This is a genomic window from Flagellimonas zhangzhouensis (assembly GCF_900102925.1).
Lineage (GTDB): Bacteria > Bacteroidota > Bacteroidia > Flavobacteriales > Flavobacteriaceae > Flagellimonas > Flagellimonas zhangzhouensis.
Genome location: NZ_FNKI01000001.1, coordinates 1,268,774 through 1,326,444, shown reverse-complemented (window position 1 = coordinate 1,326,444; position 57,671 = coordinate 1,268,774). Strand labels below are relative to the sequence as shown.

The 57,671-nt window shown below is 40.7% G+C and carries 48 protein-coding genes and 1 pseudogene (2 of these 49 running past the window's edge); 7 read left to right on the top strand and 42 right to left on the bottom strand.

The features are described 5' to 3' along the window. Positions 1-981 carry the 3' portion of a VWA domain-containing protein gene (locus BLQ18_RS05775; protein WP_090293436.1) on the top strand. The gene continues 189 nt to the left of window position 1, outside the view, so the window shows 981 of its 1,170 coding nt (coding positions 190-1,170); the start codon falls outside the window, past its left edge; the stop codon is at positions 979-981. Between the two features lie 84 nt (positions 982-1,065). Here the strand turns inward: BLQ18_RS05775 and BLQ18_RS05770 are convergent, their stop codons facing one another. Beyond that, entirely contained in the window at positions 1,066-2,061 is a 996-nt protein-coding gene (locus BLQ18_RS05770; protein ID WP_090293435.1) for a PorP/SprF family type IX secretion system membrane protein, read from the bottom strand. 128 nt (positions 2,062-2,189) lie between these two features. On the opposite strand from BLQ18_RS05770, the gene BLQ18_RS05765 reads away from it, so the two are divergent. The 4 genes from BLQ18_RS05765 (at position 2,190) to BLQ18_RS05750 (ending at position 6,419) form a co-directional block, all read left to right on the top strand. Next, entirely contained in the window at positions 2,190-3,086 is an 897-nt protein-coding gene (locus BLQ18_RS05765) for a NifU family protein (protein ID WP_090293434.1), read from the top strand. 69 nt (positions 3,087-3,155) lie between these two features. Further along, positions 3,156-3,356, top strand: a complete 201-nt coding sequence (locus BLQ18_RS05760) for a dodecin family protein (RefSeq protein WP_090293433.1) — start codon at positions 3,156-3,158, stop codon at positions 3,354-3,356. Positions 3,357-3,420: 64 nt separating this feature from the next. Continuing rightward, positions 3,421-5,526 carry a thioredoxin domain-containing protein gene (locus tag BLQ18_RS05755; RefSeq protein WP_090293432.1) on the top strand — a complete coding sequence of 702 codons (2,106 nt, stop codon included), beginning with the start codon at positions 3,421-3,423 and terminating at the stop codon, positions 5,524-5,526. Between the two features lie 71 nt (positions 5,527-5,597). Continuing rightward, positions 5,598-6,419 (top strand): mechanosensitive ion channel family protein, encoded by an 822-nt coding sequence (locus BLQ18_RS05750; RefSeq protein ID WP_090293431.1) that lies wholly within the window; start codon positions 5,598-5,600, stop codon positions 6,417-6,419. Position 6,420: 1 nt separating this feature from the next. On the opposite strand, the gene tsaB is transcribed toward BLQ18_RS05750, so the two are convergent. From tsaB to cyoE, 17 genes are all read right to left on the bottom strand, one after another. Then, positions 6,421-7,101, bottom strand: coding sequence for a tRNA (adenosine(37)-N6)-threonylcarbamoyltransferase complex dimerization subunit type 1 TsaB (gene tsaB, locus BLQ18_RS05745; RefSeq protein WP_090293430.1), 681 nt, complete (start codon positions 7,099-7,101; stop codon positions 6,421-6,423). Positions 7,102-7,116: 15 nt separating this feature from the next. Then, the gene (locus BLQ18_RS05740) at positions 7,117-8,466 is read right to left on the bottom strand and encodes a TolC family protein (RefSeq protein ID WP_090293429.1); all 1,350 of its coding nucleotides are present in this window, start codon (positions 8,464-8,466) and stop codon (positions 7,117-7,119) included. A gap of 39 nt (positions 8,467-8,505) precedes the next feature. Continuing rightward, complete coding sequence (locus BLQ18_RS05735; RefSeq protein WP_090293428.1) at positions 8,506-9,615, bottom strand: efflux RND transporter periplasmic adaptor subunit; 1,110 nt, start codon at positions 9,613-9,615, stop codon at positions 8,506-8,508. 36 nt (positions 9,616-9,651) lie between these two features. After that, a complete protein-coding gene (locus BLQ18_RS05730) occupies positions 9,652-10,851 on the bottom strand; it encodes an ABC transporter permease (RefSeq protein ID WP_245668071.1) in 1,200 nt (399 codons plus the stop codon). 59 nt (positions 10,852-10,910) lie between these two features. Beyond that, positions 10,911-12,140: an ABC transporter permease gene (locus BLQ18_RS05725; RefSeq protein ID WP_090293426.1), complete on the bottom strand. Its 1,230-nt coding sequence runs from the start codon at positions 12,138-12,140 to the stop codon at positions 10,911-10,913. Then, positions 12,133-12,834, bottom strand: coding sequence for an ABC transporter ATP-binding protein (locus BLQ18_RS05720; protein WP_090293425.1), 702 nt, complete (start codon positions 12,832-12,834; stop codon positions 12,133-12,135). The genes BLQ18_RS05725 and BLQ18_RS05720 overlap by 8 nt, the downstream gene beginning before the upstream one ends. A gap of 110 nt (positions 12,835-12,944) precedes the next feature. Then, on the bottom strand, positions 12,945-14,042 hold the full coding sequence (locus BLQ18_RS05715; protein WP_090293424.1) for an efflux RND transporter periplasmic adaptor subunit: 1,098 nt from the start codon (positions 14,040-14,042) through the stop codon (positions 12,945-12,947). Between the two features lie 30 nt (positions 14,043-14,072). Then, positions 14,073-15,329 carry an ABC transporter permease gene (locus BLQ18_RS05710; RefSeq protein WP_090293423.1) on the bottom strand — a complete coding sequence of 419 codons (1,257 nt, stop codon included), beginning with the start codon at positions 15,327-15,329 and terminating at the stop codon, positions 14,073-14,075. 23 nt (positions 15,330-15,352) lie between these two features. Continuing rightward, on the bottom strand, positions 15,353-16,597 hold the full coding sequence (locus BLQ18_RS05705; protein WP_090293422.1) for an ABC transporter permease: 1,245 nt from the start codon (positions 16,595-16,597) through the stop codon (positions 15,353-15,355). A gap of 107 nt (positions 16,598-16,704) precedes the next feature. Next, entirely contained in the window at positions 16,705-16,917 is a 213-nt protein-coding gene (locus BLQ18_RS05700; RefSeq protein ID WP_090293421.1) for a hypothetical protein, read from the bottom strand. Positions 16,918-16,919: 2 nt separating this feature from the next. Next, complete coding sequence (locus BLQ18_RS05695; protein ID WP_090293420.1) at positions 16,920-17,453, bottom strand: DUF420 domain-containing protein; 534 nt, start codon at positions 17,451-17,453, stop codon at positions 16,920-16,922. Further along, positions 17,453-18,196 carry an SCO family protein gene (locus BLQ18_RS05690; protein WP_090293419.1) on the bottom strand — a complete coding sequence of 248 codons (744 nt, stop codon included), beginning with the start codon at positions 18,194-18,196 and terminating at the stop codon, positions 17,453-17,455. The genes BLQ18_RS05695 and BLQ18_RS05690 overlap by 1 nt, the downstream gene beginning before the upstream one ends. After that, positions 18,177-18,809, bottom strand: coding sequence for a hypothetical protein (locus BLQ18_RS05685; RefSeq protein ID WP_090293418.1), 633 nt, complete (start codon positions 18,807-18,809; stop codon positions 18,177-18,179). Before BLQ18_RS05685 ends, BLQ18_RS05690 begins: the two co-directional genes overlap by 20 nt. 70 nt (positions 18,810-18,879) lie before the next feature. Next, positions 18,880-19,263, bottom strand: a complete 384-nt coding sequence (locus BLQ18_RS05680) for a cytochrome C oxidase subunit IV family protein (protein WP_090293417.1) — start codon at positions 19,261-19,263, stop codon at positions 18,880-18,882. A gap of 16 nt (positions 19,264-19,279) precedes the next feature. Next, positions 19,280-20,257 carry a cytochrome c oxidase subunit 3 gene (locus tag BLQ18_RS05675; RefSeq protein WP_090293416.1) on the bottom strand — a complete coding sequence of 326 codons (978 nt, stop codon included), beginning with the start codon at positions 20,255-20,257 and terminating at the stop codon, positions 19,280-19,282. Between the two features lie 91 nt (positions 20,258-20,348). Beyond that, a complete protein-coding gene (locus BLQ18_RS05670; protein WP_090293415.1) occupies positions 20,349-20,930 on the bottom strand; it encodes a cytochrome c oxidase subunit 3 in 582 nt (193 codons plus the stop codon). Further along, positions 20,930-21,832 carry a heme o synthase gene (gene cyoE, locus BLQ18_RS05665; protein WP_090293414.1) on the bottom strand — a complete coding sequence of 301 codons (903 nt, stop codon included), beginning with the start codon at positions 21,830-21,832 and terminating at the stop codon, positions 20,930-20,932. The genes BLQ18_RS05670 and cyoE overlap by 1 nt, the downstream gene beginning before the upstream one ends. Positions 21,833-21,950: 118 nt before the next feature. On the opposite strand from cyoE, the gene BLQ18_RS05660 reads away from it, so the two are divergent. Continuing rightward, positions 21,951-22,850, top strand: a complete 900-nt coding sequence (locus BLQ18_RS05660) for an MBL fold metallo-hydrolase (protein WP_090293413.1) — start codon at positions 21,951-21,953, stop codon at positions 22,848-22,850. A gap of 70 nt (positions 22,851-22,920) precedes the next feature. On the opposite strand, the gene BLQ18_RS05655 is transcribed toward BLQ18_RS05660, so the two are convergent. The 21 genes and pseudogenes from BLQ18_RS05655 to BLQ18_RS05555 all read right to left on the bottom strand — a co-directional run bounded on the left by BLQ18_RS05655 (position 22,921) and on the right by BLQ18_RS05555 (position 52,865). Then, complete coding sequence (locus BLQ18_RS05655) at positions 22,921-23,625, bottom strand: energy transducer TonB (protein ID WP_090293412.1); 705 nt, start codon at positions 23,623-23,625, stop codon at positions 22,921-22,923. A gap of 54 nt (positions 23,626-23,679) precedes the next feature. Continuing rightward, complete coding sequence (locus BLQ18_RS05650; protein WP_090293411.1) at positions 23,680-24,045, bottom strand: VanZ family protein; 366 nt, start codon at positions 24,043-24,045, stop codon at positions 23,680-23,682. A gap of 37 nt (positions 24,046-24,082) precedes the next feature. Then, positions 24,083-24,463: a glycine cleavage system protein GcvH gene (gene gcvH / locus BLQ18_RS05645; RefSeq protein ID WP_090293410.1), complete on the bottom strand. Its 381-nt coding sequence runs from the start codon at positions 24,461-24,463 to the stop codon at positions 24,083-24,085. A 103-nt stretch (positions 24,464-24,566) separates the two neighbouring features. After that, positions 24,567-31,673 (bottom strand): T9SS outer membrane translocon Sov/SprA, encoded by a 7,107-nt coding sequence (gene sov / locus BLQ18_RS05640; RefSeq protein WP_090293409.1) that lies wholly within the window; start codon positions 31,671-31,673, stop codon positions 24,567-24,569. A 5-nt stretch (positions 31,674-31,678) separates the two neighbouring features. Continuing rightward, positions 31,679-32,260 (bottom strand): Holliday junction branch migration protein RuvA, encoded by a 582-nt coding sequence (ruvA, locus tag BLQ18_RS05635; protein WP_090293408.1) that lies wholly within the window; start codon positions 32,258-32,260, stop codon positions 31,679-31,681. A 12-nt stretch (positions 32,261-32,272) separates the two neighbouring features. After that, positions 32,273-34,567, bottom strand: a complete 2,295-nt coding sequence (locus tag BLQ18_RS05630; RefSeq protein WP_090293407.1) for an NADP-dependent malic enzyme — start codon at positions 34,565-34,567, stop codon at positions 32,273-32,275. 122 nt (positions 34,568-34,689) lie between these two features. After that, on the bottom strand, positions 34,690-36,024 hold the full coding sequence (locus BLQ18_RS05625) for an MFS transporter (RefSeq protein WP_417935098.1): 1,335 nt from the start codon (positions 36,022-36,024) through the stop codon (positions 34,690-34,692). Between the two features lie 126 nt (positions 36,025-36,150). Then, positions 36,151-37,071: a tRNA epoxyqueuosine(34) reductase QueG gene (queG, locus tag BLQ18_RS05620; RefSeq protein ID WP_090293406.1), complete on the bottom strand. Its 921-nt coding sequence runs from the start codon at positions 37,069-37,071 to the stop codon at positions 36,151-36,153. A gap of 24 nt (positions 37,072-37,095) precedes the next feature. Continuing rightward, positions 37,096-37,524: a DsrE family protein gene (locus tag BLQ18_RS05615; RefSeq protein WP_090293405.1), complete on the bottom strand. Its 429-nt coding sequence runs from the start codon at positions 37,522-37,524 to the stop codon at positions 37,096-37,098. Positions 37,525-37,535: 11 nt separating this feature from the next. After that, positions 37,536-38,213 (bottom strand): Tat (twin-arginine translocation) pathway signal sequence containing protein, encoded by a 678-nt coding sequence (locus tag BLQ18_RS05610; RefSeq protein ID WP_090293404.1) that lies wholly within the window; start codon positions 38,211-38,213, stop codon positions 37,536-37,538. 9 nt (positions 38,214-38,222) lie between these two features. Then, positions 38,223-39,299 carry a c-type cytochrome gene (locus tag BLQ18_RS05605; protein WP_090293403.1) on the bottom strand — a complete coding sequence of 359 codons (1,077 nt, stop codon included), beginning with the start codon at positions 39,297-39,299 and terminating at the stop codon, positions 38,223-38,225. A 189-nt stretch (positions 39,300-39,488) separates the two neighbouring features. Continuing rightward, complete coding sequence (gene ruvB, locus BLQ18_RS05600) at positions 39,489-40,511, bottom strand: Holliday junction branch migration DNA helicase RuvB (RefSeq protein WP_090293402.1); 1,023 nt, start codon at positions 40,509-40,511, stop codon at positions 39,489-39,491. A 34-nt stretch (positions 40,512-40,545) separates the two neighbouring features. Further along, on the bottom strand, positions 40,546-41,367 hold the full coding sequence (locus BLQ18_RS05595) for a GIN domain-containing protein (protein WP_090293401.1): 822 nt from the start codon (positions 41,365-41,367) through the stop codon (positions 40,546-40,548). Between the two features lie 128 nt (positions 41,368-41,495). After that, the gene (locus BLQ18_RS05590; protein WP_090293400.1) at positions 41,496-43,310 is read right to left on the bottom strand and encodes a cytochrome c oxidase subunit I; all 1,815 of its coding nucleotides are present in this window, start codon (positions 43,308-43,310) and stop codon (positions 41,496-41,498) included. A 45-nt stretch (positions 43,311-43,355) separates the two neighbouring features. After that, positions 43,356-44,414 (bottom strand): cytochrome c oxidase subunit II, encoded by a 1,059-nt coding sequence (locus tag BLQ18_RS05585; RefSeq protein WP_090293399.1) that lies wholly within the window; start codon positions 44,412-44,414, stop codon positions 43,356-43,358. A 31-nt stretch (positions 44,415-44,445) separates the two neighbouring features. Continuing rightward, positions 44,446-45,783, bottom strand: coding sequence for a quinol:cytochrome C oxidoreductase (locus BLQ18_RS05580; protein ID WP_090293398.1), 1,338 nt, complete (start codon positions 45,781-45,783; stop codon positions 44,446-44,448). Between the two features lie 21 nt (positions 45,784-45,804). Beyond that, positions 45,805-46,374, bottom strand: coding sequence for a c-type cytochrome (locus tag BLQ18_RS05575; RefSeq protein ID WP_090293397.1), 570 nt, complete (start codon positions 46,372-46,374; stop codon positions 45,805-45,807). A gap of 4 nt (positions 46,375-46,378) precedes the next feature. Beyond that, a complete protein-coding gene (locus BLQ18_RS05570) occupies positions 46,379-46,906 on the bottom strand; it encodes a DUF3341 domain-containing protein (RefSeq protein ID WP_090293396.1) in 528 nt (175 codons plus the stop codon). A 38-nt stretch (positions 46,907-46,944) separates the two neighbouring features. Then, a pseudogene (gene nrfD / locus BLQ18_RS05565) lies at positions 46,945-48,324 on the bottom strand (NrfD/PsrC family molybdoenzyme membrane anchor subunit); the annotation flags it as partial. Positions 48,325-48,354: 30 nt separating this feature from the next. After that, positions 48,355-51,465, bottom strand: coding sequence for a TAT-variant-translocated molybdopterin oxidoreductase (locus BLQ18_RS05560; RefSeq protein WP_090293394.1), 3,111 nt, complete (start codon positions 51,463-51,465; stop codon positions 48,355-48,357). Between the two features lie 32 nt (positions 51,466-51,497). Further along, positions 51,498-52,865, bottom strand: coding sequence for a cytochrome c3 family protein (locus tag BLQ18_RS05555; RefSeq protein ID WP_090293393.1), 1,368 nt, complete (start codon positions 52,863-52,865; stop codon positions 51,498-51,500). Positions 52,866-53,100: 235 nt separating this feature from the next. Between BLQ18_RS05555 and BLQ18_RS05550 the strand changes: the two genes are divergently transcribed. Beyond that, positions 53,101-53,490, top strand: coding sequence for an SPOR domain-containing protein (locus BLQ18_RS05550; RefSeq protein WP_090293392.1), 390 nt, complete (start codon positions 53,101-53,103; stop codon positions 53,488-53,490). Between the two features lie 50 nt (positions 53,491-53,540). Here BLQ18_RS05550 and infB read toward each other — a convergent pair whose 3' ends face one another. The 3 genes in view from infB to rimP are tightly spaced (at most 41 nt apart) and all read right to left on the bottom strand, a layout consistent with a single transcriptional unit that may run on beyond the window. Next, positions 53,541-56,312 (bottom strand): translation initiation factor IF-2, encoded by a 2,772-nt coding sequence (gene infB, locus BLQ18_RS05545; RefSeq protein ID WP_090293391.1) that lies wholly within the window; start codon positions 56,310-56,312, stop codon positions 53,541-53,543. A gap of 41 nt (positions 56,313-56,353) precedes the next feature. Then, complete coding sequence (gene nusA / locus BLQ18_RS05540; protein WP_090293390.1) at positions 56,354-57,586, bottom strand: transcription termination factor NusA; 1,233 nt, start codon at positions 57,584-57,586, stop codon at positions 56,354-56,356. 12 nt (positions 57,587-57,598) lie between these two features. After that, positions 57,599-57,671, bottom strand: the final stretch of a protein-coding gene (rimP, locus tag BLQ18_RS05535; RefSeq protein ID WP_090293389.1) for a ribosome assembly cofactor RimP. The gene runs 389 nt beyond the window's last position; only the last 73 of its 462 coding nucleotides appear in the window; its start codon lies off the right edge, out of view; its stop codon occupies positions 57,599-57,601.

Here is a 57,671-nt window from a genome sequence, read left to right as displayed (position 1 = left end):
CTGATCAACCAAGCCAAGGCCCAATTGTGGGATATTGTGAACGAGTTTACCCATGCCAAATGCGGCAACGATTCCAGACCTCTACTTCAAATTGCATTGTATGAATACGGAAACGATAATCTTTCTGCCCGTGAAGGATACATTAGACAAGTTTTAGGCTTTAGTGATGATTTGGATGAGATTTCTGAAAAATTATTCTCTTTGACCACCAACGGCGGAGAAGAATATTGTGGCGAAGTGATTCACACTTCCTTAAAACAATTGGAATGGGGCAAAAATGCCGATGACCTTAAAATGATCTTTATTGCAGGTAACGAACCTTTCGACCAAGGCAAATTGAATTATAAGGATGCAACCACAAATGCCAAAGAAAAAGATGTTATCGTAAACACAATTTTCTGTGGCAATTACGAACAGGGCATCAACACCCATTGGAAAAGTGGAGCAATTTTAACGGGCGGTGATTATATGGCCATCGACCACAACAGGCAAGTGGTGCATATTGCAACTCCTTATGACGATATCATCATTCAACTAAATGCCAAATTGAACAACACCTATGTTTCCTATGGATCTGTTGGTTATGCGAAAAAGGAACTTCAGGCTGTGCAAGATGCCAATGCTGCTGAATTGGAAGAAGCAGTAGTGGTAAAACGTGCTGTGAGCAAAAGTTCCAGATTGTACAAAAATTCGCAGTGGGATTTGGTGGATGCTGTAGAAGATGACGAGGCTGTACTTTCAAAATTGGATGAAAAAGATCTCCCAAGTGAACTGAAAGGAAAATCCAAAAAGGAGATTACCGAATACATTTCTTTGAAAAAAGAGGAACGGGAGAAAATCCAAAAGGAAATCCAGGAATTGAACTCAAAGCGTGAGATGTACATTGCCGAACACCAAAAAGAGGAAGCTGGTGAATTGGAAAATGCCATGCTATCTGCCATAAAGGCTCAAGCTTCCAAGAAAAATTATAAGTGGGATTAGGTTGAAATTGTCACATCGAGCGCAGTCGAAATGCCACCTGGTTCTCGACTTCGCTCGAACTGACATCCCAAAATAAATAATGATTTAATTATTGGCCGCTGGACAATAACAATCGTATCGCTTACCATCATCGCTCTGGCCGAAATCGTAACCTATGGTTATTTGATGAAAACCTCCATTGTCAAAACGAATATCACCAGATTGGTACGAATAATTATAGGAGAACAAAAAGCGATTTACATTCACCCCAACGATTGGTGTAAACAATTGCAAACGTTGTTCCCCAAACTGAGCGTTGGATTGGTATTGGGCCCCATCAAAACTTCTGCGGTAAGAAAGTCCTCCCCAAATTGTTCCAAAACTCACATCACGGTACACTTTGGCATTTAGATCCACTGTTTTTTCCTTGGTAAAATCCGTCATCTGGAACAAAATGGACGGTTCGATTCTGGTTTTGCTTCCAAAAACATACCCTACAGAAAAAAGATACCTTCTTAAGTTATCAAACTCCGCAGCACTGTATAAATCCCTTCCCGATCCCAACACATTTAAAATAGCGGCATGGGCATAAAATTCGAAGAGGTTATATGATGCACCAAGATCCACATTAAAATAGCTGGTTGTATTCTTAACTCCAGTTACCGCAGGATCTGGAATCACCGACCTAAATTCGGTTTCATCCAGGCTACTTAAAATGATACCTGCACTCAATCCAAGTGACAATTGGTTCAGGGTTCTAAAATCGCCTCCCAATTGCAAATGGTGCGCATAGGTTCCTTTAAATCCTGTTTGGGAATGATAACCGTTGGAATCGTTAAAAAGAATTCCTCCTATTCCACTTCGCTCCCCAACTCTGGAATTGATATTAAATGTCTGAAGATTGGGTGCCTCATCCACACTGAACCATTGTTTTCTTGCAGTAAGTCGAATTTTGGTTCCCTCTGCAATACCTGCCATGGATGGATACACCAAATAATAGTTATCTGCGAGATAATCGAAATAAACTGGAATACCTTCCTGTGCCTTGGCAAAAGTGCTAAAGCCCAAGGCTATTATAAGTGAGGTTAAAATGCGTCTCATGTGACGTTTGGGGCTAATGGTTGTGTTTTAACTGCATTTAAACATTTAGATAACGATTTGCAGGGTACATTATTATAATATTTTGCTACGCATTCCAACTATTGGTATTTTTGCACCAAAGATTCACAATGAAAGAGTATAATATTACCGTTGTTCCTACAAACAATCCGAAAATTTTAAAGTTTGAAACCAATCATTTTTTGGTAAAGAACAACTACGAGTATAAAAACATAGATGAGGCGAAAAATTCCCCATTGGCCCAGCAACTTTTCTATTTGCCCTTTATCAAAACAGTTTACATCGCCAGTAATTTTGTGGCTTTGGAACGTTTCGATATTGTAGAATGGGAAGATGTGAAAGACGAAGTGGCCCAACAATTGGTGGAATACCTGAATGCAGGTGAACCTGTGGTAAATGAAGACGTAGCCAAGAAAAAAGAGCCCATTACCGTTTATGCAGAAGTAACTCCAAACCCTGCGGTAATGAAATTCGTTTGCAACAAGCGTATTGTTCCTGCCACCTTTGAATTCAAAAATATAGACGAAGCCAAAGCTTCCCCACTAGCTATAGAACTTTTCCATTTTCCTTTTGTAAAAGAGGTTTTTATGGACGAAAACTATGTTTCGGTAACCAAATATGAAGTGGCCGAATGGGAAGAAATCAACATGCAGGTGCGTGAATTTGTGCGGGATTATCTGGCTGACGGCAAAACCGTAATTTCTGAAGAAGCCGTTCAAAAAACCAAAGAAACAGTTTCTCAAAGTGCTGCGCAGACCAATTATGATGACACCTCCCAACAAATCGTTGATATTTTGGAAGAATATGTAAAACCTGCTGTAGCCAGTGATGGTGGAAACATTCTTTTCCAATCGTACGAAGAGCAGAGTGGAACGGTAAGCGTAATCCTTCAAGGAGCTTGTAGTGGCTGTCCATCTTCCACATTCACTCTTAAAAACGGTATCGAAACCATGCTTAAGAACATGATGGGCGATAAAATCAAAGAAGTAGTTGCCCTTAACGGATAATTCATCCCATTCTGCCAAGGATTTCCCACTGAAAATGATTAACTTAAAGGGAATTTAAAAACATTAACCATGGCAGTATTAAAAGTGATTGAATTATTGGCCAATTCCGATAACAGCTGGGAAGACGCAGCTAAAAACGCATTGGATCAGGCCTCAAAATCCGTAAAGAACATTCGCTCCATTTACATTAACGAGCAAAGTGCAACCGTGAAAGACGGCAAAATTGACAACTACAGGGTAAACGTAAAAATTACCTTCGAAGTAAAATAGACCTAATTAATTTCATAAATGCGCCGAAATCGGCGCATTTATTGTTTCCTCCAATTCCTGCGCAATGAAAAAAGTTCTGTCCATTGCCGTAACTTGCATACTTGTTTTCAGCTGCGAACAAAAATCCAACAACGTGACGCATAAATTTACCAACGACCTCATTCACGAAACCAGTCCTTACCTTTTACAACATGCCCATAATCCTGTTGATTGGAAAGCTTGGTCGCCCGAGGTTTTGGAGCAAGCTCAAAAGGAAGATAAACTCTTATTGATCAGTATTGGTTATGCCGCTTGCCATTGGTGCCACGTAATGGAGCATGAATGTTTTGAGAACGAGGAAGTGGCACAGGTGATGAACCAAAATTTTATAAACATAAAAATAGATCGAGAGGAACGGCCTGATGTAGACCAGATTTACATGGATGCCATTCAAATGATTTCTGGTCAGGGTGGTTGGCCATTAAATATTGTTGCCCTTCCCGACGGCAGACCCTTTTGGGGTGCCACCTATGTCCCTAGAGACAATTGGATAAAAAGTTTGGAGCAATTGGCTCAATTATATAAAAATGATAAGCCAAGGGTTACCCAATATGCCACTGATTTGGCCAACGGACTCCAAGCTATCAATCTTGTGGAGGTTGAAAAAGACAAGGAACTTTTCTCTTTGGAGGAATTGGAAATCACCGTAAACAGTTGGTCGCAATATTTTGACACCTTTTTGGGTGGACACAAGCGGGCTCCGAAATTTATGATGCCCAACAATTGGGATTTTTTATTGCACTACGCCACCAGTGAAAACAAACCAGACCTCATGGAATTTGTGGACACCACACTCACACGAATGGCCTATGGAGGTGTTTATGATCATGTGGGTGGTGGATTTTCAAGATATGCCGTAGATACCAAATGGCATGTACCCCATTTTGAAAAAATGCTGTATGATAATGGTCAATTGGTCAGCTTGTATGCCAAGGCCTACGCGGTTACCCAAAATGAACTCTATAAAAACGTGGTGGATGAATCCATTGCTTTTGTACAAGAGGAGTTATTGGATAAAAGTGGAGGGTTTTATTCCTCCTTGGATGCCGACAGTTTGGATGAAAATGAAGAATTGGAAGAGGGCGCCTATTACGTTTGGACCGAAAAAGAACTCACCGAACTATTAGGTGAGGATTTTGCAGTATTTCAGGACTATTTCAATATCAATTCCTATGGTTTTTGGGAAGAAGAAAATTATGTTTTGATTCGGGATAAAGGTGATGAAGAAATAGCAGAAAAACACAAAGTTTCGGTTTCAGACTTAAATAAAGTGATTAAAACTTCCCTTCAAACTTTAAAAAAAGAGCGAAACAACCGACCCAAGCCCAGATTGGATGATAAAATCCTCACATCTTGGAACGCTTTAATGCTCAAAGGTTTGGTGGATGCGTATCGCTATTTGGGAAACGAAGCTTATTTGGATTTGGCTTTAAAAAATGCATTGTTCCTTGAACGGGAAATGCTAAAAGAGGATGGTTCACTATACCGCAACCACAAAGAAGGAAAAAGCACTATCAACGGGTTTTTGGAGGATTATGCCACTTTAATCGATGCCTATATTTCACTTTACGAGGTCACATTTGTTGAGAAATGGTTGGATTTGGCCAAAAATCTGCTGGAATACACCCAAGAGCATTTTTGGGATGCCAAATCAAGCATGTTCTTCTACACCTCCGACGAAGACCAATCGTTGATCAGACGTAGTGTTGAAGTGGATGACAATGTGATTTCTTCGTCAAACTCGATAATGGCCACCAATCTGTTTAAATTTTCAAAACTATATCCAGAGAATAACTTCGAAGCTATCTCCAAACAAATGCTCAAAAATGTTCAGAAGGATTTTGTACGTCAAGGGCAAAGTTTTTCCAATTGGTTGCATTTGGCGCTTTATTTCAACAAAAACTTTTATGAAATCGCCATTGTTGGGTACAATTATAAAAATATAGGGCAATCGATTGGCGAAAAATACATTCCCAACAGCATTCTTACTGGGGCAGAAAAAGAAGGAAGTTTGGGCATTTTACAAAATAGATTTGTTCCCGATACAACCTTGACCTACGTTTGCATGGATGGCACATGTAAACTGCCTGTTTCAACAGTCGAAGAAGTTCTGGAACAGGTACAAGATTAACATTTGTTTAGATTTCATTTTTTTTATTTCAATTGAATATTAACTAGGTTGCCATTTAACTAAAAACCGTTATGAAAGAACTAGAAAATTATCAAGATTACATTGACATGGGCGTTGAATGGGCATTGGGTGTTTTGCCCAATTTATTGATGGCCATTATCACCTTTTTTGTTGGTCTTTGGGTCATTAGATTGGTGAACAAAATGGTTCGTCGCTTTTTTATCAAAAAAGATTACGATGAAACACTGGAGTCCTTTTTACAAAGTTTCATCAGTATATTACTAAAGGCTTTGGTCTTTGTTTTGGTAGTTACCCAATTGGGGGTAAAAACTTCTTCTTTGGTCGCCATTGTCGGTGCAGCTGGTCTTGCTATTGGTTTGGCACTTCAAGGATCATTGGCCAATTTTGCTGGGGGAGTACTTATTTTGATATTCAAACCATTTAAATTGGGTGATTTTATCTCAGCCCAAGGAGTGGATGGAACTGTAAAGGAGATTTCCATTTTCAATACCAAACTGAGCACCTTTGGCAACCAGATTGCCATAATTCCGAACGGACAATTATCCAATGGAAATGTAATCAACTACAACATGGAAAACACCCGAAGGGACAAGTTTGATGTAGGTATTGGTTATGGTTCCGATATTAAACAAGCCAAAGAAATTCTACTGCAAATTTGTGCGGACAATCCAAACATTAACACCGAACCTGCACCTGAAGTATATGTAGGTGGTTTAGGTGATAGTTCCGTTGATTTAAGTTTGCGTTTTTGGGCCAATACCGATGTTTTCTGGGCCGCCCACTTTTATGTGGTAGAGCAAACCAAATTGAGATTTGATGCTGCGGGAATCGAGATTCCGTTCCCACAAAGGGTCATGCATCAATCAAAATAGGTCAAGCTTTCTTTTTCTTCTGCTGAAGTACGAAATCCTTTAAATAATAAGGTTCAAAGTAGGCAACGTCTTCAAATTGTTGAGCGCTATATTTTTGAAAGGCCAATTGTGCCATTTCTTTTGCAGAAGGAACCACAGATTCATCAAAAATAAAATGGGGGTGTTGCAAAACGCCCCTACATTTTTCTGCACCACTTCCAACAATGTACACCTTCCTTTCCGAAGCATATTCTTGGAAAGTATTCTCATCGATAATTTCAGCAAGGGTCTCCCTTACTTCCTCATTATTTGAATCATAAACACAAGAATACACTTCCATTCTTCGGGCATCCAAAACGGGTATCACCAATTCATCTGGTTGCGCATCTACTTGCAAGGCCATGCTCTGTAAGGTAGGAATGGAAATCAAAGGTATTTCCAACGAAAAACAAAGTCCTTTTGCTGCTGAAACACCGATTCGAAGTCCTGTGTATGACCCAGGCCCTTTACTAATGGCAACGGCATCAAGGTCTGAAAACGACAAAGAAGCCTCATCCAAGGCTTCTTTGATAAATACGTGTAATTGTTCGGAATGCGAGTAGCTCGCTGCATTATTCTCCTTTAAAACAACAATCTCGTTGTCTTTGGAAATGCTCACGGAGCAATTGGTCGTCGCGGTTTCTAAATTTAGTATTAGGGCCATAAGGCCACAAAGATACTAGTTTAATGAAATGGGTAAACCAAAGTAGAACTCCAATATTTTCAATCTAAAAATATAATCGTATTTGGTACGGATCACATCGGCTCTGGCATTATCCACTCTTGATTGTGCTTGACTAAAATCGAACGCATTCATTAGTCCAACATCATATCTTTCTTTGGCATAATCGTAAGCCAATTGCCTTGCGTCCAAGGTTTTTTGGGCAGCCTCATAGGCTTTTTCAAAAGTACCAACATCCACATAGGCTTGCTGAATGGTGTTTTCCAAATCCAACTTGTCTTGCTCGAACTGCAATTCGGCCTGCGCCAAACTAATTTTGGAGCGTTTTACACCATTTCTGGCACTCCATCCATTAAAGATCGGCACACTCAATTGAGCACCGTAGCTGATACCGTCCAAAATCCACAACTGATCGGTGAAACCAGGCGTGTAAAGTCCATTGTTACCATCAGGAATCAAGGTGATGTCTGAATATCTTGAACCGTACTGGAAAAATCCAGATAATGTTGGGTAGTATGCTCCCTTGGCAATTTTAAGATCTTGCTTGGCCAATTCCACGTTAGATTCCGAAAATTTAATGTCATTTCTAAAGGTCAAGGCCTTATCGAAAATCACTTTGGCCGAGTTGTCCAAAATATCCGATGGTGGAATAGCAAACTCCTCTTCAGCAATATCAAAATTTTCGTAATCGGTAATCTGAAGTAATTGAGCCAAATTCACTCTGGAAATCAAAACCAAGCTTTCTCCATTGATCACCTGTTGCTCCTGATTTGCTGCAGTGGCCTCAATCTCCAATAAATCACCTCTTGGTAATGAACCTGCTTCTACCAATTCCTTGGTTCTTTTCAAGTCCTGCTCCGTTACCGCATATTGTGCCTTAAAGGTTTTTAACTGCTCTTTGTTCGATAGCACTTGCAAATAGGCATTGGCCACATTCAAACGAATATCATCCTTAAGGTTATCCAAACGATATTGATTGGCAATAGCGCTCATCTTGGCCCTATTGTATCTATTGATATTTCTAAGTCCATCAAATAATGTAACATTGGAACTCACTCCCATACTCACGTTAAATTGCGTACTATTGGTAGGCAAGTTGGTAGATGGGTTAATAGAGAAACCTGTGTTACTCGATGCCGTGGTATTTCCATTTAAGTTAGGAAGAAAATCTCCCAAAGCATCAGATCTATCGATTTGGGCATTCTCCAAATCCAGTTCAAATTGTTGTACGGTCAAATTATTTTCCACTGCATACATCACACATTCCTCCAACGTCCATTGGCGCATTTGCGCTGTGGACACGGCAACGGTGAACAACAGTAGTAAAATGGTTATGCTATTTTTCATTCGTTTTTTGATTTTCGTTGCTTATTCTATTGGGTTGGATTATTCGTCTGTCTTCTTCTCTAGCTTGTTCCAAACTTTGATTTTGGCATCTTCATCGATACCAGAAACCACTTCCACATCGATACCATCACTTACACCCAATTCCAAATCTTTTCTTTCGAAATTGTTCTCGCTGACCTCAACTTCTACATAAGGCTTCTCGGTATCTTTATCAAATTGAAGCAAAGCTTCTTTAATGGTCAACACATCTTTCTTTTCATCCAAAACAATAGAAGCGTTTGCACTATATCCTGCTCGAACGTAAGATGTAGTGTCGGTCAAGGCCAAATCTCCTTCTATCTTAAATTGAACGGCCCCCTCTTCTTCAACACCTTTAGGTGCGATAAACTTTAGTTTGGCCTCAAACTTTTGCTGATCTAAAGCTCCCAAGCTAATTTCCAATGGCATACCAACAGCAAGTTTACCAACCTCAGCTTCATCCACTTCACCTTCAAAAATCATTTTAGACATATCGGCGATAGTGGCAATAGTGGTACCATCGTTAAAGTTGTTACTCTGGATTACCTGATCCCCTTCTTTTACAGGAATCTCTAGAATAGTTCCTGAAACTGTTGCTCTAATATTGGTATTGGCACTTGCAGAACCACCAGCTGAACCTTTTTGGATGATCTGATAATCAGCCTGTGCATTTTTCAACTCTTGCTCAGCCTGGTCGTAAGTCAACTTTAAATTGTTGAATTCTTGATTGGAAATCACCCCTTTATCAAACAAGGCTTTGTTTCTATCATATTCAATCTTGGCATTCCCTAAAGCCAATCGGGCATTGTTTACTCGACCCGCAGCTTGGTTCAACGATTGTTCGTTAGGCACTACTTTGATCACAGCGATAAGGTCTCCAGCATTCACACGAACGCCTTCTTCCAAGATAATTTTATCGATGATACCCGAAATTTGAGGTTTGATATTGATCTCATCTTCTGGAATTACCTTTCCGGTAACGATTACTCTGTTCACAATATCCTTACGGGCTGCAGTTTCTGTTTTATACAGCTCAACAGGCGTACTGTTTTGTTTAAGAAAGTAAACCGTGGCCATCAAAATCCCTACGACGGCTACTCCTATTATTCCGTATTTTACGTACTTATTCATTATCGCTAATTTGATTTCGTTATTTATATGAATTGATTATTCTTCTCTTAAAGCTTCTATGGGTCTTATTTTTACTGCTCTGTTGGCCGGCAACAAACCAATGAGCACACTCAGCCCTACCATCAAAACAAATGAAAAAATGAATTGAGGAATGCTGATCATGGGTTTTACGAATGGAAAATCATCTCCGCTGCCCCACATCGAATCCATGATGGACAATAATCCCACTGAAATGGCAAAACCTACCAATCCTGCAAAAGCTGTAATTATTATGGCCTCCAATATAATTTGACGTTTCACCACTTTAGGGGTGGCACCTAATGCACGTCTCACACCAATTTCTTTGGTACGCTCCTTAACCGTGATCAGCAGAATATTACTAATGGCAATTACACCTGCCAACAGGGTAAAGATTCCAATGAAAAAGGAAAAACCTTGTAAGACCAAAGTAAACCCGGTAACACTGTTGAATATCCTTGACATATCGAAGCTACCAATGGCTCGATCATCATCAGGGTGAATATCATATTTGTTCTTTAAAATATCCTTGATTTGTTTTTCAATAAGTGGTACAGGGGTGTTCTTTTCCACGGCAATGGCCATCCATCCCATTCGGTCACCGGAATTAAAGGCTTTTTGAAAAGTAGAGAAAGGAATGAAGACCGCATTCTCACCATCAATATTAATGTTGTTATTCGGTTTATATATTCCAACTACCGTAAAGTAAACCCCATTAATCCTGATGCTTTCGCCAATGGCTTCTTCTCCTTTTTCAAAAAGTAACTTATAGGTCTCTTCCCCGATTACACACACCTTTTTGGAGTCTTCAATATCATTTTGATTCAAAAATCTGCCTTCTACCAACTTCTTCTTGGTGATCTGGTCAATTTCGGGATAATCCCCGTAGACCGAAGAACCACTGGTTTGTCCATTTCTGTAAACGGTAATTGCTCCCCTATGGTCGGCCAACTCAATTCGAGGGGCCAACACCTCGATTTCTGGAATTTGTCTTTTTAAAATATCGGCATCTTCCAACTTATAGCGTATTCTGCGTCCACGTTCAAAACCTTTATAGGGTTCGGAGGTGGATTGTCCCCAAACAAACAAACTGTTGGATGCCGTACCTGCAAATATTTTGTTGAAGCCATTGGTTAGCCCATTGGCACCTCCCAACAATAACACCAATATCAGCATAGCAATGATTACCCCGAGCATGGTGAGGAACGTCCGGAACATATTTTTTCCCAACGTATGAAAAATCTCGAACCACATGTCTTTATCAAATAACCACATATCTATTTATCGCTTAGTGCTACAATGGGTTTAACATTTGCTGCTTTCATAGCGGGAATCAATCCTGCCAATACGCCTGCAACAATCAATATTATGGTGGCGATGATTACAGTAGAGAGCTCCACGGATGGGTCTCTAAATGCATCTGTTTGAAAATTAGGACCTACAAGAGCTAGAATCACCCAAGCAAAAATTAGCCCTACAAAACCTGAAATGGCTGTGATAAAGATGGATTCCAAAATCACCAAGTTTACAATTTGAGAGGGACGTGCTCCTAATGCTTTTCTAACTCCAATTTCTTTTGTTCTCTCTTTGATCGTGAACACCATAATGTTTCCAATACCTACAATACCTGCAATCAAGATTAAAAAGGTAACTGCGATGGCCACACCGTTCAATACAGCGGTAAAACTACTGATGTTGTCAAAAGCTTCTGCGTAGTTCCAAACTCCGATACCCGCTTGATCTTCGGGTGCAATTTTATGCCTACGCTTCATGAGAATCTCCAATTTGTTTGAAAATTCCAAAGCCTCAGTTAAATCAAAATTTGGATTATAGGTTAGTGAAATGGAATTTACATTATTGGTATTCCCATAAATTTGTTGATAGGTACTGATGGGTGCGTAAATTCTTCTTTCTGCATTATCATCCCCATCGTCTGTAAAAATTCCTATAACTCTAAAAGGAAGATTGTTCAAGGTAACGAATTGACCCAAAGGATCCTCTTTTTGAAATAAATCTTCCGCAACCTTTCTACCAATTACTGCCACTTTGGCCTTATTGATCACATCGGCTTCATTCACATACCTACCTTCGGTGATCAATGTTTTTTCTATCGCTTGATGATCAGGATGGGTTGCTTGAATGGAATAAGAACCTGTTTCTGCCTTATATCTAGCAGTGGCACTTGCAAAGTAACGTCCACTTATATATTCGATTTCATCTGGAAAACTCTTTTTGATGTATTCAATATCATCGTTTTTGAACTGAATACGTCTACCCGCCTCAAAACCACCATAAGCTTCTGATGTTGTACCAGGGCGAATAAAAATAGAGTTGGTGGCATCGTCATTGAACTGCCCAGTAAAACCATTTTGCATTCCGTTTACCGAAGCAAGGAGCATTACCAAAATAAAGATGGCCCACCCAACGGAAAACCCAGTTAAAAAGGTTCGCAGCTTGTTTGTCTTAAGCGTATTGAATATTTCTTGCCAAACGTCGCGATCAAACATATTGCTCTGCTCTTACTTGTTCTATCTTTTTATCTTCTACAATAACACCATCCTTAAGGTGTACGATTCTCTTGCACATATGTGCAATATCCTCTTCGTGGGTTACGACCAAAATGGTATTGCCATCGTCATTGATTTTCTGGATCAAATCCATCACCTCATAAGAAGTTTTACTATCCAAGGCACCCGTAGGTTCATCTGCCAACAACACCTTTGGTTCGGCTGCCATGGCCCTAGCAATGGCCACCCTTTGTTTTTGACCCCCAGACATTTCACTTGGCAAATGTTCGGCCCATGGTTTAAGACCAACTCTTTCCAAGTATTTCAAGGCTTTTTCTTGACGTTCCTTTCTGGGAACTTTTTGGTAGTATAATGGCAGTGCCACATTTTCAGCTGCACTTTTGTAATTGATCAGGTTAAAAGACTGGAAAATAAATCCTAAAAACTTATTTCTGTATTGGGCAGCTTTAGTCTCACTTAGATTTTTAATTGGAACACCATCCAGAATATATTCTCCTGAATCTGCTCCATCCAACATCCCTAAAATGTTCAACAAAGTTGATTTTCCAGAACCAGACGATCCCATAATGGCAACTAGTTCTCCTTCTTCTACCTTAAAATTGATACCCTTTAAAACATGAAGGGAATTGCTTCCCATTTTATAGGATTTATGTAGATCTTTGATTTCTATCATGATTGGTGATGTTAGCTATCTTTCTTTAACCTCTGCATGTAAGACATACTATAGGCCAAATTGTTACAAGATTTGTTACTTTTTTTTATTACTTATTGATTCACAGGTTATTATTCAGAAACTGCGTTCCATACCTTTACTTTGTCATCTGCAGAGATGCCTGATTTCACTTCTACAAAAATGCCATCGCTCACTCCGAGTTCCACATTTCTTCGCTCAAATTGTTGTTGACCAGTCTCAACTTCTACGAAAGGATCTTTGGTGTCTCCATCAAATTGCACCAAGGCTTCTTTTAAGGCCAATACACTATCGGCCTTTGCCAAAATAATGGATGCATTGGCACTCAAACCTGCTCTAATAAATGTGGTGTCCTGTTTTTTGAGGGTTCCTTTGATTTCAAATTGTATAGCTCCATTTTCTTCTTTCCCTTTGGGTGCTATATAATCCAAAACAGCATCAAAAACCTGATTTTCTATGGCTCCAACTGTAATTTCCAACAGTAGATCTTCTTTGATTTTACCTACTTCGGATTCATCCACTTTTCCTTCAAAAATCATTTTGTCCACATCGGCAATGGCCGCAATTGTGGTTCCTTCATTAAAGTTATTGGATTCGATAACCTGGTTACCTACTTCAACAGGCACCTCCAAGATCATTCCACTAACGGTGGCACGAATCAAGGTGTTTGCTGCATTGCTCAAACCACTGGTGGTTCCCGTTTTTACGATATCATATCGCTTATTCGCTGCCGCATACGCTTGCTTTGCTTGATCAAAGGTGACTTGGGCACGTTCCAAATCGGTTTGTGAAATAACCCCTTTTCCGAACAAAGCAGATTGACGCTCAAAATTGCGTCGCTGATCGTCCAAACCTATTTTAGCTTCATCAATGGCGTTTTTGGCATCATTTAAAGCAGATAGATTGGGTACCACCTTAATCTTGGCCAACAAATCACCCGACTTTACATAATCCCCACCTTCCACATATATCTCTTCTATCACCCCTGAGATGTTCGGTTTGATCAATACTTCTTCCAAAGGAAGAATACTACCTGTAGCCACTGCCTTTTTTACAATGGTTTGGGTGGATGGAACCTCGGTTTGATACACCACAGGGTCCTCCGAATTTTTCTGGTACAAATAGTACATGGAGCCACCAAACACAACTACGATGAGTAATAAGATGGCAATGGTTACCGATTTTTTCATTTTACTTCTTTTTATTGATTGATGTTAATTTTATTCTGTTCGCAATGCTTCAATAGGTCTCACTTTAATGGCACTTTGTGCTGGAATAAATCCTGCCAACAAACCTGACACCATTAAAATGGTCAAGGCGCCAGTTACCACGCCTATGCTTACGCTCGGGCTCATGAACATATCCACGGGCCCCACACTATCCAATAGAGAGTTGATTCCAAATATGATCGCAGCTCCGAAAATAATTCCGACCATTCCCGAGATCAATGTCAAGAAAATGGACTCCATTAATATTTGTTTTTTGATGGACCATGGTTGTTCGCCCAATGCTCTTCGTATACCAATTTCTTTGGTTCGCTCCTTAACCACGATGAGCATAATGTTACTCACTCCAATGATACCAGAAAGCAGTACCATAATGCCCACGATGTATGCGACGGCCTTTAATGCGCCAAAAAGACTTTCCACTCGATTATATTGTTCGTACAAATCAAAATACCCAACAGCACGGGTATCTTCTGGATGCACTTTATGGCGCTCCTTCATGATGCTGACAATTTTTTCTTTCAACACGGAAATTGAACTTCCGTCGTTTGCGGTAATGGCCATCCAACCCACATCTTCTCCTCTATTAAAGGCTTGGGAAAAAGATGTAAAGGGTACAAAAATCTCTTTTTGACCTTCTTCACCACCTCCACTATTGTTCTTTTTATAGGTGCCGATCACCAAAAAGTTGACGCCTTGTATTTTGATGTAAGTACCTAAAGCCTCCTCGTCTTTATCGTAGAGGTCATTTTTAACGCCGTTTCCAATAATGGCCACCTTTCTTTTTTCCTTGATGTCATTATAATTCAAAAACCTGCCCGAAGTCACGGTCATAGGATCTTGATTGATGATTTCAGGATAATCCCCATACACATTATAGGCTCCTGTTCGAAGACCGCGAACCACATTGTTGTTTCCTCCAAAACCTCCCAATTGGTTTCTGGGTGAAATATATCGTAGGCTGGGTACATTGTCCCGTAGTGCCTGTACATCATTTATTTTGAACTCGAACTGTCTACCTTGTGGTAAGCCCTCATACCCCATAGTTGTGGCACGGGTCCACATGAACATGGTGTTGGTAGCGATATCCCCGAAATCTTGCTTGATCCCATTTTCCAATCCCTTGCCTGCAGCCAATAAGAGAATGAGAATAAAAATACCCCAGCATACTCCAAAAGCTGTAAAGATGGTTCGCCACACATTACTTGTGAGTACCTCTATAATTTCCCGCCATCTATCTTTATTGAACATCGCTTACTTTTTCTGGGTTACGTTTATTCATCGCGAAGGGATTCGATCACTTTTACTTTTGCCGCTCTCCAAGCAGGGACAAAACCCGCCAAAGTACCAGCCAGAATCAATACGATTACCGTTGAAAAGGCAACGTTAAAGTTTACGGAAGGATTCATAATGTAATCCACCTCTACATGTGGACCGACCAATTCCAATAGCGCCATACTGAAAATAAGTCCCCCAAATCCTGAAATAGCGGTAACAAAAATTGCTTCGTGCAAAATCATTCCCACTATGGACCATGGTTTGGCCCCTAAAGCTTTTCGAATTCCGATTTCGCGGGTGCGTTCTTTTACTACAATCATCATGATGTTACTCACACCAACTACACCAGCAATAATGGTACACACGCCAACAAACCAAAAGAATATTTTAATGTTATTGGTAAGCCCGTAGTATCGCTTGGCTTCTTCCATGGCACTCCAAACCTCAATGGCACCAGTATCTTCAGGAGCTACTATGTGGGCTTGCTGTAGGTAGGTTCGCATCCCATTTTTAAAGTTGACGGCTTGGGCCACTGCTTGATCAAAATTTTCAACAGGCGGAAGGGTAAAAGACATATTATTAAGTCGGTTCCCTCCGTTAAATGCTTTTTGAGCTGTGGTGATTGGAATATAAATACGTTCTTCTTCGCGGTCCTCCATTTCTTTGAAAACCCCTATTACTTTAAAGGGAATCCCAGAAATATTGATAAATTCACCAATGGGCGAGTCTACTTTTTCGAAAACGTCTTTTTTGATTTTGTTACCAATAATGGCCACTTTGGCCGTAGATGCTTCATCGGAATAGTTAATGAACCTACCCTCGATCATACCTGCATTTTCAATAAATTGAAAATCAGCACCAACACCTTGAACCCCATACACCAAGGCCTCTTTCCCGTAATTGACATTAACACCTCTTACAAAAATTCTTGGAGAACCATATTCTATATCACTTTTGAACATGGCATTGGCCATATCAAAGTTGTCATTGACCAATTGGATTCGCCTACCTGGATTAAGCCCCTTATATTCTTTGGAAGTAACACCTGGCCAAACCCAAACACTGGTAGAGGCATCTTGTTTGAACTCATTTTCGATACCATTGCGCATTCCTTGGCCAAACCCCAATAGGATTACAAGAATAAATATACCGGAGGCCACGGATAGCCCCGTTAAAAAAGTGCGGAGTTTGTTCTTGCGTATGGTGTCAAATATTTCTTGCCACCGTTCCAGGTCGAACATAGGATTTGCGATTTTTGATTGATGAAGTATTAGCTATACTTATCTATAAGATGAAATAAATCGCAAAATGTTACAGATTAACTCAATTATTTTTTGCCAACCTGGTATTATCCTCTAATTTTTCGATAAATAAAATAGAAAAGTCCTGCTACGAGCACATAGGGAACTGCCATTAGGTATACAATTCCATTGTTGATTCCTTCCGCCGTTTTTCCATCAGCTTCACTTTCTACCACCGCTCTACACATAGCACATTGTGCATCGGCAACTGTTGGAATTGCCATAATGATAAGCACTATTAGAAGGAATTTGAATTTCATAGTTAATACTGGTAGTAAGGTGAAATCATAATATAAACTACGACCCCTGTTACAGCCACGTACAACCAAATTGGAAAGGTGTACCTCGCCCAATGCCTATGACTTTCTTCATCATCCAAATAAATTTTGGAATAGGTGATCAAAACTAAAGGTATCACGGAAATAGACAAAACAATGTGCGTCATTAAAATGAAATAATACACATATTTAAGGGTGCCACTTCCTCCATACATTGTGGTTTCTGAAGTCATGTGATAGGCCACATACATCACCAAGAAAAGGGCTGAAAGCACAATATTGGTAATCATAAGTCTTTGATGCAGTTTTATTCTACCATTTCTAATAGCAATTACTGCAACAACCAACAATATGGCCGTAATCCCATTAATGGTCGCATAAATGGGTGGTAAAAAAGATATAGGCTTTGAATCGGGAATTTTGTACCGAAACAAAAGGGCTACTACTAATGGGATGGCCAATGAAATAACCATGATCCATCTATTGAACTGTTTTTCCTTGAGTGTAATTTCTTCCATTATTCTGCTAATAATTTTTTAATGTCTTCTTTTAGCATGGTAATCTGTTGAGGTTCACCCTCATCGTTTACACCTTGTTTTTCGGTGATGGTGCCACGATAATAGATTAATGGATTACCAAATTGATCCTCGCGTGAGCGAATATACCCATTTTTGTCTACCAATGCGAACATTCCCGAATGCTCAAAACCACCCGGGGCATCATCATTCTCATTGGCCAAAATATAAAAGCCTTTTTCCGCAAGGGCATAAATTTCATCCTGGTCCCCTGTCATTAAATGCCAATCTTTATCAGTTATCCCATGTTTTGCGGCATACTTTTTAAGTACTGAAGGGGTATCGTACCTTGGATTAATTGTGAAAGAGGCGACAGCGAATTCTTCATTTGCTTCAAAAGTGTCCTGTAGCTCTACCAAGTTCTCCGTCATTATGGGGCAAATAGTTGGACAGGTTGTAAAAAAGAATTCCACCAAGTACACTTTTCCCAAGTAATCTTTATTGGTGATCAATGTGCTATCTTGATCATAAAAGGCAAAATCAGGCACTTTTCGTCTTGTTCCGTCATTTACCACATAACCTAATTTTTGCACCTGCATTCCCACACTCATGCGGTCGTTTTCTACAATTGTACCACCTTTTACCCTTTTGGTGATTTCATACACAGCAAATATGCCGAATATGAGTATAATTGCGGATACCCAGATATAGGTGTGTTTCTTTTTGTTATTTGCTCCTGTCGGCATTGTTCTTTTTTAACGCTAGTCGATATTCTGCCAAGATAATCTTGATGTCATCCACCATTTTATTGTTCAATTCTGCCACAGAAGAGGTGTCAAATCCAAATTTGACGCCATCTTCTTCATCATCATTTCTTCCCCTAAGGTTTAAATCTTTGTCCACTATAAATACAAATGGCGTGGCCAAAGTTTGATCCAATTCAATATCAGTCTTCATCCCATTAAAATAGGATTGGATAGCTTCTTCGGAACCGTAGGCAAACCTCCATTTATCAATATTGGAGAGTTTTCCCAATTCCTTTTTTAGATTTTCCACTTGCTCCTCACTTCCATCGGTCACTACCATGACCAGTTGAAAGTCGTTGAACTCGCCGAATCTCTTATAAATTTTTTGGTTGAGGTTGAAAGCATTTCCCTGTCGGTCGTCGACCTGCTTTCCTAAAAATCCAAGGACCGTTATTTTGTCCTTTAGCGAAACAGATTCATCTATCTCTGAAATGTCAGGAACATTTTCAACTAAGATAGGCAATCTACCAAAATTATTCACCCCTGAAGCGAAAAACAAATACACCACCACAGGGAGTATAAAAAGGATTGCCAGTACAATTTTCTTTTTCATAGTGTAAAACCGTACAAAAATAAAAAAAGACGGTTGGAAAACCGTCTTTTTAATTTGTTAAATACTGTGTTTAGAAGCTCCAAGTAATGAAACCGTCCTTGTACACATTATAAATGTAATCTGCTTCAAAAAGCAAAATGAAAATCAAATAGCAAATAAGAAAGATAGGCACCCAAACAATTGTTCTTCGCAATGCCGTTTTTTCGTCCCTAAGGTGCATAAAGTCCCATGCAATGTAATACGCTTTTACCAAGGTTAGGATAATGAAAATCCAGTTCAAGAGTTTCATTCCAATAAAGTAGCTGTGGGTAAGTGCTCTCGGCTTAATGATACCCAATGCAACCTCTACAGTGGTAACGATGGAAAGGAAAATAAGTACTCCCCAAATTTTTTGCGTGTTCGACTTAAATTTTACAAGTCCTCTGAAAATCTCAAGTTTATGATCGTGTGCCATTTATATAACCGATTTTTTATACCAAATAAAAGAATGTAAATACGAATACCCATACCAAATCCACAAAGTGCCAGTACAGACCTACTTTCTCTACCATTTCATAATGTCCTCTTCGCTCGTAAGTACCGATAATTACATTGAAGAAAATGATAACGTTGATCACAACACCAGAGAATACGTGGAATCCGTGGAATCCTGTGATAAAGAAAAAGAAATCAGCAAACAAACGGTGACCGTATTCGTTGTGGATAAGGTTAGCCCCTTCCACTACTTGATTGGCTTCCAAAATTTTTGCCAAAGATGCTTTTCTATCCAAAAGGGTCTTTTCACCTTCTTCGTTCAATTGTTCTGTACGAATAAGAATGTTTGGAGTGGCTTTGAATCCTTCAACTACTTCGTTCAAGGAATAAGAAGTTTTATACCCTTCACTCTCGAACCAAACACCTTCACTAGCTTCGTGCTTTACTCTTTCTTCCGGTAACGTCTTGGCAAATTCAGCCAAAGCTGCTCTTTTACCAGTTTCTGCGTTTACAAACTGAAGAATACGACCTGAATTTGTTTCAACTGCTCCATGATCACCTTTAATAAAGGTTGCCCATTCCCATGCCTGTGAACCAACGAAAATGGCACCACCGATAATGGTCAAGAACATATAAAGGATAACACTCTTTTGCTTCATTTTATGACCTGCATCCACAGCCAATACCATGGTTACGGAAGACATGATCAAAACAAATGTCATGAATGCCACATAATACATAGGTGCTTCTACACCATGCATAAACGGAAAGTGAGTAAATACTTCGTCGGCAATGGGCCAAAGCTCTATAAATTTAAATCTTGAGAAACCATAAGCCACCAAAAAACCAGAAAAGGTCAAGGCATCCGACATGATAAAGAACCACATCATCATTTTTCCATAGCTTGCGCCTAGAGGTCTATTTCCCCCTCCCCAAACGCTGTCTTCAGTACCGGTATTTACCGTTGCATCCATAAAAAAGGTCGTTTTATTAAAACTTTCACAAATTTACATTTTTTGATGTATTGGAAAAGATAAAGTTGAAGTAAAAAGCTCCAACCAAAATTTATTTCACGAAATACATAAATAAAATTAGGTACACCCAAAGGAAGTCCAAAAAGTGCCAGAATGTGGCACCCAACTCCATACCCAACATATTATCAGGGGTATACTTGTTTCTAAGTTGCTGAACCAAAACCGTTAACAAGGAAATCAATCCCGCTACCACGTGGGCAATGTGCACTGCTGCAATCAAAAACACGTAGGACATTTTGATATTACTTGTGGGTCCTGTAAAATAATAACCGTTTTCCAACATTTGTGAAAAACCATAAAATTGCAGCACAATAAAGGTGATTCCCAATGCCAAAGTGACCAATAAAAACAGAGTTGCCTGTTTTTGATTACCTTTTGAGACCAATTTTTTGGCCAAAAAGTAGGTGATACTGCTCAAAATAATGATGGCAGTACTCACAAAAAAGGCACTTGGCAACTCTAAATCGTTTACCCAATCTTCCCTCTTGCTACTCACAATATAGGCACTGGTCCAACCAGCAAACCCCATAATCAAACTCACAATACCGAACCAGAGCATCATTTTTTTTGCTCTAGTCAGTTTCTCCTTTTCCGTTCCTTGGGTTAAATCCATTAACTGATAAACTTATCTATTACGTAAACAACTTGAATCAATGATATATAGGTAACACTGGCCAGCATCAACTTTCTTGCTGAGACATTGTCTCTATTTTGATATAATTTGAAAGCAAAAAACAACATCACCAAGCCTGCAAGCAACACTATGGCTGCGGCAACTATGGATAATTGCAATCTTCCCGTGAAACCGAAGACAGGCAGAATGGAAATCACGATCATCCAAATGGTATAGAAAATAATTTGAATTGCGGTGCCCTTGTCTTTATTTCCAGTGGGAAGCATTTTAAAGCCTGCTCTTTTATAGTCTTCATCCAACATCCATCCCAAAGCCCAAAAATGTGGAAACTGCCAAAAAAATTGAATCATGAACAAAGTCCCAGGTTCAATTCCAAAATCATCCGTAGCGGCTACCCATCCCAACATAAAAGGAATGGCCCCAGGAAATGCTCCCACAAATACCGAAAGAGGTGACTTTGTTTTTAATGGGGTATAAACACTGGTGTACAAAAAGATGGAAATTGCTCCGAACATGGCCGTTTTGGGACTTAAAGCCAACAAAGAAAGAATTCCTAAAATGGTAAGTACAACAGCAGTTGTCAATGCGGTTTTAACCGACATTCTTCCAGAAGGAATAGGCCTTTTTCGGGTGCGTTTCATTAACGCATCCAAGTCTTTTTCTATAATTTGATTGTACGCATTGGAGGCCCCCACCATGCAATACCCACCAAATGCAAGCAGCAATAGGGATACCAGACTGATTTCGTAGGCACCCAACAAATAGCCTGCAAGGGATGAAAACACCACGCTTACGGCCAGTCTGGCCTTGGTTATCTCCTTGAAATCGGTAAATATCATGGAAAGATCGGTATTATTTACAGCACCTATTGCAGACTTCATCCACGTTAAATTGGCTGGCAAAGATAACGTCACCGATTCTCATTTCCAACCTATTGACGGTCTTTGTATTATTTTTGAATAAGCTTCGACTAATTAACTAAACCAAAAACATGAAATTATGCGAAATATCTTAAGCTTTTTGCTCCTTTTGCCGCTTGCAGCAATCCATGCTCAAACCGATGAGGTTAACATTACCATAGACAAACTTGGCCAAAACACCTATATGCTTACCGGAAGCGGTGGGAATATTGGAATTTATGTGGGAGAGGACAAGGTTTTTATGGTTGATGACCAATTTGCCCCACTGAGTGAAAAAATTAAAACTACCATCGGAACCCTTACTGACAAACCTATTTCCTATTTGGTAAACACCCACATGCATGGGGATCATACGGGCGGTAATGTGAATTTTAACACGAATGAAACAGTACTTGTTGCCCAAGACAATGTTAGAAAGCGATTACAAGTTAATGGCAAAGAAAAAGTTTCAGCCAACGAAATGAACCAACAGGATTACGAAAAAACTTTACCCGAAATTACCTTTTCTGAAGATATGACTTTTCATGATGGAGATGAAACCGTAATGCTTTTCCATGTTCACAATGCCCATACAGATGGCGACACGATGATTTATTTTATGAACGAAAATGTGATCCATATGGGTGACACTTATTTTGCAGGTCGCTATCCTTATATTGATTTAAATAGTGGCGGAAGCATTAACGGTTATATAGAAGCTCACAAAAAAGCCTTGCTTGTGATCGATTCTGAGACCAAAATTATTCCTGGTCACGGCAGACCTTCAAATAAAGCTGAATTGGAAACTTTTGTTAGCGTACTGGAAGATGTGAGAGCAATTATCCAACAAGAAATCAGCGCTGGAAAATCTTTGGAAGAGGTAAAGAGCAATCAAAACCTTACCTCTAAATATGATGCCGATTATGGTACCGGCTTCATAAATCCAGAACGGATGCGGGAAACGGTATACCTTAGTTTAACATCTCCAATCAAAGAATAGAAACAAAAAAGCCCTGACGTTTACCATCAGGGCTTTTTCAATTCCTACCTCAATAGGAATTATATAAATCTTACTGAAGCTTAAATGTAATTGGAATACTGAAAGGTACTTTTACTGGTCTACCTCTTTGTTTTCCTGGAGTCATTTTTGGCAATTTCTCGATAATACGTAATGCTTCTGCTTCCAAGTTTTTGTCTGGTCCACGCATTCTAATGTTGCCGATAGATCCATCTTTTTGAATCACAAACACAACACTTACTCTACCTTGAACACCCATTTCTTGAGCAATTTCAGGGTAACGGAAGTTTTTACGGATGTGCTTCATCATCATTTCCTGGAAACAAGCTTTTTTATCGCTTTCTCCTTCACAACCTGGGAATACAGGAACATCCTCAATAACTGCGAAAGGAACGGTGATATCTTCTTCAACTTCCTCTACTTCAACTTCTTCGATCTCAACCACTTCTTCTTCTTGGCTGGTCTCGGTTGATTCGATTACAGTTTCTTCAACTTCTTCTTCATCCTCTACCACCTCAATAACTTCTGGTGCTGCTGGTGGCGGTGGTGGTGGCGGGGTTTTTATTTGTTCGGTCATCGGTACTTCTTCGTCCAACTGATCCTCAACATTCATAGAAATGTCGTAATCATTGACCTTGTCGTACTTTTTCCACTCCATTGCACCGTAGACCACGCCCAAAACAGCTGCCAATCCTATCACAAAATAGAGGGCACTATTTCTTCCTACGTCTGCTTTTGGGTTCTTTTTAAGTTCCATCCTTTTTTTAATTTAGTGTTCGCTAATTTAATTATTAATTAGTTAAATAAGCAATTAAAATTTCCATTTTAACGGCTTTTCTTTAGAAAATAGCCATCGAATCAGGATAATTCCTGCAAATGCTCCTAAAGTATTTGCCAAAACATCGCCAAATTCGGCATGTCGATCCATTGTGATCGTATACTGTAATACCTCAATAATTATACCGTAAATAATGGCCAAGACCAAAATCATTATCGTGGCTTTTTTTATCCCAATTTGTCCACGTGTTCTTTCCCTTACTGCAAGACTCCCCAAAAACACAAACACGGTATGAAATATAAAATGTGTGATCTTGTCGGCATAGGGAATATTTAAACCTCCCGTATCCAAACTGATCTCTGAAAAAGAAAATAAGCTGAGCATTGTAATCAACAACATCCAGCTTATAAATAATAAGGTATGTAAATAGGTTGTATTAAGCACCAATCAATGCCTTGTAGTCTTCAACAGACATTAGTTCGGCTACTTCATCAGCATTGTTCAACTTAATCTTGATCATCCAACCGTCACCGTAAGGATCAGTATTCACTTTTTCAGGCTCATCTTCCAAAGCTTCATTGAACTCAATGATTTCGCCGCTCAATGGCAAGAAAAGGTCAGAAACTGTTTTTACAGCTTCCACAGTACCAAACACTTCTTCTTTATCCAAAGTTTCGTCCAAAGTCTCCACTTCGACATATACGATATCTCCCAACTCACTTTGGGCAAAATCTGTAATACCCACTGTGGCGACATCTCCATCTATTTTGACCCATTCATGGTCTTTTGTGTACTTTAATTCTGATGGTAAGTTCATTATTTTCTTTTTGAATTAGTCGATGGACAAATGTAACAGATTGCACAAAGCTTTTCAAAGAAACTTTTGTCCAAAATGCTAAAAAATACGTTCTGTTGCTCGATTAATTCCCAAAGTTATACCTTAAAGTAAACCCTGTATTGATCGTAGTTTGTGGAAATGCAGTGGAAACCTTGAATTCTGAAAAGGAGTGATCGTAGAAGAACAAGGCGTTCAAACTTTTGCTCAACGCATAGTCTGCAGTAAATTTGATAGACATTAAGCGTTGTCCTGAGGTAATTTGGTTGTTGTTGATATCCAAATTACGGATGATGGTAATATTGTCTCTTAATGAAACATCGGCCTTTAGGTTTAAATCTCCCTTTAAGCGAGTTTTTTCACCTCCAATATTGGTCACAAATTTTACATCTTTAAATCGATAACCCAAACCTACCGTATATTCCTTACCATTAATTTCCGTCATTAAGTTATTATCAAAACTCAATGAAAGGGTTCTGTCGGTTCTAACCTCAGCTAAAAGACTAAAAGAGTTTCGCATTTCAAAATCCATTCGGATCAACGGGCTGAACTCATCAGTTAACACCACATTATTGATCAACATTTCAGGTAATAAATCACCAGTTTCGGGGTCAAAATTGGTGTTTTGTCTTTCAAGATTTGTTTGGAACTGATTGACACTATACGCGGCACGGTATCCATGACTCAATGAAAAACGAGTGAATTTTTCCTTGAACCAGCGGTTTTTCATCAAACCCGTATATTTTATGTTCCAGTTTGGAATTGGAATTTCTCTAAAAGCATCCAAGTTTACACGGTTTGCATCTTGACCTGTATATGCGGCAAAGAATGCTGGCAACAATACTTCTTGTTGGGTTTTACCATAACGTTCAGGGAATCCGTCCTCGTCCAAATCACCTACAGTGCCTCCCCTATCGTTTACCAACCTATTTGCAATGATGATCCTGTTTTGTTTGAATTCTTCAAAGGTTTTGGAATCAAACTCATCGCTTTTATTAAAAATGGTACTGATCATCATGGTAGAAATACTAAAATTCCCCATCTCATTGATCAATCCATCCACACCATTGGCCCAAAGATCTGGACTATAGGTCTCTTGTGAAGAACTATTGTACATACGATCCGTGGTCAAGTCAATCGTAATATCTTGTGTAGGTTGTGCCGTCGCGGTAATATTAAGCTGTTTGTTCGTATTCCTGATGTACTGGTTGCTATACTCTTGGTAATTGGTCAACCAACCATTACGGGCGGCCTCAAAACGAACATCTGCCTGACTACCAAAAACAAATCCTAATGTTGGTCGGGTAGTACCAATAAATCCAACAGATTGGGTGTAACCAGGAAGCACGGTACCATTGTTCTCGCTATAATTTACATTCACTCGCTTCACCATGGTTACAATATCAACCAAAGTATTGAACCCTTTACTGGTCTTTTTGGGAGCAGACTCCTCTTGTCCACCTGCTGGATTCCCTGCTTTGTCCCTTCTCACAGGTGCTTGGTTGGCCAACACTTTACCATCACGTTTTTTAAGACCCAAGAAATCGTAAAAACGTTGCATGCTCAAATTGGCGGTCAAATTATGGGTGTTCGCGTTTTGTACCGTATTAATGTTCTCTCCAGCCACCTCAATCAAGGCATCCCCACCACGCTGCCAATCAAAATTACTGGTGTAGGTGTATTGCGCATTTATAAAATTTAAAAATGGGAACTTATCAAATGGCAATTCATAATTCAATTGCATTTGTTGCGCATGTCGGTTAGGCTCTCCAATATCAAAGAATCCATCCCACAGATCCAACATTTGGTTGATTCCAGAATCAGCATCGTCATCCACATTAAAATAGTTGCGCACAATATTATTGTTGGATGTGGTCAAGTTCAATCGCAACGACTTTGTAATGCTATAGTTAAGAGCATATTGCCAATTAAAGAGATAGTTACGTTGTTGCAACAAAGGCAATTCCAAGGCATCTACCCCTGGTTCCAATACATCTCTGAATCGCTGTTGGTTAAAAGAGCGGTTGTAATTGGCATTAAATGAAAAACTGGTAGGCAGGGCGTTAAAGTTTAAATCTTTTAGCCATTGCCAGTATTTACCCGTAAGCATAGAGTCTTTTTTGGCAAATGGAGCAATTGGTGCAGGTCTAAAATTGTGATTGTAAACCACTCCAGTTTTTACGTTTTGATCGCGTAATTCTGCAACCTCGAAATCCCTATGATCGGTTTCGTTGTAGCTATAGTTGAAGGTAAAGTTTTCAATATCGAAAAAGTTCTCTTCAGCTTCTTCTCCTCTATTTTTTCGAACTCCGATTAGGTTGATACTGGTTCTTTTTGTGTAATCTTCTGCTTGTTCTTGAATTGCCTCTGCCTCTTCATCGGTGGTAGCGGTCGAAATACGATCTTCCAACTTCAAATCATCATAAACAGGGTCGTATTCAGGAGTGATCAAGGTTTCTGAAATTCCATAATTGAACGGCAATTGCAAATTCCATTTTTTAGGAAAAAGTTGCCCAACATTCACATTGGTCACCACATCATATGAAACGGCATCTTCCAAGGCACGTTGAGTTGGGGATTGATCTATGGAACCAAATCCAGAAGTACTTTTACTTCCTGTTGCGGTTACATTTGCAAAATCGGCCATGTTTGCATCCATACTTACAATGGCTGCCCAGCCACCATTATTTTCCAAACCTGCCAAACGAAGTTCGTTGAACCAAACCTCTGCTCTTGCTGCAACATCATCAATGTTTTTTACTCCCAACATCATTCCGCGAATACTTCCCAAAGAAGGATTACCTCGAATTCCGATACGAATGGTCCCTGGAGTTCTTGGAGCAAATTCATCCACCAAAACAGGTTCGCCATTTACAATTTCATAGAAGATGATTTCGGAAAGCGTATCATCCGAAATACCTTTTGATTTTACTTTACGCAAATCACCCATATCCACTTCAAGTTGGTTCACATCTGGCCAAATTTCATCGGCGGTAGAAGAACCATAAGGTGTAAATTGAAGGGGAAGTTCTATTTGATAGAAGTTTTCTTTGAAATCAGTACCCAATCTTAAAAATCCTACCAAGGGCGTGTCGCTATCAGCGTAATCCGAATTAAAAATCTTTTCGGCATGCAAGAACATTTTAATGCGTTCGTATTGTCGCATATCAATATTCACATTTTTGAAAACACCCCTAGAATCCTCCGATTCCAAATTCTCAATTCGAATTGAAAGCGATTGTTCGTTCTGACGGATAATGGTGTTGTTATTGTTCAATTGCTCACGAATAACTCCTGGAGGCAACACATAAGGAATTGGAGTTCTACCGTAGTTTTCCTCAATATTCACCGTATTTACATCTATAACCGTAGCGTCGTCCGTTGGGTCATTGTCCACATCGGGTTGTAAGGAACTTGTATAGGTTCTCCAATCGCCGCGTACCAAATCAAGTGTTGCAAAACGGAGCACCACATCATCCGAAAACCCAGTAAGGTACATTCGCATAAAACTGATAGACCTAAAATCGGAAATACCACCCACTGCATCGGTAAAGTCGCTCAATGGAATTTTATATTGAATCCATCTTCGGTTCAATTGGGTGCCATTGGGCAAGGAGGGCGTTTGTCCTTCTCGAATATCGGTTACATATTTATCATCAATCGTGGTGTTCGGCTTAATTTCTATTCGGTATTCGTAGTAGCTGTTCACCGTGTTCATAGTTAAATCACGATCAATATCCTCTACATCGGGCAAGGTAGTAGAACCTCTATTGGTGTCGGTTACAGCAACAGGTGAATTTCCTTGCGTGTTGTTGAAATCAAAATAACGCTCCAAAACACCGCCATCGCGATTCAAATAATATTGGTAGTTGTCCAACGCTGGGTCATTTGCTGGACCATTATAAATTGCCGCCTCTGCTGCATCATCCAATCCATCAAGACCGATATCCTGTAGTGTTCTGTTTGTTTCATCTGCATCGAAGGCATAAACCAAAGATTGGGTAGATGGCACCTGCCCCCAAATGGTTTCCCTTGGCACCTCGGTACTGGTGGATGAAGGCAATCCGTTCTCGTATTGTTTACGACCATCCTTAAGGATGTCTTCAGAAATATTACCTAAGTTCAATACCAACTCACCTGCATTTGCATCGGTGGTTTCTCCATCTATATATGGGTCTAAAACCCAGAACTGAACAAATTCGACATTAGACTGTTCAAAGTTGGTGCTGCTCAACGGACGCATTATCCCTGCCCATTTGCTATCTGGAGTTTCATTTTCAAAGCTCGGATTGGCATTGTAAGGTCCTTTATTATTGGGGTAATACACAATATCCAACGTACTCTGCACCTGCGTTTGACCTTGGGCTATATCGGTTTCTGTAAATACCTCATCTATAAACACTCTACGTGTTGAGTTCAATGAAATATCATTATCGGACATTCCCGCAGGTCTTTGATTGGTATAAAAAATAGGGTCGATGGTGTACCAGGCCAATTTAGCCCTTTCGTTCCCCACATCTATTCCTGTTCTATCGTTTATGAATTCAACTGGTGGACTAGCCAAAGTCCATCCTAAAGAAGATCGGATATCGATCAGTGCTTGCGCTCCTTCAAAATCATCCAGATACGTAGTGGTCTCTCCTTGAAAATCTGCATTTTTAGGTGAATTTGGACTCAAAAAAGCAATTTCCCCCCTTACACTCAAATTGGAAGGTACATCGGTATCTATATTTGGAAGCTTATTGGCCAAACGGGTCAAAAATGGAACTTCCGTACTAAAATTTCCATTAAGACCATAAATACTATTGTTCACTGGCTCAATCCCGTAATTGGATTTTTGGGTAAGTGGACGCTCGTTCAAATTAAGGAAGGTACCACCCAATACAAAGTTTTCATTGAACTGATGCTCCACATTGAATCCAGCAAAACGTCGAGTCTGTTGTCCAAAAATGGCGTTGTTCTCCACGGAAATATTGATGGGCGTATCCGAAGCTTGTAAACTTGGATCTATAATTTGAACGGTGCCTGCCATATAGTTCACCGTATAATCAATACCTTCTTGAAGCTGTCGTCCTCCAGCGGTAACTGTTACCGAACCTTGTGGCACATTATAGGCTCCAATTGGAATTCCATTGTTGGATTGTGATGTATAGCGGCCTTGAATCTTAAATCGGTTCTTTTCTGCATCCTGTAAAGAAGCTGCCTTGGTCTTGGCATACATATTTCGGAACACATAGCGCTGTTGGTTGACATTATAGCCTTGATCATCTTCTACATCATAAGTCCCACCACCCAGTTCATTAAATAGAAATTCACCAAAAGGCTCCACTTTCGTAAAAATGATTCGTCCTGTTTGGGAATCTACCGTAATTCCTTCTACATAATCGAAAAAACCATCACCACCAGGCTGAATATCATTGTAGGTATTTAATTTATCCAAATTGAATACGCTCAATAAAATGCGATCTTCCAATCCTTCTGGCCAACCCGCATTGGGATCCACAGGAGTAATATAGTTTCTTGGCGTGGGATCAGAATACAGAATATTCAATTTAAAATCTTCCTGACTCAATTGATAGGCTCCCGTGGAATAGATGTTTTTCATCATCAAATCCCAAATTGGATCCTGAACATTGGTGATGTTACTTTTCAGTAATTTAAGAATCAAAGAATTGTTTTCTACTAAATTGGTTCCTGTAGAAACTGTAGTTGCGTCGATGCTTCCATTGGCAAATTCACCAACTTGATAAACTTGACCATTATAGGTGTATTGGAATGCGACACCCAAAACTTCGTCGTTACTCAAACTTTGGCTCAAGGAAATATATCCCAATTGAGAATCGAAATCATAATCCCTTCCTGCTTCCAATTTTCTGGCATTTTCCAAAATGGAATAATCATACCCTTGATTTACGGGGTAACCTGGCACATTGAATCCATTTTCTACCGTGGCAATATCACGTATGGCATTGGTCAAAACTCCTGTGGTTCCAATTTGATTGGGATCGTAAAGGTTGGCGGCGTTTTGTGGTAATTCCGTTGCCACAGCTGATGGATTAAAAAATCCTGGCGGATTTCCTCCATTCACGCCAATTCTTGTATTGGTTGGCAACGCTTCCCCCAAATCCTGAATTGCCACCACATTACGAACATTTTGTGTTATCTGGCCTCGGTTAGTCACCCACACCTCCAAACGAGTTATTTGCACCTGGGTTTGGATAAATGGGTATGCTGACAAAGCTCGGTCGTAATTATCCCTAAAGTAGTGGGACAAGAAAAAGTGTCGGTCTTCATCGTAATCCAAAGCACTCAAGGAAAACTCATTTACCGTTCCACCTCCTTGGGCCACCACCGTATTGGTCTGTGATCGTTGTTCTGAGAATACCGCGGTAACAGTTGTTTTTCCAAATTGCAATTGCGTCTTTACCCCGAATAAACTTTGCGCACCAGTAATCAAAGAGCTATTAAGGGGCATGCTCACATTACCAATTTCAATTTTTCGGATAATATCATCTTCGGTTGGGGTGTAATCCAACTTTACCAAGTTTTGGAAATCGAAGGTGGCCTCGGTATCGTAATTGGCAGTCACCTGAAGTCGCTCCCCTACTTTACCCAACAAACTTAAGCTGATTCGTTGGTCGAAATCAAAAGAGAGGTTGGTTCTGTTTCGTGGCGAAAGGGCTGGATTATCATTTTTCTGCCACAATACTCCCAAATCCATGGCCACGGAACCTTGCGGAATTACTTCAATTGTATTTCCTCCAAAAACAGATTCAAAAAAGCTACTGTTTACGTAAAAATTGGGGAGAAGATTTTTTCGATCTTCCTCACTACCTTCTTTTTTTCCTGCGTAGGCATCGGCCTTACGCTTAAAATAGGCTTTCATCTCCTCTTTCTTTACCAGATCATAGTACTGTTCCGGTGTAAGAATCAAAGGGTAGCTTACATTGTAATCACCAACACTTTGCGTATAAATATATTGATTGGTCTTGGGGTCGTAAGTGTATTTGGCAACTATGCTATCCGGGTTCTCCAAAAGAATACGGCCAAGCTCAACTCCCGTTTGCACGGAATCCTGAACCTGCTCATTGTCTTCCTGTCCCATCACTGTGGAAACGGTCAGCAAACAAACAACAAAGAAAGTGTACTTAAAGCTTTTCGATTTAAGTATTGGTTTTGCCCCTCTTTTCAAACTAGTTACAAATTTTTAAGCGCCTGTTTTATAATGTTCTCGACGCTTAGTGAAGCGTCTTGGGTCAGTACCTTGTCCACCACCTTTTCAGATTGCTTTCTAAGGAAACCAAGAACCTCTAATGCAGATAACGCTTCTTCTTTATTTGTATTGTTTGATTGTTGTGAAACTTCGGCTATGTCGTAGACTTTTAAAATCTTGTCTTTTAAATCTAAAATTACCCGTTGGGCGGTCTTCGCCCCGATTCCTTTTACGGACTGAATTGTTGGCACATCTCCATTTGCGATGGCATCTCTAACTTCAGATGGAGAAAGTGACGATAACATTGTTCTCGCCGTACTGGAACCCACCCCTGAAACCGAAATCAAAAGACGGAATATTTCCCGTTCTGAATTTTCCATGAAGCCGAAAAGGGTATGGGAATCCTCCTTGACCAATAAATGGGTATAAATGGTAATATTCTCCTCGCTGGGAAGGAGCGAAAAGGTATGCAATGAAATATGCAAAAAATAGCCCACACCATTACATTCCACAATGGCATAAGTGGGATTCTTTTCTACTAATTTTCCACGTAAATGGGTAATCATTTTACTGTTGGATTATTGTTCTGTTTTTGCCTTTCTTCGTTTCTCTCTTTCTTGGGCATCGATAACTGCCACAGCAGCCATATTTACCATTTCGTCCACGCTGGCACCCAATTGCAAAATATGGGCAGCTTTTGTCAACCCAACCATAATAGGTCCAATGGAATCCGCTTTGTGCAGCCCTTTTAATAATTTATAGGTGATGTTGGCCGATTCCAAGTTTGGAAAAATAAGGGTGTTTACCTTTTTACCAGAAATTTTGGAGAAAGGGAAATTGTTGGTACAAAGCACATCATCCAATGCAAAATCGGTTTGAATTTCTCCATCTACCACCAACTCAGGATTGGTTTCATGCAAAATCTGTACAGCTTCTCGTACCTTTTGCGCATTCGGGTGACTTGAAGACCCAAAGTTGGCATAGGAAAGCATGGCCATTACAGGGCTAAAACCAAAGGTTTTGGCCACATTCGCTGTCATTTGGGCAATCTCTGCCAATTCCTCCGCACTAGGGTCAATATTGATTGAGGTATCCGCTAAAAACATTGGACCTCTTTCCGTGATCATAATGTTCACCGTACTGGCATTCTTTACATTTTTTGCTCTACCTAAAACCTCAAAAACAGGACGTAATACTTTTGGGTAGGCTCTGGAATATCCTGAAATCATTCCATCAGCATCACCTTCCTTCAACATCATGGCGCCAAAATAATTTCGCTTGCCCATGTTTACACGAGCGCTGTATTTGGTTTCACCTTTTCTTTTTCTAGACTCCCATAGTTTCAATGCGTATTTGGAACGCATTTCACTGAACTCATCTGAACGAGGATCAATAATTGGCACTTCTGCATCAAAATCAAGCTCTCTTTTTAGGTGCTCAATGATGTCCTTGTTCCCTAAAAGAATAGGTTGCGCTATTCCTTCATCGTGAACAATTTGGGCAGCTTTCATTACATCAAGTAATTCAGCTTCTGCAAAAACCACACGTTTCGGATTCACCTTCGCACGGTTGTGCAACAAACGCACCACTTTGTTATCGTTACCAGACCTCTGGTAAAGCTCTTCTTCATACTTTTCCCAATCTTGAATTGGTGCTTTGGCAACTCCACTTTCCATAGCTGCTTTTGCCACTGCTGGTGGAATCTTGGTAATTAATCTTGGATCAAATGGTTTTGGAATGATATAATTTCTACCAAAGGTCAACCTTGTGGCATCATAAGCAATGTTCACCTGTTCTGGAACCGACTCCCTTGTTAAATCGGCCAAGGCACGAACGGCCGCCATTTTCATATCTTCATTGATCTTGGTCGCACGAACATCCAAAGCTCCCCTAAAAATGAATGGGAATCCCAGAACATTGTTCACCTGGTTCGGATGATCGGAACGTCCTGTAGCCATGATGATATCTTTTCGGGTTGAGCAAGCCAAGTTGTATTCAATTTCTGGATCTGGATTGGCCATGGCAAAAACAATAGGATCTTGCGCCATGGTTTTGAGCATTTCAGGAGTCACAATATCAGCGATGGAAAGTCCAATGAATACATCAGCACCAATCATTGCTTCGTCTAAAGTGTCAATTTTTCTATCGGTGGCAAACTCCTTTTTCTCAACACTAAGGTTGTCTCTGTCACTTCGGATAACCCCCTTACTGTCCAGCATCACAATATTCTCTCCCTTTGCACCGAAAGCTTTGTACAATCTTGTACAGGAAACGGCGGCGGCACCAGCTCCACTCACCACAATTTTAACCTCGTCTATCTTTTTATTGGCAATTTCAAGGGCATTCAACAATGCGGCTGCAGAAATTATTGCAGTACCGTGTTGATCATCGTGCATTACAGGAATATCCAATTCCTCCTTCAATCGTCTTTCAATTTCAAAAGCTTCAGGTGCCTTAATATCTTCCAGGTTGATTCCCCCAAATGTTGGCGCAATGGTTTTTACCGTTTGGATAAATCGTTCCACATCGGTGGTATCCAATTCAATGTCAATACCATCGATATCTGCAAATATCTTAAAGAGCAAGCTTTTACCCTCCATTACTGGTTTAGAGGCTTCAGGACCAATATTACCCAATCCCAACACAGCGGTACCGTTGGAAATTACGGCAACAATATTTCCTTTGGCGGTGTATTTGTAAACATCGTCCTTGTTTTTTTCGATTTCCAAACAGGGCTCTGCTACTCCAGGGGAATAGGCCAATGCCAAATCTCTTTGAGTAGAGTATGGTTTGGTTGGTACAATCTTGATTTTACCTGGTTGTGGTTTTGCGTGATATAGTAATGCTTCCCGTCTTTGTCTCTCCTTGCTCATTGCTTGAATTATGAATCGGTAAAGTTAGGTCATTATAGGTTTTTATTGGAATAAGTTGAAGCCCAATTTTTAACAGATTTTTGAATAAAAAATTAATCTTTTAAGAGAATCACCACACCTTCTTACAGATCTGGACCATCCAATACTGTTTCGTTGCTGGATTTTGGCATATTCAATCGCATAGCAAGAATTGCAGCTATAGCGAAAAATGCCCCCGCAAATAAGATGGCATTAACAGAGTTTCCTCCAAGAAGATTTTTAAAGATCGGTCCAAAGGACAGGGTCTGGATTCCCATAGGGATTACGATCATCATATTTAAAATGCCCATATAAACCCCCCTTCGTTCTTGAGGCACAATCTTGGAAACCATGCTATACGGGATACCCATCATTGCGGCCCATCCAATTCCGAAAAGCACCATTGGGAACAAAACATAAATGGGATCTTTGATGAACGGTATGGAAAATAAAGCAATTGCTGTACCAACCAAACTAAGGGCATACACCTTTTTTCCTCCGAAACGCATCGTCAATGGCACTAAAACCAAGGCAACAACTGCGGTTACAATATTATAGGTAGTACTCATTTTTGCTGCTTGGGCAGCTGCTTGTGAGGTATCGTAGCCCAAGGAAACCCGAAATAATGGGGTTATAAATTGCCAATACACAAATAGTGCATACCATTGGAATAGATAAACGCCCGACAACTTCCACATAAACTTGGGCATTTCCTTTACGGCATGTTTTATTTCTACAAAGGGCACTTTTACCCTACTCATAAAAGGCAATGCCTTATGCTTGTTGATTTCTGCCAACTCTTCATCGGATGGAGGTATTTCTGGTGTTTTTAAAACCGAAAAGAGTATCGTCGCTATGGATAAAAAAGAACCAATAAAAAAGGAATAATACAACCACTTGGGCACAGTTCCTTCAACTTCCTGTCCACCTCCAAACCAATCTTGAAACAAGAAAATAGACGCATTGGCCAACAAAATACCTGCACCCACGAACAAACTTTGCATTTGATACCCTATGCTCAATTGGGAATCTAGAAGTTTATCCCCAACAAAGGCACGGTAAGGTTCCATGGCCATATTATTACCCACATCCAAAATCCAAAGTAAACCTACGGCAAACCAAAGGGCTGGACTTAACGGAAATGCAAACAAACATAAACTACCCATAAGGGCTCCTATCAAGAAAAATGGCTTTCTCCTTCCCCATCTAGGCGACCAAGTTTTATCTGAAACTGCCCCGATAATTGGCTGAATGATTAAACCTGTGACGGGTCCTGCAATATTTAAAATGGGTAAAAGTTCTTCATCAGCTCCCAGAAATAAAAAAATCGGGTTGATTGCACTTTGCTGAAGTCCAAAGCTGTACTGAATGCCTAAAAATCCAACATTCATATTGAAAATTTGCCAAAAACTCAGTTTGGGTTTATTGATCTTGATCATGGGAGAAGTTTAGTTAATCAGCAGTTTAGTCGGTGGTGATATGAGAAATCCGTAAAATATTGACCTCAATATAGCACTTTTCATTAATCTAAACTCAAAATAGTTTAACATTCAATTGTTTAAGTGCTAGTCTTTCAAAAATTTGATATTTCGTTGAAGTCCCGAAAGTTTGGTTCGCTTTACTGGGGACTTCTTAAAAACCTGCTTGAATACATCCTCAGTGATTTCTTCCCAATCCTTTTTTGTAAATGAAAGCAATTCTGGATTCGGGTTAAAAAGTGGTTCGGAATGTGGTTTTGAAAATCGATTCCAAGGACACACATCTTGACACACATCACAGCCGAACATCCATTCATCCAACTTGCCTTGGAACTCGTTGGGTATCTCATTTTTCAACTCAATGGTAAAATAGGAAATACATTTGCTGCCGTCCACCACATAAGGTTGCACAATGGCATCTGTTGGGCAAGCATCGATACAAGCGGTACAAGTTCCGCAATGATCCGTAACTGGGTTATCGTATTCCAGCTCTAAATCGACAATCAATTCAGCTATAAAATAAAATGAACCTACCTGTTGCGTGAGCAGATTACTGTTCTTTCCAATCCAACCCAGTCCACTTTTTGCTGCCCAGGCCTTATCCAAAACTGGAGCGGAATCTACAAAGGCGCGCCCATGCACTTCTCCAATTTCTTCTTGGATAAAGTGTAAAAGATTTTTCAACTTATCCTTTATCACAAAGTGATAATCGGTCCCGTAAGCGTATTTGGAAATTTTATAGGAATCCGCATTCTGTTGTTCGGATGGGTAGTAGTTCAATAGCATAGAAATGACCGACTTGGAACCCTCCACCAATTTTGTGGGATCTAAACGCTTGTCGAAATGGTCTTCCATGTACTGCATTTCGCCATGCATTTGCTTGTTGAGCCATTGCTCCAGACGGGGAGCTTCTTCTTCCAAAAAATCAGCTTTGGACACTCCACATGACAAAAAGCCGAGGCGTTTGGCCTCGGCTTTTATCAACTGGGTTCTTTTAGCGGCGTTCATGCCCTAAAGTTAATCCATTAAAATTCAATTTTGGGTATTTTGATTATTGGCTTCTTTTATGTAGCCCCACCCTTGCTTTTGTTTAGTGACAATTTCATAAATACCATCGGGTACAGAGCCAACACCAGGTATTAAATCATTCATGGTCATTTCGTGCCTTTTCATGGTTTGTTCACAAATCACAATGGAGACATTTTCATGCTGTACAATCTCTGAAAGTGTTTCTCCAGCCACAGATGATTTCTTGTCCACCATCTTATAGGCACCACTGTAAATGACCAGTTCAAATTCGGATTCTGGATAAGCCTCCGACATCAACCGCAAATGTTTGGCAGCGGTTCTATGTACATCGGGGTCAGCACTGGTAACATCAAATACTACTTTGATGGGTTCGGTTTGAGCCATGGCAAAGCCTGATACCAATAACAGTATCAATACGATTGCTTTTTTCATTGCTACAAACTTTATTCTCCTGCAAAGATGTATCCGCATCCTTCTTCTTGTGCTCTACCCAAGGCCCAAACTCCAGATGGCACTATTTGGATACCTGGTAAAACAGCAGCTTTCCATTCTTCATAAACAGCAGTTGCGTCCTGACCTGTTTGCTGTGCAATGGCTCCGCTATAAACGCCCATGGCCAAATTACACACGCAGAACATTGCTCCTCTTGCCTGCATATCTTTCACCCCTTGAATCATGGGTAAAGGAAAATCACCTTCTTGAGGTTCGTAAAAAGGGTTACGATCATAGGGGGTACCATCCGCTTTTTTAACATGAAACATTTCCCCAAGTGGGTATTTCTTCCAGAGCTCATCATTAAATGCAAAGGGAATAGCATCATGACGGAAAACCGTCATTGCAGTAATATCACTATCCTCTGACCCAGTTTCATTATTGGATAAATAAAAGGCCCAGTTCCAAATCACGGGAAATCCTTTGTGGGGATAATTTCCATCATAAACCACCCTATGGGATCCTTTGATGGTTTTGATCCAAGCTTCGGCATCATTCATTTCTGAAGTACTAAATTCTGGCATTCCCGCCAAAATAGGGTTCGTAAAGGCGGATAATGTAGAAGCAGTTGCCCCCAACATCATGGCGCCCATAAAATTGCGTCGCGTAGTTGTTCGTGTTGTTTCCATTTTACATGTTTATTTAGATTTACTGATTTGATGTTCTTTTTGGTAGTACTCCATGATGGGTTGGAACGGCCCCAATTGGTGCTGTTCTTCGGTGAAGTGGTCCACATAAGGACCATAGGGGGTAGAAACTGGTTTTTTAACCAGGTCGGGGAAGTCTTTTTCCCTGTTGGGTTTGGTAGGCCGCAATTTTTGGTTGATGTATCCCGCCACATCATAGGCCTCCTCGTCAGTAAGAATGGGATTGTCGAATGTAGTTCCGTAGGGCATATTGCCCTTGATAAATTCTGCTGCGGTAATTACTCGGGTCATCCCCGCACCATTATTATAAGAATCGTTTCCCCATAGGGGAGGGTATAAATAAAGTCCTGTAGTTTCCAAAGTCTCGCCTTGGCCATCCAAACCATGGCATTCCACACAGTTTTTTTGGTAAACGATTTCGCCATTTGCCAAATCCACTGACCTATTGGGAATCTCAACTTTTAAGAAACCTTGACCTTCTATTTTTCCATTGGATGGGGTTGCTCTGCCCAACCAGTCCATATAGGCGACAAGTGCCACCATTTCCTCAGCATCTTCTGCCATCATCTTGCCATTCATGCTACGTTCCATGCAACCATTGACGCGTTCTTCAATGGTTCCCATTTTATCCTCGCGTCCGCGATACTGTGGGAAACGTTGCACCACGCCTATCAATGGCGCAGCGTAGGGTTTTGTCCCACCATTTAAATGACAACTTGCACAGGCCAAGTTGTTGCCTGCAAACATTCGAGTGCTATCCTTTTGTTTAGGGCCGATGTGCAATGGGGTATTCCTGAAAATATCAAATCCTTTTTTGATGAGTTCATTTTGCTTTGAAAAGGAAAGGTTATAGACATTGTAGTCCATATAAAATGCATCATCAGGAAATTCAACATAATCACTTTTTTGATTGCCAAACCCCAATCCAACCATCATTAACGAAAATGCCAAAACAATGATCAATGTGGAGCAAAGGCCAATTTTAACGAAAAGCGACCTAATCTGCTTGGATAGCAATTGAACATTGTTACTATTGGAAGAATTTTGACTGTCTTGACCGCCCCCCATAATTGATCCTGTTGGAGATGAAATTAAATGGCGGATTTGGGAACTGGCCGATAAACATAAGATGAAAATTGCAATGTATCAATTAGTTAGCCCAATCAACATAATTCATTACAAATCAGAACAATATACAAAAGATTGCAAAGCAAGCTCTTATTTTTTTAACAAAAATTTGGTAATTCTGTATAGAGGCTAAAAAAGACCCGCTTGAGTACCGCCTTTTATTCGACCTAAGTGTTTGTATGCCAATTCTGTGACTTCGCGACCGCGGGGCGTACGCATTATAAACCCTTGTTGAATGAGAAAAGGCTCGTAGACTTCTTCAATGGTTTCGGCACTTTCGGATACTGCGGTGGCCAAAGTGGTAATACCAACAGGTCCACCCTTAAATTTATCTATGATGGTAGTTAGAATTTTATTGTCCATTTCATCCAATCCGTGGGCATCTACATTCAATGCTTTTAATCCGAATTGGGAAATATCCAAGTCGATATTCCCATTGCCTTTGATCTGGGCAAAATCCCGAACTCTACGTAATAGCGCGTTACAGATACGTGGCGTTCCGCGACTACGACCTGCAATTTCGATAGCTGCATCGTTGGTGATGGGCACTTTTAGAATTTCCGCGCTTCGTTCCACAATGGTAGAGAGTAATTCGGTGTGGTAATATTCCAATCTACTTTGAATTCCAAATCGGGCACGCATGGGAGCGGTGAGCAATCCAGATCGCGTTGTGGCCCCTATCAAGGTAAATGGACTCAAATTTATTTGAACGGTACGGGCATTTGGACCCGACTCAATCATGATATCAATTTTATAATCCTCCATGGCGGAATACAGGTACTCCTCTACAATGGGACTCAAGCGGTGGATTTCATCAATGAAAAGGACATCACGCTCCTCTAAATTGGTCAACAATCCAGCTAAATCTCCTGGTTTATCCAAAACGGGACCTGAAGTCACCTTGATGTTCACTCCCAATTCGTTGGCCAGAATATGGGCCAAAGTGGTTTTACCCAGTCCAGGAGGACCATGAAATAAGGTATGATCCAAAGCCTCTCCCCTCATGTTCGCCGCTTGCACAAAAACCTTTAGGTTTTCCAATACCTGCGCCTGTCCAGTAAAATCATCGAAAGTAACGGGCCTTAAGGCTCTTTCTATATCGAATTCTTCTTGGGAAAAATTATCTGCTGTAGGATCTAGATTCTCATTCATTGTTCCACAAATATAGTTGAAGGAACTTGATCTGTTACTGCTTTTTGATTAATTGGGTGGTATCCAGAAATTCTTGGATTTGAATTTTTGGGGTGCCGTACAAATAAATCACTGAACTCCCCTTAGCGGTTATATCCACTTCATCCACAGCGAAAACTCTAGCGCTGGCATCATCTTGTATGGAAAGTTTAAAATGTCCTGCTTGCATGGATTCTCCTTTGTATCTGGATTGTTGGAAAAAATTAGCCTGTAATTCTTCTGAGCTCCCCTCCAAAGTCAAGGTGGCATTACCCTCCAAATCCAAATTTGCGGTATTGGTGGTCGCATATACCAATGCTTCGGTTCTATTATTCAAACTGATATTGAGAGAATCTGCATCCACATGAAAATCCCCCTTACTATTTTCTTCCAGATTAATATCCAACACGGCCACATTCGCCTTTATATCCATTCGTGTATTTTCAAAGCCATCCACAAAAAGCTCATTGCTTTCTATCACATTATTGGCGATAATGCTTCCTTTTTTAATAGAAATGGACTGGAGTTCTGAATACTTCACGGTGATATCCAATTGTTTTTTGGCTGTAATATCATAGTAGGAACTGATCATTAAGGTGCTTCCCTCTACCTCAAATTTTAAAATATCGATGAGATTATCATCGGCTACAATATGAAAGCCTGGTCCATTGGATCGCTCCAAATGGATTTCGAGGTCATCATTGAGGACAATGGCATTAAACGCAGGCAACTCATCTGATACTTCGGTAATGATTCTGCTACCTTTAATTTTAGGTTTGCGTTGGGCAATGGTCAATAAGGGGATAATGGCAAAAATGAGCACCAGTAGTTTTCTCATAACAGTGTTTTTGAATGATATGCTTTACTAAAGATATTACAATTCAATTGAATAGACTTTCTACAAAATTGATACCATAAAAAAAGCCCATCCAAATTGGACGGGCTTTTATCTATTTTTTTTCTTTTCTAATGGTTGAGTTCTTCTTCATTTTCCTGAAGCGGCACGTTCTGCGGAACGAAATCCTGTCCAGCAATAATGTACTCCCCATTTTCATAGGTTTTACTGTAATCGTATGCCCAACGGTATACGTGAGGAATCTCTCCTGGCCAGTTTCCGTGAATGTGCTCTTGTGGAGTTGTCCACTCCAATGTGTTAGAGCCCCATGGGTTAACTGGTCCTTTTTTACCGTAAAAGATACTTGTGATAAAGTTGTATACGAAAATCAACTGCGCCAAACCTGCGATGATAGCGAACACGGTCATCAATACCTGAACATTGGTCAATTCATCGAACATTGGGAATGCAGTATTCTCGTAGTAACGTCTTGGCACCCCTGCCATACCCACAAAGTGCATTGGGAAGAATACCCCATAGGCACAAACTGCGGTAATCCAGAAGTGAACGTAACCTAGGTTCTTGTTCATCATACGACCTTGGAACATTTTCGGGAACCAGTGGTAGATACCAGCGAACATACCGTACAAGGCAGAAATACCCATTACCAAGTGGAAGTGAGCTACTACAAAGTAGGTATCGTGAACGTTGATATCCAAAGTACTATCACCCAAAATGATACCTGTAAGACCACCCGTGATAAAGGTAGATACCAATCCGATAGAGAACAGCATAGCTGGGTTCAATTGAAGGTTACCCTTCCAAAGTGTCGTGATATAGTTAAATGCTTTTACTGCTGATGGAATCGCGATCAACAAAGTTGTAAAGGTAAATACAGATCCCAAGAATGGGTTCATACCTGATACGAACATGTGGTGACCCCATACAATAGTTGAAAGGAAAGCAATGGCCAATACGGAAGCGATCATCGCTCTATATCCAAAAATCGGTTTTCTAGCATTGGTAGACATTACTTCGGAAGTAATACCCAATGCTGGCAACAATACAATGTATACCTCAGGGTGACCCAAGAACCAGAACAAGTGCTCATACAATACTGGTGAACCACCTTGGTAATGCAATACTTCACCTTGGATAAAGATATCCGAAAGGAAGAATGAAGTACCGAAGCTACGGTCCATGATCAACAATAAGGCTGCTGACAACAATACTGGGAACGAAATAATACCGATAATCGCAGTTACAAAAAATGTCCAGATAGTCAATGGTAAACGAGTCATTGACATCCCTTTGGTTCTTAAGTTAAGTACGGTTACCACATAGTTCAATGATCCCAAAAGTGATGAAGCGATAAAGATGGCCATAGAAACCAACCACAAGGTCATACCCATACCAGAACCAGGCTGAGCCATTGGCAAAGCACTCAAAGGCGGGTAAATAGTCCAACCAGCGGCGGCAGGTCCTGCTTCTACGAACAATGAGATGATCATGATCACAGAGGAAACGAAGAACATCCAGTACGAAACCATGTTCATAAATCCTGATGCCATATCTCTTGCTCCAATCTGCAATGGAATCAAAAGGTTACTAAAAGTACCACTCAATCCCTGTGTCAATACAAAGAACACCATCAAGGTACCGTGAATGGTCACCAATGCCAAGTAAATATCGGCATCCATAACACCATCAGGTGCCCATTTGCCCAATACGGTCTCAAAGATTCCAAAGGACTCTCCTGGCCAAGCCAATTGCATTCTAAATAGCAAAGACATGGCAATACCAATGAATCCCATAATCAAACCTGTAATCAGATATTGCTTAGATATCATCTTATGGTCTTGACTGAAGATGTATTTGGTTACAAAGGTTTCTTTATGATGATGCCCGTGATCTTCGTGTCCGTTTTCGTGTCCAGTAGCTGACATAATCTATTTTAAGTTTTTTAAATTCTGTGTTCTTCCTATCCTAAATTACTCTGCGGGTGACATACTAGCCTTAAAGGTAGACTGTTCTGCCATCCATGCGTTGAATTCCTCTTCGGTTTCAACAACAATCTTCATTTGCATGTTGTAGTGTGATTTACCACAAATCTTATTACACAACAATACATAATCAAACTCCCACGGGTCTGTGTTAGGTATTCCCTCAGCAGCCCTTTCTGCTCTCAACGCATTGGTTCTTTTTACCTTTTCCACTACGTCAGGATTCATTCTCATATCTGCAGTAGTAACCGTAGGTGTAAAGGAGAACTGGGTAATCATACCTGGCACACAGTTCATCTGCGCTCTAAAGTGAGGCATGTAAGCAGAGTGCAATACATCTTGAGACCTCATTTTAAAGTTCACTTTTCTACCTACTGGCAAGTGCAATTCTTTTACGATCACATCGTCTTCACCGTTTGGATCGGCTTCGTCGATACCCAAAATGTTCGCTTTGTCGATGTTGATCAAACGAACATTTGCATCACCCAAAACATTATCGTCACCTGCGTAACGAGCTGTCCAGTTAAACTGTTGGGCGTAAAGTTCGATTACGATAGGGTCATCGTCTTCGTTGATATCCATGATGTTGGTCCAAGTGTACAATCCCCAAAGGATCAATCCTGCCAAAACCACTACTGGAATAATAGTCCAGATAAATTCCAAACGATCGTTGTCTGCATAGAAAAGGGCTTTTCTTCCCTTTTGACCTCTATACTTGTATCCGAAATAGTGCAACAAAGCTTGGGTAATGGTCTGTACGAAGAAAATAATCGCAAAGGATACCCACATTAGTTGATCGTACTCTCCACCGTGTGCAGAAGCCGCTTCTGGCAACAACATTTTGGAATACTTCACAAAACTAAAAATGGTGATTCCGTAGATAAAAATCAAAAAGGTGAACAATAAGTACCCATTGTTTTTATTGTCAGAATCGTTGGCTATTTCAGCGTCTTCCGTTTTGGTTTGGGACAATTCGAAAATCTTGGTCATTTGCCAGATTGCAATCGCCACTAGAACTAAAACAGTCAATGTTAATAATGCAGTCATCGTTTATCTATCTAAGCCTTATCGTATTATTTTAATAATGAAAGTGTTTGCTTTCTCCAATAAATGGGTTTCGCTTTGGTCGTAATGGCGCCTTGGTCAAAGTGGTAAACACCGTGAACACGAACAAACCTCCAAAGAACAAAATTCCACCTATCTCAGGTACACCTATAAACCATTGGTCACCAACGGTTGATGGCATAATCATGTTGAAAATATCCAAATAGTGACCGAATAGGATTACAACACCTGTCATGATCACGAACCAGTTCACACGCTTGTAATCGCTGTTCATCAACACCAACAATGGGAAGATGAAGTTCAATGCCAACATTCCGAAGAATGGCAATTTGTAATCAGCAATACGAGTTACGTAGTAAGTTACCTCTTCAGGGATATCTGCGTACCAAATCAACATAAACTGTGCAAACCAAAGGTAGGTCCAGAAAATACTGATACCGAACATGAACTTGGCCAAATCATGGATGTGGCTATCGTTCACATCTTCCAAGTATCCTTTTGATTTTAGGTAAACGGTTACCATGGCAATCACAGTAATACCAGATACGAACATACTAGCGAATACATACCATCCGAACAAGGTACTGAACCAGTGTGGATCCACACTCATGATCCAATCCCAAGACATCATGGACTCGGTTACTAGATAGAATACCAAGAAACCAGCAGACCATCTAAAGTTTTTTACAAAGTTGCTATTGTCGTTTGACTCGTCTTGAGCCAAAGAAAGCTTTCTAGACAATTGACGGTAGAAAATCCAACCACCCAAAAAGATGGCTGCTCTTACCAAGAAGAATACAGGGTTCAAGTAACCCGCTTTGCCTTGTAATAACTCATCATGAGCTACTACTTCTGGATCCATCCAAACAAACATGTGGTTCATGTGCATTACGGAAAGTACCAAGATCACAAATACAATGATTCCACCAGGAACCAAATATCCCGTGATTCCCTCCATTACTCTAAACAATAATGGAGACCAACCTGCTTGGGCAGCTCTTTGAATGGCATAAAATGCCAACACGCCCAATGCTATCATAAAGAAAAAGAAAGCAGCTACGTACAATGCAGACCAAGGTCTGTTTTGCAATTGGTGCAACAAATGTGTATCGTGAGAGGCATCGTGCTCTTCACCATGGGCAGCTTCTGCACCATGACCTTGTTCCTCACCATGTTCTGCTGTTGCTTCCTCAGCATGACCTCCGTCATGACTCTCGCCATGAACCGCAACCATAGCTTTTGCTTCTTCCACCGTTGATGGGGCCGAAACAAATCCAATTACCAGGAAGATTAATCCTAGCGCCATGGCAATGAAAGATCCTATTCTAAGTTTGTTTGAAAAGGTATACATAGTTCTCTTACTCTTATCCTATTATTTTGTTAGGTCTCCCTTTAACTTCATTACGTATTCAGATACTTGCCACATTTCTTCTTCGTTGGCGAACTGTGAGGCGTAGGAGCCCATAGAGTTCAATCCGTAATAAATAGTGTGGTAGGTGGTTCCTACTGTAATATTTCTTGCTGGGTCATCATAGCTGGGAACACCCAATATTTTTTCTCTTTTCACCAAATTACCTTGCCCATCACCTTTAGGTCCATGGCATACAGCACAATAAATGGCATAAAGCTCAGCCCCTTTTGCAAAATTTTCATCTTGTTTTAAAGAATCCAATGGACTTGTGTTCAAACGGGCCAATTCTTTTCCTTCTGGAGTGTTTTCGAACTCATAGGGTAAAAATCCACGGGCAATGGTTCCCTCAACTGGCAACATGGCCTCTGTTCCATCAGGGAACAAACCATTGTCTACCCCTTGATAGGTTTCATAGCCTACGGGTTCGTACATGTTTGGCATGAATTGGTAGTTTGGACTGTTTTTATCTGCACAGGATGCAGCGAACAGTACCAAAACCAAAGCAACACTTATTTTACCTAATTGCTTCATATTATTAAGACTCCTTTTCTGTAACTATTACTTCTATCGCGCCTGTTTCCATCAACAAAGCAGCAAGTTCCTTTTCATTATCGTGTACGCCAATTTCCATCAAAAAGTGGTCATCTGTGGTACGTACGTCTGGGTTTTCGGCTTTTTTAAATGGCCACATTCTACTTCTTAGGTAGAAAGTGATTACCATTAAGTGCGCTGCAAAGAACACGGTAAGCTCGAACATGATCGGTACGAACGCTGGCATATTCTCCAAGTAGCTAAAGCTAGGCTTACCACCAATATCTTGGGGCCAGTCCTCGATCATGATAAAATTCATCATCACTACGGCAACGGTCAATCCCAAACATCCATAAAGGAAAGAGGTGATGGCGATACGTGTATCTGCCAATCCCATAGCCTTGTCCAACCCGTGAACAGGGAATGGAGTGTACACTTCCTCAATATGATGGTGCTCTGCCCTAACCTTTTTTACGGCATGCATCAATACATCGTCATCGTCGTAAAGTGCTTGTATAACTTTTGATGCCATAATTATTCTTTATCGTCAATTAAATTATTAGCCTCTTTGGCCTCACGCAACTTCTTGTATTTCTCTCCTGAAGCTTTCAAGATCGATTTTACCTCTGCCTGTGCAATTACAGGGAATGTTCTGGAATACAATAGGAACAACACGAAGAAGAATCCGATAGTACCTACAAAGATTCCGATATCCACAAAGGTTGGGGAGAACATTGTCCAAGATGATGGCAAGTAATCCCTGTGCAATGAGGTAACAATGATCACGAAACGCTCGAACCACATCCCTATGTTTACCACGATAGAGATAAAGAAAGAGAACATGATACTGGTACGTAATTTTTTGAACCACATGAACTGAGGCGAGAACACGTTACAAGTCATCATGGACCAGTAAGCCCACCAGTAAGGTCCTGTAGCTCTGTTCAAGAAAGCGTACTGTTCGTACTCAACTCCTGAGTACCAAGCAATGAACAACTCCGTGATATAGGCACATCCAACGATGGAACCTGTAATCATGATTACGATGTTCATCAACTCAATATGTTGTACTGTGATATAAGCTTCTAGGTTACACACTTTACGCATAATGATCAAAAGCGTGTTTACCATGGCAAATCCAGAGAAAATCGCACCAGCAACGAAGTACGGTGGGAAGATGGTAGTGTGCCATCCTGGAATTACCGAAGTAGCAAAGTCAAACGATACGATGGTGTGTACGGAAAGTACCAAAGGTGTTGCCAAACCAGCCAATACCAAGGAAACTTCCTCGAAACGTTGCCAGTCTTTAGCTCTACCTGTCCAACCGAAGCTCAACAAGCTATATATTTTCTTTTGGAAAGGTTTTACCGCTCTGTCACGAATCATGGCGAAGTCAGGCAAAAGACCTGTCCACCAGAATACCAATGACACAGAAAGGTAGGTTGAAATCGCGAATACATCCCAAAGCAATGGCGAGTTAAAGTTCACCCAAAGGGATCCAAATTGGTTAGGGATTGGAAGTACCCAATATCCCAACCATGGACGACCCATGTGGATGATCGGGAACAAACCTGCCTGAACTACCGAGAAGATGGTCATCGCCTCTGCAGAACGGTTAATCGCCATTCTCCATTTTTGACGGAACAATAAGAGTACCGCTGAAATCAGGGTTCCTGCGTGACCAATACCTACCCACCAAACGAAGTTGGTAATATCCCAGGCCCAGTTAACGGTTCGGTTTAGACCCCAAACCCCAATACCCGTGGAAACGGTATAAATGATACATCCTAGACCCCAAAGGAATGCCACAAGTGCGATGGAAAATACAATCCACCATTGTTTGTTGGCCTTTCCCTCTACTGGACGGGCAATATCCACGGTTACATCGTGATATCCTTTGTCTCCGACAACTAAGGGCTTTCGAATAGGTGCTTCGTAATGCGACGCCATAATTTATCTTCTAATTACTTCTTTTATTGATTAAGCCTCGTTGGTGTTCCTTACTTTAACATGATAGAACACATTTGGTTTTGTGCCCACATGCTCCAATAAATGGTACATTCTATCATCTGCTTTCAACTCGGCAATTTTGCTGTCGTGATCGTTAACATCTCCAAATACCATGGCTCCACTGCTACAAGCTGCAGAACATGCGGTCTGGAACTCTCCATCTTTGATGGCTCTTCCATCTCTCTTGGCATCCAAAATAGTTTTTTGAGTCATTTGGATACACATGGAGCATTTTTCCATAACCCCTCTTGAACGAACGTTAACGTCTGGGTTGATAACCATTTTACCCAAGTCGTTGTTCATGTTAAAGTCGAACTCATCATTGTTGTTGTACAAGAACCAGTTGAACCTACGTACTTTGTAAGGACAGTTGTTTGCACAATACCTTGTACCTACACAACGGTTGTAAGCCATATGGTTTTGACCTTGTCTACCATGGGATGTTGCAGCAACTGGACAAACCGTCTCACATGGAGCGTGGTTACAGTGCTGACACATTACAGGCTGGAATGCTACTTGTGGGTTGGCCGATGGATCTTCCATTTCACCAAATCCTCCAAGAGCACCTTTATCTCCGAACAAACCTTCCATTCCGTCTTTCTTCTCGTTATCAAGCTCGAAAGTTTCTTCTGAAGAGTAATATCTATCAATACGCAACCAGTGCATATCTCTTGAACGACGCATTTCCGCTTTACCTACAACAGGAACATTGTTCTCTGCATGACAAGCAATAACACAAGCACCACAACCAGTACAAGCATTCAAGTCGATAGATAAATTGAAGTGATGCCCAATACTTCTGTCAAATTCTTGCCATAGGTCGGCATCTGGGGAAGTCACAGGGATTTCATTGTGATCCAATGAAACGTGTGGCATTGGGTTCCACTCAGCGTGGTCTTTGGTATTGAAGATCTCCAAGGTAGTTTCCTTGATGATATCTCCTCTACCCATTAATGTTTTATGTGATTGAATACAAGCAAATTCATGCTCACCAGCTGCTTTTTCAACAGACACCGTTTGCACATCGGAGAAGTTGCTATAAAGTGTATATGCATTTACACCTGTAGCCATCTCAGCTTGCATTCCAGCTTTTTTACCGTATCCGAATGAAAGTCCAACAGTTCCTACTGCCTGACCTGGCTGAACAATAACTGGAACACTTTCCAATACCGTTCCGTCAACAGTCAAGTTTACGTAGCTTCCATTTACACCACCATCGGCTTCAATTGTATTTTCTAGACCCCAGCTTTCAGCATCCGCTTTGGAAACCGTTACATAGTTGTCCCAAGAAACACGGGAAATAGGATCAGGGAATTCTTGCAACCATGGGTTGTTGGCCTGACGACCGTCACCCATTCCAGTTTTAGAATAAAGTACCAATTCAGTTCCACTACTAGTCGCATTCACCAAAGAACGAACCGCAGCAGCGATTGGAGCCACTTCAGTTTCTTCTTCTGTTTCAGAAGCAGTCACTTCAGTATCTTCTTCAACAACTGGCGCTACAAATACACCATCCATCAAAGCTTTGTTCCATGAACCACCTTGCAGTACATCTGCACCCCAAGATTCTTTGATGTATTCGTAATATGTTTTTTCAACGCCCATCCAAGTCAACAAAGCCGTTTGAAACTGTCTAGTATCAAACAACTCGCGAATGGCTGGCTGCGCCAAACTGTAATGTCCTTTTTTAAGCTCTGCATCACCCCAAGATTCCAAATAGTGGGAAGCAGCAGCAACATAACCAACGGATTGAGCAGTTTCATCATTGTTGAAAGCAAAGCTTACCGACAAATCTACTTGCCCAAGTCCAGTTACGAACTCTTCTGAATTTGGAAGTGTGTACACTGGGTTCACACCATCCATAATCAATGCACCAACACGACCAGCATTCATATCAGCAACCAACTTGGCTACTTTAGCTGTATCACCTTGACGTACATATTTTGGCTTTTCAGCATCAAATGCCTTACTCGCCAATAATTTATTGATAGCCAAAACAACTGTTTGGGCATTCACATCATTTAAACCAGATACCACAACGGCACCGCTTCCAGCTTTCTTGATTTCGGCAGCTACCTTATCCACAGCTTCATCCACATCAGAAGTTCCACCTCCAACGCTGCTACCGTTCAATTTCCCATACAATTTTGCCAAGGCAATTTTTTGCTGGGTCGGAGTCATTGGGTAACGCTTGTCAGCATTTGCACCCGTTAAAGACATATTGGACTCCATTTGAATATGACGGGACATTTTACCGTATTTCGGCACACGTCCTTTTGCATATCCACTGTCGTAACCTCCACCTTGCCAATCTCCCAAGAAATCAGCACCGAAAGAAACGATCAAATCAGCTTTTTCAAAATCGTAATCAGCCAAGGCTCTTTCACCGTAGGCTTTTTCGAAAGCATTCAAAGCAGCATCTTCAGAAATAGCATCATAAACCACGTGGTTTACATTCTCTCCGTAAGCAGCTTTGAACTCAGCAATCAATTTTGCGGTTGATGGACTCGCGTATGTCTGAGTCAACAATGCAATTTGTTTATTGGAACCTTTTAAAGCATTCAATTTTGCCTTAACGGTCGCATCCAACACTTTCCACTCGATAGGCTCACCATTAGCACTTGGACCTTGAACCCTCTTGCTATCATATAAGGAAAGAACAGAAGCTTGCACTCTTGCGTTAGCTCCTCCATTCACCTTAGCATCGGTATTGTTTTCAATTTTGATGGGCCTACCCTCTCTTGTTTTTACCAAAATGCTGGCAAAATCAAAACCATCCGCGATCGTGGTTGCGTAGTAGTTGGCCACACCAGGAACAATATTCTCTGGTTGCACCACATAAGGAATAGATTTATGCACTGGTCCCTCACAAGCAGCTACAGTTGCAGCAGCCGTACTAAAACCAACATATTTCAAGAAATCCCTACGGGTAGTGTTAGATTCGGACAAGTTTTGCTTGTCACCTAAAAACTCATCAACTGGAATTTGTTCTGTAAACTCGTTGTTTCTTAGCGCCTCAACAATGGAATCGTTCGGATTCAACTCCGCTTCACTTTTCCAATATTTTTTGTTTGATGCCATACGATATATCTGAGATTATCTTCTTTTAATTCTTAATAGTGACACTTACCACATTCCAAACCGCCCATCATGGCAGCGGTCAATTCCTCTACACCATACTTTTTGGAAAGCTCTTCGTGAATTGCTTCATAGTACTCGTTTCCTTCCATTTTCACGTTGGTCTCACGGTGACAGTTAATACACCATCCCATGGTCAACGGAGCGAATTGCTCAACAATTTCCATTTCTTCAACAGGTCCGTGGCATGTTTGACACTCTACTCCAGCAACAGATACGTGCTGAGAGTGGTTGAAGTATGCGAAATCTGGAAGGTTGTGGATTCTCACCCACTCTACAGGTTGCGTCTCACCTGTGTAACTTTGGTTTTCCTCATCCCACCCCACAGCTTTGTACAATTTCTTGATTTCACCTGTATAGAAGTCATTGGTATGCCCTGCAGCCAAATCTTCAGCAGATGGACCTTCTGGGTTACCTGCGTATTGGTAGATTGACTTATGACAGTTCATACACACATTCAATGAAGGGATTCCAGAAGTTTTGGAAACCCTTGCGGATGAGTGACAGTATTTACATTCAACTTTGTTGTCTCCTGCATGGATTTTGTGCGAGAAGTGAATTGGCTGAACAGGAGCGTATCCTTGATCAACACCCACTTGCATCAAGTAACCGTAAGCGAAGTATGCACCTGAAAGCAATAGGAAAATCACAGTCACCAAAACCAAGAATTGGTTTTTGATGAACGCTTTCCAAATTGGCATGCGCTTTTCTCTTTCTTGCTCCAACACAACTCCATTGGCCTCAGCAATTCTTTTAAGTGTTTTGTTCACCAAGAACAACATCAACACCAAAAGACCAAAAATCAAAGCCAATGCACCAAGAATCAATTCATTTGATATTCCAGAGCTAGCACCAGTTGTTGCAGCAGCACCTCCAGCAGCGGCTGGCGTTGCAGCAGGCGTAGCAGGTGGAGCAGCAGTATAGGCCAAAATATCGTCGATATCTTGATTGGACAATGTTGGGAAAGGCGTCATAGCCGCCTGATTGTACTCGCTATAAATTTTACTGGCATAGGCATCTCCAGAAGAAATAACACCAGGGCTGTTTTTAACCCAAGCATAAATCCATTCTTTATCTAACCCTTCATCATCTGCCAAACGTGTTTCCACGTTAGCCAATGCAGGACCTGTCATTTTACGATCCAATGCGTGACATGCAGCACAGTTCTGGTTGAAAAGTTGCTTCCCTTTTACAGCATCACCACCTGCGGCATCAGCAGCAACTTCGGTAGTTGGCTCTGCAGCAGCTTCTGTTGCTTCCTGTGCGTAAAAAGAAGTGGATGATAATAGGAGAGATAAACCTAAAACTTTAGAAAATAGATGGCGGTATAAAACCTTTTTCATATTTACGAAATTTCTATCGAAATCTATGGCACGATTCTTTCTATTGAAATTGAGAACAATAGCTTTTTACCCTACCTAGAGTGGCGACAAAAATAAGACATACGGGCAATTTTTGAAATCTTAAGGTATTCATAAATTACAATTTATACAGATTCTAAATAAAATAGCGGAATCCTTTTTGTGATTAATAATTTACATTTGCATCAAGCATAACAAGTTAAAACAATAGAACACAATGAAAACCACCGTATTTACTGCAATACTATTCGGTTTAACCCTCCAAATATCCGCACAGCAAGGCCAAGTGACCATTCAACAGGATGGGAAAATTGACCAATTGGTTGATTTGTACACCACAGCACATGCAAATACTGGCTTTTACCAAATTCAAGTTGGTTTTGGCAACTATGAAAAAGCCCAAGAATTAAAAGATCAGGTAGACATCGATTTTCCAGATTGGTATTCTAAAATTGAGTTTGAATCACCCACCTACAGAGTTAGATTGGGTCGTTTTAAAACCAAACTGGAAGCGGAACGAAAATATCTGGAAGTCCGCAAAAAGTACCCCAATGCGATGCTTTTAAAGCCGAAGGAAAAAGAGGTGAAACCGAAAGAAAAGTCATAAAAAAATCCCGCAATTAGCGGGATTTTTTATTTCTATATTATTTGTAGTGATTACAATTTCTTCTTCACTGCAACTTCTTGGAAGGCTTCAAGGATATCTCCTTCTCGCACATCGTTGTAGTTTTTCACCTGTAATCCACAATCGTATCCTTTAGATACTTCTTTAACATCATCTTTGAAACGCTTCAAGGAAGCCAATTCTCCAGTGAAGATCACAACACCATCCCTGATCAAACGGATTTGGGAGTTTCTGAAGATTTTTCCGCTGGTTACCATACAACCTGCAATGGTTCCGATTTTAGAAATCTTAAAGGTTTCCCTGATTTCGGCATTACCAGTAACTTCCTCCTTAATTTCTGGTGAAAGCATTCCTTCCATCGCATCTTTAAGGTCGTTGATCGCAGCGTAGATAATGGAATATGTTCTAATGTCGATTTCTTCCTTATCAGCAATCATTCTAGCATTACCCATTGGTCTTACGTTAAATCCGATAATAATCGCATCGGAGGCACTTGCCAACAACACATCAGATTCGGTAATGGCACCAACTCCTTTGTGGATAATGTTCACTTGAATTTCGTCGGTAGACAGTTTCTGGAATGAATCGGTCAACGCTTCCACAGAACCATCCACATCACCTTTAAGGATAATGTTCAATTCTTGGAAATCACCCAACGCAATTCTACGTCCAATTTCATCAAGTGTAATATGACGCTGCGTTCTTACCGATTGCTCACGTTGAAGCTGTGAACGCTTGGCGGCAATTTGCTTCGCTTCACGCTCATCTTCCAATACGTGGAATCGATCACCTGCCTGCGGCGCTCCATCCAAACCTAAAATAGAGATTGGAGTTGAAGGCCCTGCTTCTTTAATATCTTTTCCACGCTCATCTTGCATGGCTTTTACCTTACCACTACATGTTCCTGCCAACACATAATCTCCAATACGAAGTGTACCTGCTTGAACCAAAATAGTGGAAACATATCCTCTACCTTTATCCAAGAAAGCTTCCACAACTGTACCATTGGCCAATTTATCTGGATTGGCTTTCAATTCCAATAACTCAGCTTCCAACAATACTTTTTCCAACAACTCATTAACTCCTTGACCTGTTTTGGCAGAAATATCATGGGATTGGATTTTACCACCCCAATCTTCAACCAAAAGGTTCATTTGAGCCAAACCTTCCTTGATCTTGTCAGGGTTGGCAGTAGGCTTATCCACCTTGTTGATGGCAAATATGATTGGCACACCCGCAGCTTGCGCGTGACTGATAGCTTCTTTGGTTTGCGGCATAATATCATCATCCGCAGCAATTACAATAATTGCGATATCCGTTACTTGGGCACCCCTTGCACGCATAGCGGTAAACGCCTCGTGACCTGGTGTATCCAAGAAAGTAATTTTTTGTCCATCCGGTAAGGAAACACCGTAAGCTCCAATGTGCTGGGTAATCCCCCCACTTTCACCTGCGATTACGTTTTCTTCACGAACATAATCCAACAAAGATGTTTTACCGTGGTCAACGTGACCCATAACCGTAACGATCGGCGCTCTTGGCTTCAAATCTTCCGGTGCATCGGTTTCCTCTTCGATGGATTCTTCGATTTCTGCCGTTACAAACTCCACTTCATAACCAAATTCATCAGCTACGATGGAAAGAGTTTCCGCATCCAAACGCTGGTTCATGGTCACCATGATTCCCAACGACATACAGGCAGAAATAATCTGGGTAGAAGACACATTCATCATGGTTGCAACCTCGTTTACGGTTACAAACTCTGTAACCTTAAGGATTTTGCTTTCCAATTCCTGTTGTTCAAGATCTTTTTCCGTTTGTTGACGGTGCTGATCTCTTTTCTCTCTCCTATATTTGGCCCCTTTGCCTTTGCTGGATTTCCCTTGGAGTTTCTCCAAGGTCTCCCTTACTTGTTTTTGTACTTCTTCTTCGGTAGGCTCAACTTTTGGAACATTGGTGCGCTGACCTTTGCCACGTTGATTACCTCCTCTATTGTTATTGCCTCGAGGGCCACCGCCACCAGGCTGTGGACCATTCTTAACAATTCTCTTTCTTCTTTTCTTTCGGTCTGCATTCCCCGCTGAAGCGTTGGACTTTGCATCCTCTTTTTTCTTCTTTGGTTTATTGAACTGGGAAAGGTCAATTTTATCCCCTGTGATTTTAGGACCAGAAAGTTTTTGGTATTTGGTTTTGATGGTACCAGACTCCTCTTCACCTTTCGGCTCTTCCTGTTTTTCAGTTGCCTCTTCCTTGGTTACAGGTGCAGCTTCATCTTTTTTGGCAACAGGCGAAGCTTCTTCTTTCTTCGCCACAGGCTCAGCAACTTCTTTTTTGGGAGCTTCAGTTTTTGGAGCTTCTTCTTTTTGAACAGGAGATTGTGCTTCTGCCACCTTGGGCTCTTCTGCTTTTGGCTCTTCAGCTTTCGTTTCGCCCGGCTTTTTGTCCAAATCGATTTTACCAACGGTTTTTGGTCCAGAAAGTTCCGCCTTAGCCTTGATCACCTGCTGCGCAGCTTCTCTTTTTTCCCTGGCTATTCTTTTCTCTTCCAACTCTTGTTCCATTTGGATACGAATAGCTTCCTTCTCCTTACGCTTTTCCTCACCAACTTCCTTGGAGGCTACTTTTTTGCTCTTATCCGTTTGGAATTCGTCCAACAGCACTTGATACACCTCATCTGTTATTTTTGTGGTAGGACGTGCCTCTATCTCGTGCCCCTCTGAGGAGAGATAGTCTACTGCCCTATCCAATGAAATGTTCAATTCCCTAAGAACTTTATTAAGTCGTATTGTTGGATTTCCTGCCATAAATTGTTTTACTTCCCTAAAAATTCGCTGCTAATATAAGTCTAATCTTCAAATTCTTCCTTGAGGATTCGAATCACATCAAGGATTGTTTCCTCTTCCAAATCGGTTCGCTTCACCAAATCGTTAACGTCATGCTCTAAAACGCTACGTGCGGTATCCAAACCAATCTTTTTGAATTCCTCAATCACCCAGCCTTCGATTTCATCTGAAAACTCGGTCAATTCCACATCTTCCTCAACACCTTCACGGAATACATCAATCTCATAACCAGTTAATTGACCAGCCAATCGAATGTTGTGCCCACCTCTACCAATGGCTTTGGAAACTTCCTCTGGCTTAAGGTAAACTTGAGCTGTTTTCTTCTCGTCGTTCAACTTTACAGAAGAAACTCTTGCCGGGCTCAACGCACGTGTCACCATTAATTGTGGGTTATTGGTCCAGTTGATCACATCGATGTTCTCATTGCCCAATTCCCTAACAATTCCGTGGATCCTTGATCCTTTCATACCCACACAGGCACCAACAGGATCAATTCTATCATCGTAAGAATCTACCGCAACCTTGGCTTTTTCACCAGGAATACGCACTGCCTTTTTAATGGTGATCAAACCATCGAACACCTCTGGAATTTCCTGGAAGAACAATTGTTCCAAGAAAATTGGGGATGTTCTGGACATGATAATGGCTGGCTTGTTTCCTTTTAGCTCTACGCTCTCGATAATTCCACGAACGTTGTCTCCTTTGCGGAAGAAGTCAGAAGGAATCTGCTTTTCCTTTGGAAGAATAATCTCGTTTCCTTCGTCATCCAACAAAATTACTGCCTTGTGACGAATATGATGAACCTCTGCAGTGTAAATCTCACCTTCGAGGTCTTTAAATTGCTTGTAAATTGTAGTGTTGTCGTGCTCATGAATTTTAGAGATCAAATTTTGACGCAAGGCCAAAATCGCCCTTCTACCAAGGTCAATCAATTTCACCTCTTCGGAAACATCTTCACCCACTTCAAAATCCGGCTCAATCTTACGTGCTTCGGTCAATGAAATTTCCTCATTAGGATCCTCTACCTCACCATCTTCTACAACCACACGGTTTCTCCATATTTCCAAATCCCCTTTGTCGGGGTTGATAATAATATCAAAATTGTCGTCAGAACCAAATTTCTTCTTTAGCGCACTACGGAAGACTTCTTCCAAAATGGCCATAAGGGTCACCCTGTCAATAAACTTATCGTCCTTAAATTCCGAAAAGGATTCGATGAGCGCTAGGTTTTCCATTTTCTACTACAATTAAAAATTTAAAATAACTTTTGCTTCTTTGATGTCAGAAAAGGCAATTTGCTGTTTTTTCTGTACTGTAACT

Excerpts from the sequence above, each read along its gene's own strand:
- BLQ18_RS05755 (WP_090293432.1), top strand. The coding sequence starts at position 3,421 with ATGAAAAAAGTTCTGTCCATTGCCGTAACTTGCATACTTGTTTTCAGC.
- BLQ18_RS05765 (WP_090293434.1), top strand. The coding sequence starts at position 2,190 with ATGAAAGAGTATAATATTACCGTTGTTCCTACAAACAATCCGAAAATT.
- BLQ18_RS05685 (WP_090293418.1), bottom strand. The coding sequence starts at position 18,809 with ATGAAAAAGAAAATTGTACTGGCAATCCTTTTTATACTCCCTGTGGTG.
- BLQ18_RS05580 (WP_090293398.1), bottom strand. The coding sequence starts at position 45,783 with ATGTATACCTTTTCAAACAAACTTAGAATAGGATCTTTCATTGCCATG.
- tsaB (WP_090293430.1), bottom strand. The coding sequence starts at position 7,101 with ATGGCCCTAATACTAAATTTAGAAACCGCGACGACCAATTGCTCCGTG.
- BLQ18_RS05740 (WP_090293429.1), bottom strand. The coding sequence starts at position 8,466 with ATGAAAAATAGCATAACCATTTTACTACTGTTGTTCACCGTTGCCGTG.
- BLQ18_RS05680 (WP_090293417.1), bottom strand. The coding sequence starts at position 19,263 with ATGGCACACGATCATAAACTTGAGATTTTCAGAGGACTTGTAAAATTT.
- BLQ18_RS05560 (WP_090293394.1), bottom strand. The coding sequence starts at position 51,465 with ATGGCATCAAACAAAAAATATTGGAAAAGTGAAGCGGAGTTGAATCCG.
- ruvA (WP_090293408.1), bottom strand. The coding sequence starts at position 32,260 with ATGATTACCCATTTACGTGGAAAATTAGTAGAAAAGAATCCCACTTAT.
- BLQ18_RS05660 (WP_090293413.1), top strand. The coding sequence starts at position 21,951 with ATGCGAAATATCTTAAGCTTTTTGCTCCTTTTGCCGCTTGCAGCAATC.
- BLQ18_RS05575 (WP_090293397.1), bottom strand. The coding sequence starts at position 46,374 with ATGAAGCAATTAGGTAAAATAAGTGTTGCTTTGGTTTTGGTACTGTTC.
- BLQ18_RS05735 (WP_090293428.1), bottom strand. The coding sequence starts at position 9,615 with ATGAATAAGTACGTAAAATACGGAATAATAGGAGTAGCCGTCGTAGGG.
- ruvB (WP_090293402.1), bottom strand. The coding sequence starts at position 40,511 with ATGAATGAGAATCTAGATCCTACAGCAGATAATTTTTCCCAAGAAGAA.
- BLQ18_RS05590 (WP_090293400.1), bottom strand. The coding sequence starts at position 43,310 with ATGTCAGCTACTGGACACGAAAACGGACACGAAGATCACGGGCATCAT.
- BLQ18_RS05720 (WP_090293425.1), bottom strand. The coding sequence starts at position 12,834 with ATGATAGAAATCAAAGATCTACATAAATCCTATAAAATGGGAAGCAAT.
- nusA (WP_090293390.1), bottom strand. The coding sequence starts at position 57,586 with ATGGAAAACCTAGCGCTCATCGAATCCTTTTCGGAATTTAAGGACGAT.
- BLQ18_RS05700 (WP_090293421.1), bottom strand. The coding sequence starts at position 16,917 with ATGAAATTCAAATTCCTTCTAATAGTGCTTATCATTATGGCAATTCCA.
- BLQ18_RS05615 (WP_090293405.1), bottom strand. The coding sequence starts at position 37,524 with ATGAAAAAAGCAATCGTATTGATACTGTTATTGGTATCAGGCTTTGCC.
- BLQ18_RS05625 (WP_417935098.1), bottom strand. The coding sequence starts at position 36,024 with ATGATCAAGATCAATAAACCCAAACTGAGTTTTTGGCAAATTTTCAAT.
- infB (WP_090293391.1), bottom strand. The coding sequence starts at position 56,312 with ATGGCAGGAAATCCAACAATACGACTTAATAAAGTTCTTAGGGAATTG.
- cyoE (WP_090293414.1), bottom strand. The coding sequence starts at position 21,832 with ATGAAGTCTGCAATAGGTGCTGTAAATAATACCGATCTTTCCATGATA.
- BLQ18_RS05730 (WP_245668071.1), bottom strand. The coding sequence starts at position 10,851 with ATGTTCCGGACGTTCCTCACCATGCTCGGGGTAATCATTGCTATGCTG.
- gcvH (WP_090293410.1), bottom strand. The coding sequence starts at position 24,463 with ATGAACTTACCATCAGAATTAAAGTACACAAAAGACCATGAATGGGTC.
- BLQ18_RS05675 (WP_090293416.1), bottom strand. The coding sequence starts at position 20,257 with ATGGATGCAACGGTAAATACCGGTACTGAAGACAGCGTTTGGGGAGGG.
- BLQ18_RS05725 (WP_090293426.1), bottom strand. The coding sequence starts at position 12,140 with ATGTTTGATCGCGACGTTTGGCAAGAAATATTCAATACGCTTAAGACA.
- BLQ18_RS05690 (WP_090293419.1), bottom strand. The coding sequence starts at position 18,196 with ATGCCGACAGGAGCAAATAACAAAAAGAAACACACCTATATCTGGGTA.
- BLQ18_RS05595 (WP_090293401.1), bottom strand. The coding sequence starts at position 41,367 with ATGAGAAAACTACTGGTGCTCATTTTTGCCATTATCCCCTTATTGACC.
- BLQ18_RS05750 (WP_090293431.1), top strand. The coding sequence starts at position 5,598 with ATGAAAGAACTAGAAAATTATCAAGATTACATTGACATGGGCGTTGAA.
- BLQ18_RS05610 (WP_090293404.1), bottom strand. The coding sequence starts at position 38,213 with ATGGAAACAACACGAACAACTACGCGACGCAATTTTATGGGCGCCATG.
- BLQ18_RS05630 (WP_090293407.1), bottom strand. The coding sequence starts at position 34,567 with ATGAGCAAGGAGAGACAAAGACGGGAAGCATTACTATATCACGCAAAA.
- BLQ18_RS05710 (WP_090293423.1), bottom strand. The coding sequence starts at position 15,329 with ATGTTCAATAAAGATAGATGGCGGGAAATTATAGAGGTACTCACAAGT.
- BLQ18_RS05605 (WP_090293403.1), bottom strand. The coding sequence starts at position 39,299 with ATGGGGGGCGGTCAAGACAGTCAAAATTCTTCCAATAGTAACAATGTT.
- BLQ18_RS05670 (WP_090293415.1), bottom strand. The coding sequence starts at position 20,930 with ATGGATTTAACCCAAGGAACGGAAAAGGAGAAACTGACTAGAGCAAAA.
- BLQ18_RS05650 (WP_090293411.1), bottom strand. The coding sequence starts at position 24,045 with ATGTTGTTGATTACAATGCTCAGCTTATTTTCTTTTTCAGAGATCAGT.
- BLQ18_RS05760 (WP_090293433.1), top strand. The coding sequence starts at position 3,156 with ATGGCAGTATTAAAAGTGATTGAATTATTGGCCAATTCCGATAACAGC.
- BLQ18_RS05655 (WP_090293412.1), bottom strand. The coding sequence starts at position 23,625 with ATGGAACTTAAAAAGAACCCAAAAGCAGACGTAGGAAGAAATAGTGCC.
- BLQ18_RS05570 (WP_090293396.1), bottom strand. The coding sequence starts at position 46,906 with ATGGCATCAAAAGTTATACAAGCACTTTACGACGATGACGATGTATTG.
- queG (WP_090293406.1), bottom strand. The coding sequence starts at position 37,071 with ATGAACGCCGCTAAAAGAACCCAGTTGATAAAAGCCGAGGCCAAACGC.
- BLQ18_RS05585 (WP_090293399.1), bottom strand. The coding sequence starts at position 44,414 with ATGACTGCATTATTAACATTGACTGTTTTAGTTCTAGTGGCGATTGCA.
- BLQ18_RS05555 (WP_090293393.1), bottom strand. The coding sequence starts at position 52,865 with ATGAAAAAGGTTTTATACCGCCATCTATTTTCTAAAGTTTTAGGTTTA.
- BLQ18_RS05770 (WP_090293435.1), bottom strand. The coding sequence starts at position 2,061 with ATGAGACGCATTTTAACCTCACTTATAATAGCCTTGGGCTTTAGCACT.
- BLQ18_RS05550 (WP_090293392.1), top strand. The coding sequence starts at position 53,101 with ATGAAAACCACCGTATTTACTGCAATACTATTCGGTTTAACCCTCCAA.
- BLQ18_RS05705 (WP_090293422.1), bottom strand. The coding sequence starts at position 16,597 with ATGTTCGACCTGGAACGGTGGCAAGAAATATTTGACACCATACGCAAG.
- BLQ18_RS05695 (WP_090293420.1), bottom strand. The coding sequence starts at position 17,453 with ATGGAAGAAATTACACTCAAGGAAAAACAGTTCAATAGATGGATCATG.
- BLQ18_RS05715 (WP_090293424.1), bottom strand. The coding sequence starts at position 14,042 with ATGAAAAAATCGGTAACCATTGCCATCTTATTACTCATCGTAGTTGTG.